Source organism: Thalassotalea insulae, from assembly GCF_030161395.1.
Taxonomy (GTDB): Bacteria; Pseudomonadota; Gammaproteobacteria; order Enterobacterales; family Alteromonadaceae; genus Thalassotalea_E; species Thalassotalea_E insulae.
Genome location: NZ_BSST01000001.1, coordinates 1 through 56,708, shown reverse-complemented (window position 1 = coordinate 56,708; position 56,708 = coordinate 1). Strand labels below are relative to the sequence as shown.

At 36.5% G+C, this 56,708-nt stretch carries 72 protein-coding genes and 1 pseudogene (1 of these 73 running past the window's edge); 64 read left to right on the top strand and 9 right to left on the bottom strand.

The annotated features are described in order from the left end of the window. Both QQK06_RS00365 and QQK06_RS00360 read left to right on the top strand, forming a co-directional pair. Positions 1-557, top strand: the 3' portion of a protein-coding gene (locus QQK06_RS00365; RefSeq protein WP_284242530.1) for a cystathionine beta-lyase. Its footprint begins 625 nt before the window's first position; only the last 557 of its 1,182 coding nucleotides appear in the window; its start codon lies off the left edge, out of view; it ends in the stop codon at positions 555-557. A 111-nt stretch (positions 558-668) separates the two neighbouring features. Then, entirely contained in the window at positions 669-1,601 is a 933-nt protein-coding gene (locus QQK06_RS00360) for a polysaccharide deacetylase family protein (protein ID WP_284242529.1), read from the top strand. Positions 1,602-1,623: 22 nt separating this feature from the next. Here the strand turns inward: QQK06_RS00360 and QQK06_RS00355 are convergent, their stop codons facing one another. The 4 genes from QQK06_RS00355 to QQK06_RS00340 form a co-directional block, all read right to left on the bottom strand. Beyond that, complete coding sequence (locus QQK06_RS00355; RefSeq protein ID WP_284242527.1) at positions 1,624-1,902, bottom strand: ubiquitin family protein; 279 nt, start codon at positions 1,900-1,902, stop codon at positions 1,624-1,626. After that, positions 1,899-2,048, bottom strand: a complete 150-nt coding sequence (locus tag QQK06_RS00350) for a hypothetical protein (RefSeq protein ID WP_284242526.1) — start codon at positions 2,046-2,048, stop codon at positions 1,899-1,901. The genes QQK06_RS00355 and QQK06_RS00350 overlap by 4 nt, the downstream gene beginning before the upstream one ends. Before the next feature lie 174 nt (positions 2,049-2,222). Further along, complete coding sequence (locus tag QQK06_RS00345) at positions 2,223-3,527, bottom strand: DUF4932 domain-containing protein (protein WP_284242525.1); 1,305 nt, start codon at positions 3,525-3,527, stop codon at positions 2,223-2,225. Positions 3,528-3,649: 122 nt separating this feature from the next. Next, entirely contained in the window at positions 3,650-4,990 is a 1,341-nt protein-coding gene (locus QQK06_RS00340; protein ID WP_284242524.1) for an HD-GYP domain-containing protein, read from the bottom strand. A 257-nt stretch (positions 4,991-5,247) separates the two neighbouring features. Here QQK06_RS00340 and QQK06_RS00335 point away from each other — a divergent pair, with 257 nt between their 5' ends. From QQK06_RS00335 to QQK06_RS00260, 16 genes are all read left to right on the top strand, one after another. Next, positions 5,248-6,633, top strand: coding sequence for a GGDEF domain-containing protein (locus QQK06_RS00335; protein WP_284242523.1), 1,386 nt, complete (start codon positions 5,248-5,250; stop codon positions 6,631-6,633). A gap of 223 nt (positions 6,634-6,856) precedes the next feature. Beyond that, complete coding sequence (locus QQK06_RS00330) at positions 6,857-7,108, top strand: GNAT family N-acetyltransferase (protein ID WP_284242519.1); 252 nt, start codon at positions 6,857-6,859, stop codon at positions 7,106-7,108. A gap of 495 nt (positions 7,109-7,603) precedes the next feature. Next, positions 7,604-7,987, top strand: coding sequence for a hypothetical protein (locus QQK06_RS00325; protein WP_284242518.1), 384 nt, complete (start codon positions 7,604-7,606; stop codon positions 7,985-7,987). A gap of 109 nt (positions 7,988-8,096) precedes the next feature. After that, positions 8,097-8,480 (top strand): hypothetical protein, encoded by a 384-nt coding sequence (locus QQK06_RS00320; protein ID WP_284242517.1) that lies wholly within the window; start codon positions 8,097-8,099, stop codon positions 8,478-8,480. 112 nt (positions 8,481-8,592) lie between these two features. Beyond that, entirely contained in the window at positions 8,593-8,802 is a 210-nt protein-coding gene (locus tag QQK06_RS00315) for a hypothetical protein (RefSeq protein ID WP_284242516.1), read from the top strand. Positions 8,803-9,244: 442 nt separating this feature from the next. Continuing rightward, positions 9,245-9,439, top strand: coding sequence for a hypothetical protein (locus tag QQK06_RS00310; RefSeq protein ID WP_284242514.1), 195 nt, complete (start codon positions 9,245-9,247; stop codon positions 9,437-9,439). 619 nt (positions 9,440-10,058) lie between these two features. After that, positions 10,059-10,403 (top strand): hypothetical protein, encoded by a 345-nt coding sequence (locus tag QQK06_RS00305; protein ID WP_284242484.1) that lies wholly within the window; start codon positions 10,059-10,061, stop codon positions 10,401-10,403. An 822-nt stretch (positions 10,404-11,225) separates the two neighbouring features. Beyond that, positions 11,226-12,014, top strand: coding sequence for a hypothetical protein (locus QQK06_RS00300; protein ID WP_284242512.1), 789 nt, complete (start codon positions 11,226-11,228; stop codon positions 12,012-12,014). 114 nt (positions 12,015-12,128) lie between these two features. Beyond that, entirely contained in the window at positions 12,129-12,509 is a 381-nt protein-coding gene (locus QQK06_RS00295; RefSeq protein WP_284242511.1) for a hypothetical protein, read from the top strand. Between the two features lie 119 nt (positions 12,510-12,628). Further along, positions 12,629-12,835 (top strand): hypothetical protein, encoded by a 207-nt coding sequence (locus QQK06_RS00290; protein WP_284242510.1) that lies wholly within the window; start codon positions 12,629-12,631, stop codon positions 12,833-12,835. A 601-nt stretch (positions 12,836-13,436) separates the two neighbouring features. Further along, positions 13,437-14,861, top strand: coding sequence for a phosphoribosyltransferase (locus QQK06_RS00285; RefSeq protein ID WP_284242509.1), 1,425 nt, complete (start codon positions 13,437-13,439; stop codon positions 14,859-14,861). Between the two features lie 115 nt (positions 14,862-14,976). Beyond that, a complete protein-coding gene (locus QQK06_RS00280) occupies positions 14,977-15,519 on the top strand; it encodes a hypothetical protein (protein WP_284242508.1) in 543 nt (180 codons plus the stop codon). Positions 15,520-16,046: 527 nt separating this feature from the next. Next, positions 16,047-16,511 (top strand): DUF3592 domain-containing protein, encoded by a 465-nt coding sequence (locus tag QQK06_RS00275; protein ID WP_284242507.1) that lies wholly within the window; start codon positions 16,047-16,049, stop codon positions 16,509-16,511. 412 nt (positions 16,512-16,923) lie between these two features. Continuing rightward, complete coding sequence (locus QQK06_RS00270; protein WP_284242506.1) at positions 16,924-17,376, top strand: hypothetical protein; 453 nt, start codon at positions 16,924-16,926, stop codon at positions 17,374-17,376. A gap of 108 nt (positions 17,377-17,484) precedes the next feature. Then, positions 17,485-17,826, top strand: a complete 342-nt coding sequence (locus tag QQK06_RS00265) for a hypothetical protein (RefSeq protein ID WP_284242505.1) — start codon at positions 17,485-17,487, stop codon at positions 17,824-17,826. 112 nt (positions 17,827-17,938) lie between these two features. After that, on the top strand, positions 17,939-18,235 hold the full coding sequence (locus QQK06_RS00260; protein WP_284242504.1) for a hypothetical protein: 297 nt from the start codon (positions 17,939-17,941) through the stop codon (positions 18,233-18,235). Positions 18,236-18,977: 742 nt separating this feature from the next. Here the strand turns inward: QQK06_RS00260 and QQK06_RS00255 are convergent. Then, positions 18,978-19,931 (bottom strand): annotated as a pseudogene (locus tag QQK06_RS00255) (IS110 family RNA-guided transposase). Between the two features lie 209 nt (positions 19,932-20,140). On the opposite strand from QQK06_RS00255, the gene QQK06_RS00250 reads away from it, so the two are divergent. The 11 genes from QQK06_RS00250 (at position 20,141) to QQK06_RS00200 (ending at position 28,693) form a co-directional block, all read left to right on the top strand. After that, complete coding sequence (locus tag QQK06_RS00250) at positions 20,141-20,689, top strand: hypothetical protein (protein ID WP_284242503.1); 549 nt, start codon at positions 20,141-20,143, stop codon at positions 20,687-20,689. Positions 20,690-20,799: 110 nt separating this feature from the next. Next, positions 20,800-21,117: a hypothetical protein gene (locus tag QQK06_RS00245; RefSeq protein WP_284242502.1), complete on the top strand. Its 318-nt coding sequence runs from the start codon at positions 20,800-20,802 to the stop codon at positions 21,115-21,117. Positions 21,118-21,626: 509 nt separating this feature from the next. Further along, positions 21,627-22,025 carry a hypothetical protein gene (locus QQK06_RS00240; protein ID WP_284242501.1) on the top strand — a complete coding sequence of 133 codons (399 nt, stop codon included), beginning with the start codon at positions 21,627-21,629 and terminating at the stop codon, positions 22,023-22,025. Between the two features lie 446 nt (positions 22,026-22,471). Next, positions 22,472-23,626, top strand: coding sequence for a serine hydrolase domain-containing protein (locus QQK06_RS00235; protein ID WP_284242500.1), 1,155 nt, complete (start codon positions 22,472-22,474; stop codon positions 23,624-23,626). A gap of 531 nt (positions 23,627-24,157) precedes the next feature. After that, on the top strand, positions 24,158-24,619 hold the full coding sequence (locus QQK06_RS00230; RefSeq protein ID WP_284242499.1) for a hypothetical protein: 462 nt from the start codon (positions 24,158-24,160) through the stop codon (positions 24,617-24,619). A 160-nt stretch (positions 24,620-24,779) separates the two neighbouring features. Further along, a complete protein-coding gene (locus QQK06_RS00225) occupies positions 24,780-25,124 on the top strand; it encodes a hypothetical protein (RefSeq protein ID WP_284242498.1) in 345 nt (114 codons plus the stop codon). Positions 25,125-25,254: 130 nt separating this feature from the next. Further along, positions 25,255-25,617, top strand: a complete 363-nt coding sequence (locus tag QQK06_RS00220; RefSeq protein ID WP_284242497.1) for a DUF2750 domain-containing protein — start codon at positions 25,255-25,257, stop codon at positions 25,615-25,617. 14 nt (positions 25,618-25,631) lie between these two features. After that, the gene (locus tag QQK06_RS00215) at positions 25,632-26,276 is read left to right on the top strand and encodes a hypothetical protein (protein ID WP_284242496.1); all 645 of its coding nucleotides are present in this window, start codon (positions 25,632-25,634) and stop codon (positions 26,274-26,276) included. Positions 26,277-26,782: 506 nt separating this feature from the next. After that, positions 26,783-27,262, top strand: coding sequence for a hypothetical protein (locus tag QQK06_RS00210; protein ID WP_284242495.1), 480 nt, complete (start codon positions 26,783-26,785; stop codon positions 27,260-27,262). Positions 27,263-27,679: 417 nt separating this feature from the next. Further along, positions 27,680-28,174 (top strand): DUF4279 domain-containing protein, encoded by a 495-nt coding sequence (locus QQK06_RS00205; RefSeq protein WP_284242494.1) that lies wholly within the window; start codon positions 27,680-27,682, stop codon positions 28,172-28,174. A gap of 135 nt (positions 28,175-28,309) precedes the next feature. After that, positions 28,310-28,693 carry a hypothetical protein gene (locus tag QQK06_RS00200; protein ID WP_284242465.1) on the top strand — a complete coding sequence of 128 codons (384 nt, stop codon included), beginning with the start codon at positions 28,310-28,312 and terminating at the stop codon, positions 28,691-28,693. A gap of 36 nt (positions 28,694-28,729) precedes the next feature. On the opposite strand, the gene QQK06_RS00195 is transcribed toward QQK06_RS00200, so the two are convergent. Continuing rightward, complete coding sequence (locus QQK06_RS00195) at positions 28,730-29,683, bottom strand: IS110 family RNA-guided transposase (RefSeq protein ID WP_284242493.1); 954 nt, start codon at positions 29,681-29,683, stop codon at positions 28,730-28,732. A 209-nt stretch (positions 29,684-29,892) separates the two neighbouring features. Here QQK06_RS00195 and QQK06_RS00190 point away from each other — a divergent pair, with 209 nt between their 5' ends. The 12 genes from QQK06_RS00190 (at position 29,893) to QQK06_RS00135 (ending at position 36,353) form a co-directional block, all read left to right on the top strand. Next, on the top strand, positions 29,893-30,393 hold the full coding sequence (locus QQK06_RS00190; RefSeq protein WP_284242492.1) for a hypothetical protein: 501 nt from the start codon (positions 29,893-29,895) through the stop codon (positions 30,391-30,393). A gap of 110 nt (positions 30,394-30,503) precedes the next feature. Next, positions 30,504-30,971, top strand: a complete 468-nt coding sequence (locus QQK06_RS00185; protein WP_284242491.1) for a hypothetical protein — start codon at positions 30,504-30,506, stop codon at positions 30,969-30,971. A gap of 99 nt (positions 30,972-31,070) precedes the next feature. After that, positions 31,071-31,511, top strand: coding sequence for a hypothetical protein (locus QQK06_RS00180; RefSeq protein WP_284242490.1), 441 nt, complete (start codon positions 31,071-31,073; stop codon positions 31,509-31,511). A 103-nt stretch (positions 31,512-31,614) separates the two neighbouring features. After that, positions 31,615-32,007, top strand: a complete 393-nt coding sequence (locus QQK06_RS00175; protein WP_284242489.1) for a hypothetical protein — start codon at positions 31,615-31,617, stop codon at positions 32,005-32,007. Between the two features lie 127 nt (positions 32,008-32,134). Then, entirely contained in the window at positions 32,135-32,383 is a 249-nt protein-coding gene (locus tag QQK06_RS00170; protein WP_284242488.1) for a hypothetical protein, read from the top strand. 129 nt (positions 32,384-32,512) lie between these two features. Beyond that, complete coding sequence (locus tag QQK06_RS00165) at positions 32,513-32,881, top strand: GFA family protein (protein WP_284242487.1); 369 nt, start codon at positions 32,513-32,515, stop codon at positions 32,879-32,881. A gap of 117 nt (positions 32,882-32,998) precedes the next feature. Continuing rightward, complete coding sequence (locus QQK06_RS00160) at positions 32,999-33,247, top strand: hypothetical protein (protein ID WP_284242486.1); 249 nt, start codon at positions 32,999-33,001, stop codon at positions 33,245-33,247. Positions 33,248-33,724: 477 nt separating this feature from the next. After that, positions 33,725-34,069: a hypothetical protein gene (locus QQK06_RS00155; RefSeq protein ID WP_284242484.1), complete on the top strand. Its 345-nt coding sequence runs from the start codon at positions 33,725-33,727 to the stop codon at positions 34,067-34,069. 95 nt (positions 34,070-34,164) lie between these two features. Continuing rightward, positions 34,165-34,422, top strand: coding sequence for a hypothetical protein (locus QQK06_RS00150; protein ID WP_284242483.1), 258 nt, complete (start codon positions 34,165-34,167; stop codon positions 34,420-34,422). 155 nt (positions 34,423-34,577) lie between these two features. After that, positions 34,578-34,871, top strand: coding sequence for a hypothetical protein (locus QQK06_RS00145; protein ID WP_284242482.1), 294 nt, complete (start codon positions 34,578-34,580; stop codon positions 34,869-34,871). 512 nt (positions 34,872-35,383) lie between these two features. Then, entirely contained in the window at positions 35,384-35,818 is a 435-nt protein-coding gene (locus QQK06_RS00140; protein WP_284242481.1) for a hypothetical protein, read from the top strand. 112 nt (positions 35,819-35,930) lie between these two features. Further along, positions 35,931-36,353, top strand: a complete 423-nt coding sequence (locus QQK06_RS00135; RefSeq protein ID WP_284242479.1) for a hypothetical protein — start codon at positions 35,931-35,933, stop codon at positions 36,351-36,353. Between the two features lie 22 nt (positions 36,354-36,375). Here the strand turns inward: QQK06_RS00135 and QQK06_RS00130 are convergent, their stop codons facing one another. Then, positions 36,376-37,329 carry an IS110 family RNA-guided transposase gene (locus QQK06_RS00130; protein ID WP_284242478.1) on the bottom strand — a complete coding sequence of 318 codons (954 nt, stop codon included), beginning with the start codon at positions 37,327-37,329 and terminating at the stop codon, positions 36,376-36,378. A gap of 147 nt (positions 37,330-37,476) precedes the next feature. Between QQK06_RS00130 and QQK06_RS00125 the strand changes: the two genes are divergently transcribed. The 13 genes from QQK06_RS00125 to QQK06_RS00065 all read left to right on the top strand — a co-directional run bounded on the left by QQK06_RS00125 (position 37,477) and on the right by QQK06_RS00065 (position 44,702). Beyond that, positions 37,477-38,022: a hypothetical protein gene (locus QQK06_RS00125; protein WP_284242477.1), complete on the top strand. Its 546-nt coding sequence runs from the start codon at positions 37,477-37,479 to the stop codon at positions 38,020-38,022. A 422-nt stretch (positions 38,023-38,444) separates the two neighbouring features. Next, the gene (locus tag QQK06_RS00120) at positions 38,445-38,957 is read left to right on the top strand and encodes a hypothetical protein (protein ID WP_284242476.1); all 513 of its coding nucleotides are present in this window, start codon (positions 38,445-38,447) and stop codon (positions 38,955-38,957) included. Positions 38,958-39,051: 94 nt separating this feature from the next. Beyond that, positions 39,052-39,378 carry a hypothetical protein gene (locus QQK06_RS00115; protein WP_284242475.1) on the top strand — a complete coding sequence of 109 codons (327 nt, stop codon included), beginning with the start codon at positions 39,052-39,054 and terminating at the stop codon, positions 39,376-39,378. A gap of 233 nt (positions 39,379-39,611) precedes the next feature. Continuing rightward, on the top strand, positions 39,612-39,737 hold the full coding sequence (locus QQK06_RS00110) for a hypothetical protein (RefSeq protein WP_284242474.1): 126 nt from the start codon (positions 39,612-39,614) through the stop codon (positions 39,735-39,737). A gap of 111 nt (positions 39,738-39,848) precedes the next feature. Further along, on the top strand, positions 39,849-40,133 hold the full coding sequence (locus QQK06_RS00105; protein ID WP_284242473.1) for a hypothetical protein: 285 nt from the start codon (positions 39,849-39,851) through the stop codon (positions 40,131-40,133). Positions 40,134-40,160: 27 nt separating this feature from the next. Next, positions 40,161-40,565 (top strand): hypothetical protein, encoded by a 405-nt coding sequence (locus tag QQK06_RS00100; RefSeq protein ID WP_284242472.1) that lies wholly within the window; start codon positions 40,161-40,163, stop codon positions 40,563-40,565. A gap of 127 nt (positions 40,566-40,692) precedes the next feature. Beyond that, a complete protein-coding gene (locus QQK06_RS00095) occupies positions 40,693-40,911 on the top strand; it encodes a DUF7661 family protein (protein WP_284242471.1) in 219 nt (72 codons plus the stop codon). A gap of 119 nt (positions 40,912-41,030) precedes the next feature. Continuing rightward, entirely contained in the window at positions 41,031-41,534 is a 504-nt protein-coding gene (locus QQK06_RS00090) for a hypothetical protein (protein WP_284242470.1), read from the top strand. Between the two features lie 142 nt (positions 41,535-41,676). Then, complete coding sequence (locus tag QQK06_RS00085; protein WP_284242469.1) at positions 41,677-42,210, top strand: hypothetical protein; 534 nt, start codon at positions 41,677-41,679, stop codon at positions 42,208-42,210. A gap of 126 nt (positions 42,211-42,336) precedes the next feature. Further along, positions 42,337-42,630, top strand: a complete 294-nt coding sequence (locus QQK06_RS00080) for an immunity 53 family protein (RefSeq protein ID WP_284242468.1) — start codon at positions 42,337-42,339, stop codon at positions 42,628-42,630. A gap of 104 nt (positions 42,631-42,734) precedes the next feature. Further along, positions 42,735-43,175 carry a hypothetical protein gene (locus tag QQK06_RS00075; protein ID WP_284242467.1) on the top strand — a complete coding sequence of 147 codons (441 nt, stop codon included), beginning with the start codon at positions 42,735-42,737 and terminating at the stop codon, positions 43,173-43,175. Between the two features lie 533 nt (positions 43,176-43,708). Beyond that, positions 43,709-44,185, top strand: a complete 477-nt coding sequence (locus tag QQK06_RS00070; RefSeq protein WP_284242466.1) for a hypothetical protein — start codon at positions 43,709-43,711, stop codon at positions 44,183-44,185. 133 nt (positions 44,186-44,318) lie between these two features. After that, positions 44,319-44,702: a hypothetical protein gene (locus QQK06_RS00065; RefSeq protein ID WP_284242465.1), complete on the top strand. Its 384-nt coding sequence runs from the start codon at positions 44,319-44,321 to the stop codon at positions 44,700-44,702. A 36-nt stretch (positions 44,703-44,738) separates the two neighbouring features. On the opposite strand, the gene QQK06_RS00060 is transcribed toward QQK06_RS00065, so the two are convergent. After that, entirely contained in the window at positions 44,739-45,692 is a 954-nt protein-coding gene (locus QQK06_RS00060; RefSeq protein WP_284242461.1) for an IS110 family RNA-guided transposase, read from the bottom strand. 328 nt (positions 45,693-46,020) lie between these two features. Here QQK06_RS00060 and QQK06_RS00055 point away from each other — a divergent pair, with 328 nt between their 5' ends. The 3 genes from QQK06_RS00055 (at position 46,021) to QQK06_RS00045 (ending at position 47,697) form a co-directional block, all read left to right on the top strand. Beyond that, positions 46,021-46,434, top strand: a complete 414-nt coding sequence (locus QQK06_RS00055) for a hypothetical protein (RefSeq protein ID WP_284242464.1) — start codon at positions 46,021-46,023, stop codon at positions 46,432-46,434. A gap of 123 nt (positions 46,435-46,557) precedes the next feature. After that, a complete protein-coding gene (locus QQK06_RS00050) occupies positions 46,558-47,118 on the top strand; it encodes a hypothetical protein (protein WP_284242463.1) in 561 nt (186 codons plus the stop codon). Positions 47,119-47,238: 120 nt separating this feature from the next. Further along, positions 47,239-47,697, top strand: coding sequence for a hypothetical protein (locus QQK06_RS00045; protein ID WP_284242462.1), 459 nt, complete (start codon positions 47,239-47,241; stop codon positions 47,695-47,697). Positions 47,698-48,278: 581 nt separating this feature from the next. Here the strand turns inward: QQK06_RS00045 and QQK06_RS00040 are convergent. Further along, positions 48,279-49,232, bottom strand: a complete 954-nt coding sequence (locus QQK06_RS00040) for an IS110 family RNA-guided transposase (protein WP_284242461.1) — start codon at positions 49,230-49,232, stop codon at positions 48,279-48,281. A 336-nt stretch (positions 49,233-49,568) separates the two neighbouring features. On the opposite strand from QQK06_RS00040, the gene QQK06_RS00035 reads away from it, so the two are divergent. The 7 genes from QQK06_RS00035 to QQK06_RS00005 all read left to right on the top strand — a co-directional run bounded on the left by QQK06_RS00035 (position 49,569) and on the right by QQK06_RS00005 (position 56,244). After that, complete coding sequence (locus QQK06_RS00035; RefSeq protein WP_284242460.1) at positions 49,569-49,826, top strand: hypothetical protein; 258 nt, start codon at positions 49,569-49,571, stop codon at positions 49,824-49,826. A 126-nt stretch (positions 49,827-49,952) separates the two neighbouring features. Next, the gene (locus QQK06_RS00030; RefSeq protein WP_284242459.1) at positions 49,953-50,420 is read left to right on the top strand and encodes a hypothetical protein; all 468 of its coding nucleotides are present in this window, start codon (positions 49,953-49,955) and stop codon (positions 50,418-50,420) included. A 17-nt stretch (positions 50,421-50,437) separates the two neighbouring features. Next, positions 50,438-50,998 carry a hypothetical protein gene (locus QQK06_RS00025; RefSeq protein WP_284242458.1) on the top strand — a complete coding sequence of 187 codons (561 nt, stop codon included), beginning with the start codon at positions 50,438-50,440 and terminating at the stop codon, positions 50,996-50,998. Positions 50,999-51,123: 125 nt separating this feature from the next. Beyond that, positions 51,124-52,161, top strand: coding sequence for an alpha/beta hydrolase (locus QQK06_RS00020; RefSeq protein WP_284242457.1), 1,038 nt, complete (start codon positions 51,124-51,126; stop codon positions 52,159-52,161). Positions 52,162-52,305: 144 nt separating this feature from the next. Next, entirely contained in the window at positions 52,306-53,391 is a 1,086-nt protein-coding gene (locus QQK06_RS00015; protein ID WP_284242456.1) for a serine hydrolase domain-containing protein, read from the top strand. A 1,191-nt stretch (positions 53,392-54,582) separates the two neighbouring features. Continuing rightward, a complete protein-coding gene (locus QQK06_RS00010) occupies positions 54,583-55,401 on the top strand; it encodes a hypothetical protein (protein ID WP_284242455.1) in 819 nt (272 codons plus the stop codon). A gap of 423 nt (positions 55,402-55,824) precedes the next feature. Beyond that, complete coding sequence (locus QQK06_RS00005) at positions 55,825-56,244, top strand: hypothetical protein (RefSeq protein ID WP_284242454.1); 420 nt, start codon at positions 55,825-55,827, stop codon at positions 56,242-56,244. The last annotated feature ends 464 nt before the right edge of the window (positions 56,245-56,708 follow it).

Below are 56,708 nucleotides of genomic sequence, written 5' to 3'. Positions count from 1 at the left end.
GCCACTCGGATGTGATGTTAGGCACCGCAACTGCGACAGAAAAATACTGGGAAACCTTAAGAGAAAATAGCTATTTGATGGGGCAATGTACGTCGCCGGACGACTTGTATCTTGCGATGCGTGGTATTCGCACTTTGGGGGTTCGGTTAAAACAACATCAGGAGAATGCGTTGAAAATTGCCCGTTGGCTTGAGCAACGTGAAGAGGTGGATAAAATTTTACATCCGGCATTTTCATCTTGTCCGGGACATGAGTATTTTGAGCGGGATTTTTCCGGTTCAAACGGGTTATTTTCTTTTGTGCTAAATCGTGGCGATCAGGCCTCGGTTAATGCCTTACTCGATGGTATGCACCATTTTAAAATGGGTTATTCCTGGGGCGGTTTTGAAAGTTTGATTTTAGCAAATACTAATGTTGGTCGATTACGTACTGCCACCGGTTGGCCATATCAGCATCCGCTGATCCGTTTACATATAGGATTAGAAGATGCGGATGATTTAATAGAAGATTTAACGCAAGGGTTTGAGCGATTAAATCACAGCTTAGCGCAACGTTAGTCGTATAATTGATAGCATTTGATAATATTAATTTAATAAAATAAGCCAGCGAGTTGTAAAATTATCTGGCTTATTTTTTTGGGTACTTTTTATCAGTAGGGAAACTAATAAATGACGATTAATAGTAGCTTAAAAGCGCTAATGATATTGTTTGCGCTGTTCATATCTTTCGATGGTTTCAGTAAAGAAATAGCGCTGACCTTTGATGATGCACCGCGCGCCGCAAAGGGTTATTTTGATGGTAAAACTCGAGCGGCTAAACTGATTGCTAACCTAAAAGCTCATCAGGTGGAGCAAGTGGCGTTTTTTGTTGTCACCAGCAGGTTAGATGCGGAAGGGGTGGCACGAGTTAATGCATATAATACTGCAGGTCATATTATCGCTAATCATAGTGATACCCATCCCGATTTTAATCGTTTAACGCTAGAGCAGTATAGTGATAATTTTTTACGTGCCGATCGTCAGTTACGCCCGTTTAGCAACTTTAGTCCGTTATATCGCTTTCCTTATCTGAGAGAAGGCAATACCTTAGAAAAAAGAAACGGCATGCGCGCACTATTAAAAGATCGCGGTTATCGCAATGGCTATATCACTTTGAACAATTATGATTGGTACATTGAAACACTGTTTCAGCAATCGATTAAAAGCGGCCAGCCTTTGGATATGGAGCGGATGCGCCAATTTTATGTAAAAACTTTGATGGCCAGTATTCAATATTATGATCAAATGGCGAACACTTACCTTGGCCGCTCACCTAAACATGTGTTACTGCTCCATGAAATGGATATAACCGCCTTGTTTATTGGCGATTTGGTGGATGAACTTAGACGCCAAGGTTGGAAAATTATTTCACCTGAGCAAGCGTACACCGATGATATTGCCCTGTATCAAACTGAGCGCGTATTAAAATATAACCCGGGGCGCATTGGTGAAATCGCGCGAGATAATGACCAAAAATCTAACCTTTGGCATAAAACGCTGGACGAAGCATACCTTAAGCAGGCGTTTGATCAGCAAGTGTTAAACAAAACCAGTCAAGAGTAGAGATGAAATGTTTTTAATTTTCTCAGCCTCCTGTGAGCGACTGAAAAATATAGAGTTTGGCGTTGTCTGGTACTTTATCTAACAAGGTTTTTCGGTCAATTAATAGCTGATTATTGATACTGATATTGACGTGTCGGCGCAAAGCGCCGTTATCGTCAAGGATGTATTGAGTAAATCCGGGGGCCAGTTGATTGATTTGATGTAAAACATCGGCAATTGAGCCTGCGTCCAGTTCAAGCGCGGTATTTTCCAGAAGTGGAAAATACCGATATAAGTGATGTGTCATCTCAACATTAATCAATTAACGTTCCAAAACGCACTGAATAAATAGGCGGCATAGTAAACGGGGATCCCTTGGTGCATTATTGGTTTCGGTTGCCACTGACCGTTTTGTTGTTGAAAAATTAAAGTACCTTTGCGGGTACCAAGTAATATGATCTTTGACATTGCTAATCCTTTGCTTTGTCCAATATTCGCCAATCAATCATGTGAAGCTTCTTTCTGATTGTTAAAGCTTAGGCAATTTTTTTCAAACCGAAAAATATTAAGGGCAATAAAAGGAGTAACGAATGATTGTTGTTAGCTTATTGCTACTCCATGTTCTATTTTCTCAATAGCCGCTTAGGTTTTATGGTTAAACCAGTCAATGAGCACTGGATAAAGATCAGGAATTTTTTCTGTTGGCTTTTTCTTTTCATACATCTTGAGCAATTGCTCATTAAAGGCCTTGAACAGATAAAAACCGCGCTTTTGGCTCATAAAGTTTTCGATGTCATCTTTAATTTGTAGAAAGTCTTGTTCAGGGTAATGTTCTTTGGCGTATAACGAGAATATCGCCCAGGTCATGTATTCGTTAAATACCAGATATGGTTTGTTATAACCCCCGCCTTTGTACCAAGGAGTTAAATCAGCGAGTGCTTGGTTTATCTCATCTATATAAAGATCTGATATTGGGTTGACATAGGTATGGTCGATTTCGGTAAAAAAACTACGGGTAAGTTTTATCGCTTTCAGTGACGCTGATATTTCTTCATTTTGATAACGATTAGGACCGCTAATAAACATTACTGATTCTTTAAAACCATTATTGTCATACATTCGAGCACTGTGATTGCCGATCCCTAACGGTGAAAAGAATACCCTATAGCTATTATAACGCCCGGGGAATTGATGCTCTAACCATTGCCAAATACGCTGAGGTTGAACGCTAAGCTCAAATTGCTGATGCAGGCTGGCATAGTAATTTTGATGCTGCTGATAAAACGCATGAAATTTACTTTCTTTGGCAAAATCAGCCAGCAGCTTATTGTAATCTTTGATAGCGTTTTGTGCTCTGAATCCGCTATAAACTTCAGACGGTTTAATTTGCTCTTTTTTGAATTGATATGCCGGCCCATTTTCGACTAATGAATAATAATCGGCCTCTTTGAGCTTGCTAATGAGTGGATGTGTGGCAAAAGGGGAAAACCATTGCAGCATTTGTTGATAATAATCTTCACCTTGATGATTTTGCTGATAAGACTGACGATATTTGTCTGACAATGCCAACACAATATTGCTAAGCTCATAAACCGCAGGGGTGGCAACTGAGACTTTTCCTTGATGGCTTGCAATGTAGTTATTGCTATAATGTGCTGGTTGACCTTGCAGGTAAAACGAAATAGTTTTGACTTCTTCTCCTAATTGTAGATGAAGTTGTTCTATTTCATCCCCTTGATAGCCAATAGTCAAATGTTGATCTTCGTGTTTGATTTCAGCCGTTGGTGTATTGCCCCAGTACGTAAGGTAGATGTTTTTTTGCGCGGGAAGTTGACTAAAATCTAGTGTTTGATTGAAAAAACGCTCAATAATTAATTGTGCATTTGCATGCTGTAATACTAGCTGTTGTTCGCCTGCTGATGCGTAAAATGGAGCACAGAGCAGCAAAAATATCCTTGTATAGTGCAAAATTGACCTCATTTCTGTTGTGATTGATTTGTCTTTAAGTTAATTTAACTCATTGATAATAATATAGATAATTTTTAATGGACTGAATAGTCAGGCTGAAGTTATTGATAATCTGTCCAAGCTTGTAGTAGGTTTTGCTGCATGGTTTCTGCGTGTGCATTTAGTTGTGGAGCAAGTTTAGCTTTAGCCGGTAATTCTTCTTGCAAAAAATCTGGGATAATACGAAACACTTTTTTAAATTGCCATAGTAGCTCGTAGTGCATACTATCTAACTCCTGAAGTTCCTGACGTGCATCGTTAAAGTCACTATCACTGATACTTTCTAACCAATCTAAGGTTTCCGGGCTATTAAGGCCCGCTCTTTTTATGGTATCACCAATATGTTCGCAGGATTCGATCAACGCTTTACTATGCTTACCCTTAGTTTCTTTTGGAAACAGCGCGACAAAATCAGCAAACGCTAGGTGGAGTTGGGTTATTCTTACTCGCTGTAAAATCAATCGTTTAGGTAATGCCAGAAAATCTTTGCGGTTTAACAAATCACTAATTTCCAGCTCGGCACGTTGCACTAGGGTATACATCGCTTGATAGGATTCATATTTAAACGAATGTTGGTTAATTTGAATATAAGGCATGATATTGGCCATTGATTTGCCTGACTGCTGGTATTGTCGGGTGCGGATGTGACAGATGATATCTGCTAAACCAATCAGTTGCCCGCTATAACTGAGTTGTTCATTGCGTAATTCTTTTGGGTATCCTGTGCCATCACAGCGCTCATGATGCTCCTTTATACCGCGGTAAACTTCTTCATCAAATGGGTAAATGAGTTTAGCGATGGCCACGCTGATCATCATATGGTGCTTAACACTGTGCCATTCTTGATCTGAATAACTTCCCTGCTTGGAGATAAGTTCGGGATCAATATGGAGCAAACCTAAATCATGTAATAAGCCAACGTAAAAGGTGTTGCGTATGTGTTGCGGGGAAAGCTTCATTTCTTTTGCAAGCATACAGCCGAGCCAGGTACTAAATAGTGTTTGTTCAAAAATGGTAGGAAGCTGCAACTTAAGGATGGTGAGCTTTTGTAATAGTATTCGAGGAATTTGTTGTACAGAGCATAAATGTTCGAGCATCTGACCAAAGTCTATGCATTGATGAATTTGCTGCAGATCTGGAAAGAGTGCTAAAAGCTTGTTGAATTCTGCTACGAGTGAATTGGCAGTTAAACAGCCGTCAACAGTGATAAACTCATCAAGTTGTTTTTTCATTTTGTGGCCAACGAGAAAATCGTGCACTCTGTGCTCAATAGCGGTACCTTTAGGTACGAGCAGCGCACCAAATTGGTTGTAAATATTTTCTGTAGCGACAACTTTCTTTTTGTTATTTACATTGGCAAGGTGATTGACATAATGGGCGTTAATAACCGTTTCTGTATCCACTGTTGATCCTTTATTGTTATATTTCTGAGCGTCGTTTACTTTGGCAATGATTTTTCCTAAGCTATTGAGTTATTGTTAGTTATAGCATAAAAATAGTGAACAGGAGATATTTAGCGGCTAAACAAATGTCACTGTATATTCATTATTGGGGCTGATAGGTAAGGGATAGCATTTGCTTGTGAGTGATTGTTCATTTTGACTTTAATAGACATTCCTTTTACTCTGCTGCTATTAGTTATTAAGGGGCTATTGTTGCCATGTCTAAAGGACTTTCTCTCTGGTCATTTCAATCGTTAAGTCGAAAAATCAGTGGTTTATCTTCGATATTATTAGGTTTTTTATTTGTTGTTATTCTTTATTCAGTGATTAAACTGCAGCAAATCAGTATGGAAATGCAGGAAGTGGCGCGTATTGACTTTCCACTGACCAAAGTCATTTCTGAATTAGAAGTATTGCAGTTAGAAAAGCATATTATTTTTGAACAAATCCGGTATAAAAAACAGCATAAAAATAAAGTTGATTTGCACCATGAAATTGCTGACGAGCGAGAGCAGTTTAATGAGTTATCGCAGCGGGTGACTAGGGAAATTCGACTTGCTTCTGAGATCATTAACAACGGCATCATCAGTGGTAATATTGAAGAGAAGCTTGACGAACATCGTCGAGTTATCGCGATGTTAACTGGGTTTCAACAAGAATTAAATGCATTTCAATCTAGCGCGCACACTGTCTTTAATATTTTGCATCAACCTGATAGTGATACGCACTGGGAACAGCTAGAGTCTGAGCTAGCACTACTCGATGGCGAGGCGATCAATTTATTAGCCGAAATAGAAACCTTAACTGAAGAAATTGCGGAGAATGCAGTGCGTCATGAAAGAGAGTTCTTTTATGTAAATACCGCGCTTGGTGTTTCTGCATTGATAATCGGTATCTATCTTACCCTGTACATTATCAGTGGTTTTCGCCGCAGAGTAGGGGAAATTCAGCAGGGGATTGATCAGTTAAGCCAACAGATCTCGGAGGGCAAAGGTGCGGATGAAGCGGCAAAAATTACAGTAAAAACTGATGAGTTTGCTGGATTAGCAACCAGTATGAATGCCATGGTTGAGCGGTTTTCAACTGAGTTGGATAATCGTTACGAAGTTGAACATAAGCTACTACAGCTGGCGACAACGGATAAACTCACCGGTGCTTATAATCGCCATAAATGGGATGAAAGTTTGGCGGCAGAGTTTTTATTGGCCAAACGCGGATCTCTGCTAAGTGTGATTTTAATTGATTTAGATCACTTCAAAAAGATCAATGACAACTATGGGCATGATGTTGGCGATAAGGTATTAGTGCAAGCAATAGCGCTAATTAAAAAGACGATTCGTGAGTCAGACTTGGTTTTTCGCTTAGGCGGGGAAGAGTTTGCAGTACTAATGCGCAATCAGCCGTTATCGGAAGCTTGTGTTATGGCTGAAAAGCTTAGAATGACATTAGCGCAGACTGACATTAAAGATTTACCAAAATTTACCGGCAGTTTTGGTGTTGCACAATATACCGCTGAAGAATCGATAGCTAGTTTTATTAAACGTGCCGATCAAGCGGTTTATCAGGCAAAAAATAATGGTCGTAATCAAGTCGTCAAAGCTTAATCGGAATTATAAGGAAATGGATGTTATGGTCCCGAAAATAATTGCAGAAAATTAAATTATCAGAGCGTTTGAAGAAAAAGACTTACGAGTATTTGCCAATTGTCGTAGCTAATAACAGGTGGCTAAATATCAGAGTTGGTCAGATTACAGTTATCAAGATGCCGTTACGTTATTTAATAATATGGATTATGCGATATTTGTTTGCCAGAGCTGTTGGTAGCAATTGGCGGTAGCGCGGCAAGACAATGATGAACTGCTAGGAGATCTTGCAATACATTTTATTGATAATGAGCAAGTTGAAATTGGCTTTACAATTGCCCCTAAATATCAGCGCCAGAGAATTGCGTCTATTGTGATAAAACGCTTATTGGCTTACGTGTTTTTAACGCTACATAAACACCGCGTGATTGCTGTTACCGACACTGAAAATATTGCGTCGTGGCAGCCACTTGAGGGTTTGAATTTCAGACGATAAGCGCATTTTATACAGAATATCTTTTTTAAAGGAGCTTGGGGAAGCGAGTTCCAATACGCGATGCTTAGTTCGGAAAATTGTAAGCAATAATTAGCTTAAATTTATTAGATTTTACTTTTTAATGCACTGTTTAAATATACAGTTACGGTGTTTTCCCGCTTTGTGCCAGAAAACGAGAAAAATTCTCGCTTTCTACAACTAGATCGTAGGTGTAATATTTGAATAAGTTATTGATATAAAGATATAAAGATATTAATGTATTAATGTGTGTTCAATTAAATTGAAATTATTAGTAGACAGGTTTACGACAGAAACCGAGAATTATTCCTACTAATAAGCTGTTAGGGTTTCAGGGAGGTTCCAATCAAATATCTAGCATTTTTAATCGTTTTTCTATCTTTCACATCCTTTGCTCAAAAATATGAGTACTCAACAATTTATGGCACAACGGTAAATATTTCTGTTGATGAAGAAAAACAAGAGTGTAGAACACAAATGTTTGATGTAATTAGCATAACTAAAAACTGTGGTTGGGACATCGATAAAGAAATAAATATCATAGGTAATAACCTACGTATAAAATTATTAAATGATAATATTTCTCGTGGTTATCATGAGTGGGCAGACGAATTCGGGACTTATAAAGTACAAACGGTTAAAGAGTTAAATTTACTTACTCATAAATTTGAAAACGTATATGTTGTACTATTTTTCCAACAAACGCCTTACCCTGCGGTCTATTTAACATTAATAAATCGTCAAGTTGGTATTATTGGCTTTGGTCGTAGAACTGAAGCATATCCAAATCTAGAAATTACTGATTTAGCTTTTATAAACGGTGATTGTGGTTTTGCTGGGGCTTGTAACAAGAAACCCTAACAAGCTGTTAAACAAGGACAAAAAACAGTTGGTTTTGCTCCGTCGTCGCTAATTTTAACCAACTATTTTTTGCCTGTTAACAGGGCGTTAGTAGGCACGGAGGTCGAGCATGAAATCTATATTGGCGTTCTTATTAATCTTCTTTCCTACCATAACTCAAGCGGCAAATGAACATTCGGTAATCGGTACATGGGTTTATACAATCAAAGGAAATGATTTCACTGATATAAAAACATGTACTTTTGCCGCAAACAGTGATCTTAAGTGTATTGTGGAAGAGGTTGGCTATTCAGATGGTTTTGGTGATGCCCACAAATACAAAACCAAAGGTAAGTGGTTTATTTCAAATAATAAATTAACAATGTCAGAATCTGTATTAGGTAAATCAACAAGTATAAATTTCAACATTGTCAATATTAAAAGTGATACATTGGTCTTAATGTCAGAGCAAAATTTTAAACAAGTGTGGCAGCGTAGTTTAAGTGCCAACTAACAAGGCAATTATAAATGGGACGTCTAAAGCTTGGCTGGCGCTCATTCTTCGCTGATTTTAGCCAAGCTTAATACGCCCCATATTGCGGCGTTATATGCCATGGAAAGAATAGATGTTGCCTGAACCATACAATACATTATTGGTGATTTTAATTTGCGTTATGGGTGCTTTGCATTTCAGCGGAAAACTTGGAACAGTAGATAAATCTCCAGCTCTAAAATACATGATAGGTAATTACCCAAAGTTACCGAAAATTATGGTTGGTTTAGCTATATTTGTTGCGGTAACAAAAGGCTTGGTTTTGATTTTAAATAGCATATAACAAGCCATTGCAGTGCGGGACTTTTAACAGTTGGCTTTCCTCACTGCGTTCGTTATTTTAGCCAACTATTAAAAGCCCCTGAATGGGGCGTTATATGTTGTTCAGAATTCTTGAAAATATTCGTTGTTAAAACGTGGTTAAGAATTTAAAGTACGGCATTAATTTAAAGGAATAAGCCTTAATGTTCAGGGAGTGAATTCAATACTCACTTTTCTATTCCAGTTAAACTTTTAGGTTTATTTAAATATTTAAGCTTATGTGTTTTATCAAGCGCTCAGGTGTTTGCGGTAATACCGCGAAAGCTCGGTTTAACATATAACAAGCAATTAAAGTGGGACTTTTTACAGTTTGCTCGGTTTCGCTGCGCTACACAATTTTAGCAAACTAATAAAAAGCCCCTTAATGTGGGCGTTATGTGTTTCTATGGTTTAGGTGAGCATAAATGTCGAATAGTATCCATATGACTATAAAACAAGTAGTTCGCGAGTCTGGCTACGACTACGGAAGTCTTGAATTCAAACAATATGTGTTTGATCACAATATTGATTTAATAGCTCAAAAAGGGATTTTAAAATCAGAGGCTCGTTCAAAACGTAAATCTGATAAATTTCTCAAAGAAAATGGTTTAAAGCACTAGTCTATTTAGCCTTGTGTATCAAACACATAACAAGAATTTAAAGCGGGACTGCTAACAGTTTGCTCGGTTTCGCTTCGCTACACATTTTAGCAAACAATTATCAGCCCCTTAAATGGGCGTTAGAGGTAAATGGAGTGTTCTATACAGTCTGGCAATCAATAATTATTCTGATTTCATTTGGGATGGTATTACTAAGTGCTTTCTGTATTCATTCCCCGCAAAAATTAATCGACTGGATGCCAATCCTTATAAAATCAAAATTGGCAAAATATACAGACCTTGTAATTAGATTTTTGTTGGGTATTTCCTTAATTTTTTCAGCGGACACCGCTATTTTCCCAATTGTCTTCGTATGTTTTGGGTATTTATCATTAGCCGCTGTGTTACTTATATTGGTTGTAGGTACAGATAGATTAGAAGCTTTAATTATATACTTAACAGGAATATTTTCTGTTTTGGCTGTGAAGTTAGTCTGTTTGTTTAGTGTTTTTCTTTTTGCATTTATGATATTTAATATTGGCTAAAATTACCTCTAACAAGCAATTAAATCGGGACTTTTTACAGTTTGCTCGGTTTCGCTGCGCTACACAATTTTAGCAAACTAATAAAAAGCCCCTTAATGTGGGCGTTAGCACTTCAAGGAAGTATGATGAAAATTTGGAAACTATGTGCATTATTATATATACCATTATCTGGAGTTAGTTTTGCTCAAAGCGATATCGAAATAGCTTTGACTAATTTAGGTGATTGCTTAAATGAAATAGCTACAAAAGAATTAGAAAGTGGAAAATCAAACCCAGTATTAGCAACTGCTTTATTAACAAGTGTGTACAAAAATATAGGACATGATGAAGGCTCAATAAAAAACGTTGAGGATAAATATCTCAAATTGTATAGAAAAGCTAACGATAGTTGTTCTAAACAAATAGCTGAAGTTAAAAGGCTTCTTAAAGAGAAGAGCTAACAAGCCATTACAGTAACGGGACTGCTAACAGCTTGCTCGGTTCCGCTTCGCTTCACAATTTTAGCAAGCTATTATCAGCCCCTGAATGGGGCGTTATATGTTGTTCAGAATTCTTGAAAATATTCGTTGTTAAAACGTGGTTAAGAATTTAAAGTACGGCATTAATTTAAAGGAATAAGCCTTAATGTTCAGGGAGTGAATTCAATACTCACTTTTCTATTCCAGTTAAACTTTTAGGTTTATTTAAATATTTAAGCTTATGTGTTTTATCAAGCGCTCAGGTGTTGGCGGCAGTGCCGCGAAAGCTTTGTTTAACATATAACAAGCAATTAAAGCGGGACTTTTTATAGTTTGCTCGGTTTCGCTGCGCTACACAATTTTAGCAAACTATTAAAAAGCCCCTTAATGTGGGCGTTATATGTTTTCATGAATTCTATGGTTGGTTGCTTCGTTAAAGGTTTAACGTGGTTTTATCAATGGGTTTATTTAAGGTTTTAAACTTGATGTTGTTTAACAAATTTGTTCAAAGTAACATTAGGTTAGGGCGCACTTAAAAGGTATTTACTCAATCAGGTTAATGGATTAACGTCACATTTCTTTTTCTATTAGCCGGTTAAACTTTTAAGTGTGTTTATAAATTTAAACTATGTGGTTTAATCAAATGCTCAGGTGTTTGCGGCAGTGCCGCGAAAGCTTGGTTTAACATATAACAAGCAATTAAAGCGGGACTTTTTACAGTTTGCTCGGTTTCGCTGCGCTACACAATTTTAGCAAACTAATAAAAAGCCCCTTAATGTGGGCGTTAGCTTTCAAAGGAGTATCATGCCAACAAACGAATGGAATTCAATCGACGATTATTCTAAAACAGCTTCAGATCATTATTGTGCTTTTCTAGATATTGTCGGGTATAAAGATAAGTCGGATAAGTACTTTAAGGGAGAGTTCAATTTACTTGGTAGGTTCAAACGAGCTCTATCCCATTCATTAAGTATTATTAATATATCTTCCGTACTCATTGATATAAGCCAACTTAATATTAAGTTTTTTTCTGATAGTATAGTTTTATCTCTCCCCAAAAGAAGTAATGGTAACGATACTCTTTTTGGCTTGATTAATACCTGTAAGATTTTATCTGCTCACCTAAGCTTTGAAGGATTGTTTGTTCGAGGTGGGTTATCGACAGGACTACATGAAAATCATGTTGACAATGAATACGGTTTTGAATTTTTAGCTTCCTCAGCTTTAGAAAAAGCATACAAAATAGAAAGTGAACAGGCTACTTATCCAAGGATAATAGTTGATAGAGAAGTTTTCTCTTGCTTGTCTATTGAGGCTAAGCAATTACTGATACACGATTCAGGTGAATTAATTGTCCATTTTGCGCCACAGTTAATAAATAGCAATGGAGAAAATCAGGATATAGTCCTCGCTGAAATGAAACATATAGAATCAATTATGTTAGAGAATGATGACCAGCGAATTATCGATAAGTATCAATGGTTGCTCGATTATTATTATTGGACATTAACAACAACTAAGAATGTCGATTTGGATCTGTTCAAGTCTTTCGTTCCTAAATCTTTCAATTCATTTAAAATGTTGTATGAGTAATTGAAAGCTAACAAGAAAATCAACAAGGACAAAAAACAGTTGGCTTTTGCTCCTTCGTCGCTAATTTTAGCCAACAATTTTTTGCCTGTTATTTAGGCGTTATGAGTACAAGCAATGTTAGAAGTATATTTAAGCATTAGTATCATTATTGGACTGATTATAATCTATGATGGTTATTTAATAATCAAAAACCAAGGCGTCATAGGAATTGGTCAATTTGCCATGATTACTTCAACGATAGAGTTTTTGTGGGCAATTGTTTCTATAGTTGCTTTATTTGCTTTAGAGTTTCAAAATTGGCAGGTATTAATTCCTGCTCTGTATATTACTCATAACATTCTTGGTTGGGTTTACGGTTTTTGGCTAGAGTCAAAATCTCCAACTGAGAAAATTGATAAAGTCGTAGTACCTTTGTGGTATGCCAAGTTTGGTTTTAATTTTGGTGTGGTTTTTACCTTCGGCTGTGTTCTAGTTCAGTATCACATGTACTCATAACAAGCTGTTCAAGCGGGACAAATTACAGTTGGCTGGTTTCGCTTCGCTTCACATTTTAGCCAACTACAATTTGCCCCTTAACAGGGCGTTATAAGCCTTTCAAGGATTGGAGTTAATAAATGGATTTAGGATACTGGATAGATTTTATTATTGTCTTTGCTCTTGGTGTTATTCTTGTTCAAATATCTCACGGTAAATTTTTAGATACCGCTAAACTCAACCTTAATTTTAGTCCTAGCTTCTTGAAAATAATTCGGTACATGGGATTATTCATTATTGTTTATAGCTGTTATGGTGTCATCATTGATTATGCTATTGCTTCTTAAAACAGTGTGTTAGGCATATAACAAGCAAATTAACAGGACTAAAAACAGCGGACTGTTCGCTTCGCTCCATTTTAGCCCACTATTTTTAGCCCGTTATTAGGGCGTTAGCTATACCAATATGAAGCCATTATTTAGATTCCTAATATTGTTAGAGGTTATCCTATGTTTTGGGCCAGCTACTATTATGCTGGCTATGAGTTTCATATTCGTACCTGCAATTTTCTTCAGTCCTTCTCCGTTTGAGCCTGAAGTAATGTTTTATCTATTGCCTACTATTGGCGGGAGCTTAGGGCTTACAGCACTAATATGTTTAGTTTTACACTTGTTTAACCCTACACAAGGGTATCTTACACCAGCGAAAATGCGGCTATTTATAGTGTCGGGTATTGCTGCAATAATATTAACGTGTATCTTATTGGGCTCTAACGAATACGGCTTGGTTTTCTATTTACTACCAATTTTAGCCACTATACATTTAGTGTATCTTGGTCGGGCATATGTATTCAGGTATAGCTAACAAGGCCATAATGGCAATTGGACGCAAAACGCTTGGCTTGCGCTCATTCTTCGCTAATTTTAGCCAAGCATTTATGCGCCCCATATGGCGGCGTTATATTCTTCACAAATTTCAACAACGGAGATTGAATTGAAATATCCAATAGAAATCGAGAAAAGGCTTTCTGACATAGAAGAAGTGATATCTTCATGGCCTACAAAAAAAAACCTAGAAGATGTCGTAACATGGATGCTTCAGTTTGATAATGAAGATTTTGATCTTGCTTTTCGAATAATCAAAAATTTGAATGTAATTGGCCCAGACGAGCTTAATTCCGCATTAGCAATTTCCTACTCAAAATTAATGAGAAGAGCTAAAGCAAAAAAGATAAATATATCACTCAAAAATACAATGTTTGCAGCTATTGGCGGAGCAAGTAAAAGTGGAGCAATGATAGCGTACAACTTTCGCCTAATAAATGAATTGGCTTCAGCTAATTTTTTAGACGAGGATTCAATAAAATTTATTGAAGCAGGTGAAATTGAAAACTTAGTCTTGGTTGATGACATAATTGCTACAGGTGACCAATCCGCAAAGGAACTTAAAGAAGTTGCTGAGTTAATGATTCCTTTGGGTGTGAAAAATATTTTTGTTTTAACTGCTGTTGGGATGAAAGATGGAATAAAGAAAGTCCAAGAAACGGAACTTGCAGAGGTTTTTTCGGCTTTAGAGTACGATGAGAAAGATACTCTAAAGTCATTTGACTCAAGATTTTACGATGGTTTGTCATTTCAGGATAGACAAGACGTATTTAAAAAAATGTCGGGTTATGGTGGCTTAGGATATGGGGGAATAGGCGCACTTATTACTTTTTACTACAACACACCTAATTGCACATTACAGTCAGTTTGGGGAAATAGATTTGGTTGGATCCCTCTATTTAACAGAGTTTCAGGCATAACGGGCATCGATAAACATTACCCGAAGTTAGAAAAGTCTAAGCCACCTAAGAAACCAGCTCCAGAAGACAAATCATCTTTCACAGTATTTGTTGAGGGAAAAACCGATGAATTATTCTTTGATCTTCTCGCTGAAAAGTATGAAAACTTTGGCTTAAAAACCTTTGATACAATTTCTGTAGGGCCTTTGTACTCTGATAAATTATTAAAATCATTAGGTAAGCTAGCTAAAAGGTTTGTTATTGCTCTAGATAAAGATGACCCAAGAAAATCACGAATTGAGAGTGTGCAAAAAATTGTTGGTGAAGATGGTTATATTGAAATTGAAGATATCATCAAATACGCTGATATTGATGCAATTATAAAGAGTGAAGAGTTTTCAAAATACTTTGAACGAGAAATTTTTGAAGTCGATGAAACTATCTCTACTAGACACATAGAAATGAGACTAATTAGAAAAGCTCCAGGTTCAGTAAGAGAGCGTAATCTGGCAATCATTGTAGATAAATTCTTAGATGAAGATAAGATAAAATCGTTGGTTGACGCAATTAAAAGTAAAGCTGAAAAATAGAATATAACAAGGCACTTAAACGGAACTAAAACAGCGGGTTACGTTTCGCTTTGCTACACATTATAACCCACTATTTTAGTCCGCTTAGTGCGGCGTTAGCAGTAAAAGGATGTACATGTTCAAGTTTGGTATATTGATTCTCATATTACTTTTTGTTGGGTGCTCACAAGCCCCAAAAGAAGACTTAACTCAATTTCTAGGGTTTTATGTTGGTAAACCCATTTCGGAAAAATATTTGGATTCAACGTCAAATGAATATCCGACCAGAATCTTAAAATTAGAAACTAGCAGTATTGAAGCAGCAAAGAATTTTGATGTTTTAACTATACAAATTATTGAATCAGACAAATCTATTTATTCAATAACGGCAGAAAAGAAATTCAATACCTCAGATCTATGTGATAAAGAATTTCAAAAGCTATATCAACTATATAACGCTAAATATGCTCATTTAAAGCAAACTAAAAAGCTAAAAGTTGGTAACAATGTGATTAACTCCGATGACGGGTATAAATCCCTTGATGGAACTAAGCACCTTCAGTTGCTCGGTTGTTCCGTTGATGAAAAAGGTATACATCAATTAGAGTTATCGCTTTGGGACTCCGAATTACAAAAAAAGTCGGATATGCTTTGGAGTAAATTTACTGCTAACAAGTAACTAAAGCGGGACTGTTAACTGTTGGCTCAGTTCCACTTCGTTTCACATTTTAGCCAACAATTATCAGCCCCTTAGTTGGGCGTTAGGTGTAAGGGAATATGCGTTCGAGTTTAATTACAATAATCATTGTGTTTTTACTTTCTGGTTGCTACGACACTAAAAGTATAAACAAGTATTACGACACCTGTATTTCCTTAAAAAAACCGGTCACTCTTAATGATTTAGAATCATTATTTGGTAAGGTACACAGAATTGATAGAGTAAATGATGAAGTATCCCTTCATTTATTTTCACCACATGCAGATTATGTAATGCTTCATAGCTCGTTCATACAAGCAGAAGTAAACATTAAAAATCAGGTTGTAGGTTTAAAGTGTGCAGAAGATAAACGGGTGTTTTGAGAGGCTTACACCTAACAAGCCATTGCAGTGCGGGACTTTTAACAGTTGGCTTTCCTCACTGCGTTCGTTATTTTAGCCAACAATTAAAAGCCCCTGAATGGGGCGTTATACCTCTTGAGAGTTTGGGTGAAAAATTTCTATAAAAAATACGAATTAGCTCTTTGGTTTACTGCGATTCCTATCTTAATTTTAATATTCAGGTTTGAGGACGTAAGAGGAAGCTACTTTATTACAACCACCGATTTTTCCTCGGTTAATGGCGAAATCGTTGAATCTAAAATTACCCACGGACATAGACCAAATTACCGTTTTAACATCTCATACAACTATGAAGTTAACGGAGTTAATTACACTAATTCTCGTGTTGGGTTTGGCTTTAAAGGAAGTAATGATAAAGCCAGCGTAACTGAAATATTAAGCAGGTATCCCGTGGGTAAAAAAGTTCAGGTTTATTTCGATACCCAAAAACCTAACTTTTCTGTTTTAGAGCCAGAGCGTAATTCGAGGAATGATTTTTATATTGTTTTATTTTTAAGCCTCGCTGGTATATTGTTTTCAATTATTGCTGTACGGCGAGGTATAACAAGCTAATAAATAAGGACAAAAAACAGTTGGCTGTTTTCGTTCCTCAACATTTTAGCCAACAATTTTTCGCCCATTATTAGGGCGTTAGCAGGCAAAACTATTTTATTGTTTTAAGCTTTTCACTTTTATCGCTTGGCGTACTTTTCTTGGTTAACTATTTAAACTTAGTGTTAAGTTAAAGTCAGGCGTTTAATTTAAATGGTTATGCCTTAACTTTATGTAAAGTCTCAATTAATTATTTACCTTTTCAGCGTAATCAATTAGTTTAGCGGTAAATCAACAAAGTGGTTTTACTTACTGACTTGGTATCGTTGCCAGCTAACAAGTAAAATCAGGCGGACACGCCACGCTTGCTCGCGCTGCGCGCATTATAGCAAACGTGTCTTAGCCGCTGTTTAAAGCGTTAGCAGTCATTGTCATGAATATCGAAATCGACCAGTACGGATACGAACAAACATTTGTTAAAAATGCAGATGTGAAAATGTTAGCCCAATTTATAGATCCCAAAATTCCGTATATCTGGATTTTAGGGCACATGCCAAATCCTGTTGTTCAATGGTGGGAATCTACAGTTCCTGTTGATAAAAATTCCTTCATTAGTGCCAAAGTACGGGATATTCAATATGACTTACAAATACAAACTGAAGAATTTCTTGAAAATATAGACGCATTCAACGAATTTGGCATCGTACTTATCCAGTCAAATAGTCCAATGCCAGATACCCTTGATTTAAGCCGAATTCCAGAGCAACATCAAAATAGTGTATTGGCTAAGAACGGTGCGGTATTAAGAGTATTTCTTCCACACGCAATTGAAACAGCATGCGTCACTGGTATAGTTAAGGGGCATTTGGAGAAGATGAGCTGCTAACAAGCGCATTAAGCACGGGACTGCTAATAGTTTGCTCGGTTCCGCTCCGCTTCACATTTTAGCAAACTATTATCAGCCCCTTATGCGGGCGTTATATGGTTCGATAGTATGAAGTTAATTTCAATATTAGTTTTAATATCTATTACCTTATTTACTTTGGGGTATGGTTATAAAATTAATGATTATGCAACGGCACATGAAAATTGGGAGCAACCACAAGTGAATGCTCTTGCTGCTCTAAAAAGTGAAGATTTTCTCTCTATTGAAAAAGAAGCACTTGGTACAGTAATAACTTCGTTGGCGACTAATTACGATTTTCTTAAGCAAAGTTCAAATTCGAGAATCATTGAGTTAAAAGAGCTAATAAATATTTTGCTCTTAGTTTTATTTATAAATTTGGTGTGCTTATTAATTTGGGTATACAGTTTGTTCCGTAGAAAAACCATATAACAAGCCATTGCAGTGCGGGACTTTTAACAGTTGGCTTCCCTCACTACGTTCGTTATTTTAGCCAACTATTAAAAGCCCCTGAATGGGGCGTTATATGCCTGAAGGAGTTTGAGTGAAAAGTCATCCCTGGGTGAAAATATATGATGAGACACAGGAAGACTGTATTCTAGGTAATCGTGAAGGTCTACAGGCATTAAAGTTTGCGATAGATGAAGCTTTAGAAAGTAAATGTGTCGAAATCAAAGACCAGTTCCAAAGTGATTTTGGTCATATTGCATTATCAGAGCAACCATGGGACGAATCAGAAATAGAAAACAAGGAAGGTATATGGGGTATTGTAATACCTTTTATATTGTTCATTTGGATGGTTGCGCTTCCCATTTTTGGTATTTACAAATTAGTATTTTAATCAAATCGGCATATAACAAGGCGTTTAAAAGTGCGGACACGTAACAGTTGGCTCAGTTTCGCTTCGCTTCACATTTTAGCCAACTATTACTCTGCCGTTTAACGCGGCGTTATATGTTGTTCAGAATTCTTGAAAATATTCGTTGTTAAAACGTGGTTAAGAATTTAAAGTACGGCATTAATTTAAAGGAATAAGCCTTAATGTTCAGGGAGTGAATTCAATACTCACTTTTCTATTCCAGTTAAACTTTTAGGTTTATTTAAATATTTAAGCTTATATGTTTTATCAAATGCTCAGGTGTTTGCGGCATTGCCACGAAAGTTTGGTTTAACATATAACAAGCAATTAAAGCGGGACTTTTTACAGTTTGCTCGGTTTCGCTGCGCTACACAATTTTAGCAAACTAATAAAAAGCCCCTTAATGTGGGCGTTATATGTCTTTATAGGAAAGGTGAAATGGAAAGTTCGGTGATAATACTTATATCCATACTAGTAATAATTAATATTGCTGTTAGCCTATTTCTATTCCGTAGAGATGATTTAGAAAAGTTTCAAAAAGTGGGTCAAACTATAGTCGTTTGGTTAATTCCGTTTGTCGGGGCTGTAATAATGTGGGTATTCAATCGTAACCAAGAGGTTCACGTTTCCAAACAAAAACGGCCTCTAGGTGGAGAAGCACCTGGTGAACACCACGTGGGTTAGGCGACATATAACAAGTGACTATGGTGTCAATTCCTAATTCTCAACTCATTTTAGGAGCCCACATGACACCATCTCTTACCATTGAATTTAAGATCACAATCATCTTTCTTACACAGGCAATTAATGCTGTTTTTTTGGGTTTTCCTGCCGCTAATAACCGTTCGTAAGTACCTTTAAAAACTGAGTTACACTGGATTGCGGACATCATCGCCATGTACATTGCCGTTCGAATTTTGGGACGTCCCCCTCGTATCTGTCTTGTGCCCTGATAGATACCACTTTCTTTATTAAATGGCGCAACACCAATCAATGACGATGCTTGTTTATTCGTTAGATAACCGAGCTCAGGCATATCGCTTAGTAAGTTGAAAGCGACGACATTACCAACACCAGGCATGCTCTGGATTATCATGTTTTTAGTTTTATAATCATCACAGCTTTCCATTAGTTTAAGTAGTTTTTGGTCTAGCTTATCGAGCTGATTTTTAATGGCAGTTAAAATGGGATTAATCATACTGCTGATTGTTTTTGGCATGATTTTTAGACGGTTCTTTTCCATGGTTTGTAAACCTATCAATTGTCTACGACGAGAAAGTAAGTCGCTCATCAATTGCATGGTAGCGGGCTTTAGCATTGAAAGCTTGGGCTTTATCGCTTCACCGTAATAAGCAATAAGTTGTGCATCCAATTTGTCTGTTTTTGCATGCTGGCCTATGGCACCTGCAAATTTTTTGATATGTGCAGGGTTGGCTACAACAAAAGGCAAATTAGCTTTTGCGCAAGCCATAATAAAGTCTTGCTCAAGACGTCCAGTTGCTTCAATAGTGATGCGTGTTGGTTTATGTTTTTTGATTTCCTTAATCGCCTTTTAAATACCTATTTCGTTGTTAGTCACGGTGAAATAAATATCTAACGGGCGTATGTAAATATCGAGTTGTGATTTGCCAGTATCAACACCAACATTTATTTCGTTTTGATTATTTTTGTTATTCATAATAAGCTGACTCTGCCTTGCTATTCGGGCTCGAGGCCCAGTTGACTATCCGAGTTTAGTGCTTGGAGTTTTATATGGCGTTCGTACTTGTTATCGGTCTCTCAATAGAGGAGCCTGCCAATCATCGAACTACCATATAAAAAGGCTTTGGTTGCAGCCAAAGCTTGGGCCTCACACTACCCGAAAAGGATTAAAAAGAATAATAAGATTTGGCTGTTATTATCCATACAAGCCAATACAGTAACGGGACTGCTAACAGCTTGCTCAGTTCCGCTTCGCTACACATTTTAGCAAGCTATTATCAGCCCCTGATTGGGGCGTTAGTTGCCTTTAGGAGTTATATGCCAGTCTGGGCTTATATTTATTTACTAGTTGTTGTATTGGGATCTGTTTATTCGATGTATTCGATTAACCCAAAGTCTAGCTATTATGTTGTAGGTGAGATCCTTTCAACATTTGCATGTTTCGGATTGTTTTTTATTTACTTCAACATAATTAATTTGTCTCAGATAATTGTTTATTCAACTTTAATGTTTGTATATATGCTTTACTGGTCGGTTTGGGTCAACCGTCATCATTATTCTTTTTTCTGGACTCCGGCAAATGAATTTGTCCAAACAGTTGAACTAGGTGAAAATGAAACATTGGAAGAAGCCGTATTTTCAATAAAAATAATTAAACTTTTAGGTTTAGCGTTCATCTTTGCTATGTCTATTCCTGTTTATTATGTATATTTCAAAATAGTAACAGGCAACTAACAAGGCGTTTAAAAAGTCGGACACCGTAATGCTTGCTCGGTTTCGCTTCGCTTCACATTTTAGCAAGCATTACTTAGCCGTTTAACGCGGCGTTAGCACTTCAAGGAAGTATGATGAAAATTTGGAAACTATGTGCATTATTATATATACCATTATCTGGAGTTAGTTTTGCTCAAAGCGATATCGAAATAGCTTTGACTAATTTAGGTGATTGCTTAAATGAAATAGCTACAAAAGAATTAGAAAGTGGAAAATCAAACCCAGTATTAGCAACTGCTTTATTAACAAGTGTGTACAAAAATATAGGACATGATGAAGGCTCAATAAAAAACGTTGAGGATAAATATCTCAAATTGTATAGAAAAGCTAACGATAGTTGTTCTAAACAAATAGCTGAAGTTAAAAGGCTTCTTAAAGAGAAGAGCTAACAAGCCATTACAGTAACGGGACTGCTAACAGCTTGCTCGGTTCCGCTTCGCTTCACAATTTTAGCAAGCTATTATCAGCCCCTGAATGGGGCGTTATATGTTTTCATGAATTCTGTGGTTGGTTGCTTCGTTTAAGGTTAACTTTGTGCAATCAAACAATTCAATTTGGTTTTTAAACCGTGGTGTTGTTTAACAAATTTGTTCAAAGTAACATTAGGCTAGGGCGCACTTAAAAGGTATTTACTCAATCAGGTTAATGGATTAACGTCACATTTCTTTTTCTATTAGCTTGTTAAACTTTTAAGTGTGTTTATAAATTTAAACTATGTGGTTTAATCAAGTGCTCAGGTGTTGGCGGCAGTGCCGCGAAAGCTTGGTTTAACATATAACAAGCAATTAAAGCGGGACTTTTTACAGTTTGCTCGGTTTCGCTGCGCTACACAATTTTAGCAAACTAATAAAAAGCCCCTTAATGTGGGCGTTATATTGCCTTCAAGCATTGGTGTTGAATGAATCTTTTTATTAGAGCTGTTGCCATTTTTTTTGCTTTAGCGTTCTCATATCTGTCACTTTCATTTTCTGTTGGGGTAGGTGAAAACGTTAATGTTGCTTACCTAATAGTTTTCTTGCTTTTAGGTGTGTTATCTCAATCGGGATTATTTCTTTCGACTTTTATTGTTAATAGTCTAACGTTAAGATTTCTGATTGGTGTAATTATGTTACCGTTTTTTGTTTTGTTACTGAAATCAACCTTTTTTGATGCTAACTTTCTCAGTAGATTAACCGGTGCAGGTGTGCAAATTGCTTCGTCAGTTGCTTATGTTGTGGGTCTTATTGCATATATGCTTGGTTATTATAAGTTGGTTGTATTGCAATATAACAAGCGCATTAATGAAATGGACGCCTAAAGCTTGGCTGGCGCTCATTCTTCGCGATTATAGCCAAGCATTTATACGCCCCATATTACGGCGTTAGTAGCCCTAAGAGTAGATGTCGAGCTTTGTTGGAAAATATCTACCATTAGTGCCACTCAATTGCATCAAGCCTAACCATCCAATTGCATTTTGGTTTGCCACTTTAAAAATTTACGTGTTGGCAAGAGAAAATCTAATATTTATTAATTTTAAGGCCACTGTAAGATTAAAGTTGCCGTAATCAGAATTTAGAAAAATGTCATTCAGTGCCAATAATAATTGTGAGCATCCGATTTTTCTTATTTCATCACTTTGTTGACTTTTTCAACAAAAAAAGTAAATCTACGAGGTTCTACGTAGTTTATTGAGCTGATTGCTGTAAAGGAAAGTGTTGAAACTATACAACTATCAGAATAGTTAATAATAAAAAAGGGAAATTAATGTATAAAAGTATTCAAGGAATCGCTGGGGTTATTTTGTTATTTTCATTTGCCGTTATGGGAAGCGAAACCCAACTAACGCTACTGGAAAAGGAAATTGATAGAATTGCAGCAGAGTCTATTCCAGCTTATGGGCCGGGGTGCTCTGTAGGTATTATTAAGAATCAACAATTTTTATTCAAGAAAAGCTATGGTTTGGCAAACATCGAACATCAGGTTCCACTCAGTTCAATATCAGTATTTCGTATGGCATCTGTATCTAAACAATTCACCGGATTTGCGGTATTGTTATTAGCAGAAAAAAGGGAAATTAACCTTGATGATGATATACGGAAACATCTTACTGATTTGAAAGACTATGGGGTAAAAGTAACTATCAACTCAATGTTAGGTCACGTTTCAGGGATGGCAGATTACGATACACTCAAATCGCTCTTACCCAAACCACTACTGTCCGCCGCTGGTGGTCCGTTCAGACTAGGTGATGAGGACTACCTGACCAAAGAAGAATACTACGATGTCATAAAATCGCTTCCTTTAGAGCATCAGCCTGATACTCAACAGGCCTATAGTAACTTCGCTTACTTTTTATTGGCGGAGTTAGTCGCTAAAGTCAGTGGTATGTCCATGCGGGAGTACACTACAAAATACATCTTTGAACCGCTTGGTATGCATAACACTTTTTTCGCTGATGATATGCGAGAGATAGTACCTAACCGTGCCGAAGGATATAGAACATTCAAAGATAATGGATTAAAGCGTTATGAAACAAATATTTTTGTTGTGGGTGACGGTGGTCTTTACACGACACTCGAAGATATGTTGATTTGGGATAATCACTTTTATACCCCGAAATTAGGTGATGCCCCTAACAAATTGATGGCTCAATTTAATACGCCAAATAGTCAACACTCCTACGAAAACAATGGAATAACTTTTTATGCTAACGGGCAATATATCGAGCCAAATTATACGCTGCACAATGGCGGATGGATGGGCACAAGTACTAGTTATATCCGTAGACCCAAGGAGCAAGTAGCCTTTGTTAGTATGTGTAATAGCTCCTCACTCGATGCAAATGTTTTTACTTACGAAATACCGAAAATCCTAACTAAACTTAAAATATGGGATGTGACTGACCCTGCAATTTTTTAGTCTGATTTTAGTTTTTAAGAAATAAATCCAGCCAGTAGCAAAGTATTAGTTACTTTTAAAAATGACTGGCAGTAAGTCCACAATGTTGGAACAGTAGTAATTATAGAAATTAGTATTAACGACTTTTCCTAAAATAATTATAATTTTTTCTAAAAACTGATGGTTAATCTAAATGATATTAGGTAGTCAAAGTCAATGTTATTTAGTGGCAGTAATGAATGTTAATAACCGGCAGCTCTAATGAAATTGAGTGCATAACTGATGCAATTACCCATTTGGTGGTCAAATTAAGTTTTTATGCAAAATCGAATAGATGTTTTAATTGTGGTGGCTATGGTAGTTTTTATTGTAGCTGCCAAATATTTAACATCATACGAACCCACTATTAATGAGTTTGCTTTTTGGCTTGTAGGTATAATTATTTTACTGCTTTGTGGTTTAACTTTTTCGATCGAGTTCTTAACCTATAATAAGTTCAAAAGTAAAGGTTCATAGAAGCGGGCAACTAACAATACGAAATTGGAGTAAACCTTGGAACATAAATGGACTGCAATCTCTGCAATTTTTGCATCGCTTGTTTCTGCATTAGCAGCAATATCTACTACATATTTTTCTAACTCTAATTCTTATGAGTTAGAGGTATTAAAGCTAGAATCTCGATCTCTTGAGATGAAGAGGCAGCACTTTGTTGCTAGGTGTGAGTCTATGAATGAACTTCTCAGGGAAATGTCACTCGCAATGCCCACACTATATATGGCTGAAAATGAAGAGGCTCTTTTTGATAAAGTTTCTAAAATGAGAAGTGATAGTTTGATTGCAAGAAGTTATTTTAGTGATGAGACGACTGTGGTTTTCGAGGAAAGACTAAAGCAGTTAATTGCCGAAGACTTAGAATCTGGAAAAGAACGAATGGAAAATGTTCAGGTTGCTTCATTACATGCACTGTCAAAAGAATTAGAAACGTGCAATAAGTCAAACGCCTATCCGCAATGAAGCTTTTCGTATAACAAGCGCCTCAACAAAGGACGTAAAAAAGCCTGGCTTGCGTCACTTCGTTCCTAATTTTAGCCAAGCATTTTACGCCTGTTAGGCGGGCGTTAGGCTGCCAAATAACTGTTCAATATATGCGGCCAAAATCAGGGAGTTTTTCTAAATGGAATATAGTGATAAAAGTGATATTAAGTTCATGAAAGTTGTTGGTTTCGCGACTATGATGATTCCTCTTTTTAGTATTGCTTTTTCTGTTTTCGAGTACGTGAAAAATGAAAATGCGTTCGTTAAACAAAAATCTTTTGAGAACTATCACTTTTTAATTTCTAATTTTAATGGTGCATCGTCTCAAGTTTCAGCTGCTACTATTTATGAGCTAAAAAACTACCCTCAGTATTGCCAAATTACTCTGAAAATTTTAGCTTCGTATGAGGCAACATGGACGGATGAGCTTTCTCTTGAAACTATAAAATTGGTAAAGCCTGGAATAGAGAAAGATTGTAACTAACAAAGCAAGGTCAGCCTAACAAGGGAATGAATCGTGATTCGCCATAGTTTTTCATTTTTAGTTGCAAACAGCGCAATAAAATTGCCAAACTATGCTCACACATTATTCAGGCGTTAGGAGACTTAGGGAATTGAGTGTAGGTTCGCAGATAGAAAAATTTTACAAGGAAGTGTCTGAAACTCAGATTTTGTGGTTTGCTGAATTTCCAGATGGAACGATATTGGAATTTGATGTATCTGAACACCAAGTTTCCTTTCCTGTTTGGTCCTCAAGATCTAGGATTCTAAGGTTGAAGAAACTGGCTCCTGAATTACTGAGTGAAGTAGAACCTATTCAAATGTCTTGGAGTGAGTTCAAAGAATCAATGGTGCCTATTCTTGAGAAAAAAGAAAGGCTGGTAAATTTGAATTTAAGTGGCAAAGACTTAACGGGCTTTGACTTGAAGTTAAGTTCTTTAATTTCCAATTTGGACGCGCAAATTAACGTCTCCTAACAAGGCAATTATAAATGGGACGTCTAAAGCTTGGCTGGCGCTCATTCTTCGCAATTATAGCCAAGCATTTATACGCCCCATATTGCGGCGTTATATTAGCAAGGGAAGCTATGCGTAAATTTATAGTATTGGTAAGCTTTCTACTTTTGCAGGGATGCACCATTTATCCAGGGACATATTACGCACCTATTTCAAAAGTAGGTGAGGTTATTTCCGTAGGTCATTGTGGAGATAACTCCCCTTCAAAACTTATTTTGAAAAATGATAATGTTCAGGTATCTGCACAGGCAGGTGATGTTCATATTAATTATGATCAAACATGGATTTGGTTTGAGGTCGAATCCAAAGATTTATTCGAATTACAGTTACTTTCTGAAAACATTGCTTTTGAGATAGATGAAAAGCAAGTTTTCCCTCTAGAAGTCAGCCATTTTTACCGAGTGTCAGAAAACGAGTGGCACTCCCAAGAAATCAAGGCGTTGGCAGATATACCAAAATTCAGTCATAAAACTAACTACTTTAAGTTGGTATTCAAGTTTAGAAAGCAAAAAAATATTAGTTTAAGGATTAATGAGCTCCTAATAAATGAGGGTTCACTGCCAATTGACGTTGAGTTTAAAACCGTTGAAAAAATTAGGATTTCGGCAATAAATTGCTAATATAACAAGCGCATAAAGTGAAGGGACTGCTAACGCTTGGCTCGGTTCCGCTTCGCTGCACAAGTATAGCCAAGCATTATCAGCCCCTTATGCGGGCGTTATATGTTTTCATGAATTCTGTGGTTGGTTGCTTCGTTAAAAGTTTAACGTGGTTTTATCAAAGGGTTTATTTAAGGTTTTAAACTTGGTGTTGTTTAACAAATTTGTTCAAAGTAACATTAGGTTAGGGCGCACTTAAAAGGTATTTACTTAATCAGGTTAATGGATTAACGTCACATTTCTTTTTCTATTAGCTTGTTAAACTTTTAAGTGTGTTTATAAATTTAAACTATGTGGTTTAATCAAGTGCTCAGGTGTTGGCGGCAGTGCCGCGAAAGTTTGGTTTAACATATAACAAGCAATTAAAGCGGGACTTTTTACAGTTTGCTCGGTTTCGCTGCGCTACACAATTTTAGCAAACTAATAAAAAGCCCCTTAATGTGGGCGTTAGCAATACAAGGATAGTCATGCGTAATTATCTAGTTATTTTATTTATTTTCTCCTTTAATGCATTTGCCGCTGATTTAAAAGAACTTCAAGGAATATATGAAGGTATCGAACTAAATAGAAATGATGAAATAAAAGGCATTTCTTACTTCTATATTGATTTATTAAAACCTGAGGGTGAATTTGTATATAAAGACAACCTATCAAGCACAGAAAAAGGTTTAGAATGTAAAATTGATAGTGCGAATATCCTTTGGAGCAATCCCGTTGCTAGAATACCAATGCATTGCGAAGGGGTAGCCTATAAATATGAATTAATTTTCGTTCTCGATGCTTCAATGCTAAAAGGTTCTACTTATTCCCTTAACAGTGATGCTTTGGTTACACTATTGCTAAAGGGTAATGATGTGTCTAGCGAGATGGCGTCTATGTGGGTGGTAAGAACAGAAAAGAAGCTACTCTTAGAGCAGCTAGAAAATGCAGTACCCTACAAAAAATAATGTATTGCTAACAAGCCAATGCAGGCAGGGACTTTTAACAGTTGGCTTCCCTCACTGCGTTCGTTATTTTAGCCAACTGTATAAAAGCCCCTGATTGGGGCGTTAGGCAGACAAAAGTAATTAATTTGAAAAGGAGTTCATTTTGGGTGGAATAAGTGTTTGGCAAATACTAGTAATTTTAGCAATTCTTATATTAACTGTATTGCCATGGATACTGGCATTAGCTTCTAGAAAAGTTGAAGGACTGGAAAAAATCATTTGGTTTTTATCGGCCTTTTTTGCTTCTTGGCTCGGTTACTTTGTTTTTTACTTCGTTGTTGTCAGGAATAAGTCGTCATCATCAAGCTTTGAAAGAAGGCCTCATAGAGATGAAAATGGGCGGCTAATTCGATAGTCTGCCTAACAAGGTAATTATGGATGGGACGTCTAAAGCTTGGCTGGCGCTCATTCTTCGCGATTATAGCCAAGCATTTATACGCCCCATATTACGGCGTTAGTTGTAATAAGGAAATTCAGCATTTGAATCTAGCTACATTAACTATTCGAGGCTCAAAAGAAGAGCTAGAAATAGCCAAATCAAAAATTCCACTTACACCATACAGGAGTTGGTCTTTGGGTGACGCCATCACAAATAGTAAAACATATGATGATTTTGGCTATGAGTATGAAATTGCTGATACTGATACTCCCGCAGGACTTACTCAAAAAATAGAAGCGTTTCTTAATCAATTGCACGAGCAATCTATAAACTTTAATAAGTTGGGCGTATCTGCTGAGTTATCACTTGGAATAGGTGTTGGTGATGAGGTTCAATATATTGCTTCACATCAGTTTTCGCTAAATATCATAGAACTATTAGTTAAAACTGGTTTGTCTTTGGAATATTCTGCCTACCCAGTAGGTGAAGAGTAAATTACAACTAACAAGAATTTAAAGCGGGACTGCTAACAGTTTGCTCGGTTTCGCTTCGCTAAACATTTTAGCAAACTATTTTCAGCCCCTTAAATGGGCGTTATATTTTAAAGGTGAATGGATTTGCTCTTCGAGTTGTTTGAACGTCAGATAACAAAAATAAATACTTTAATTCTTGTTTTGGTTGCTTTATCTGTACCAGTTCTTTTTTTTGTCATTATCTATGGCCTAGCAGGAGGTACGTCAGAATATTATTACCTTATATCTATCTCTTACGTTGGTGTCTTTTTATTTGGAATAAAAACTTTTTTCAATCCTAGATTTATTATTGGTACAATTATTTTTAGTTCGTTAATCTTGTTAGGCTTTTCTTTAGATTCTCTATATTGGGAAAGCCATAATGATGAATTATGTAAAGAGGTTAAAGAAAACCCATCTTGCACCGAATCCCAATATGGATTTAGCTGCAAAAATACCGATGGTGGTTCCTCACATGTTTCTAAGTCTATTTGTAATTAAAATATAACAAGTGACTATGGTGTCAATTCCTAATTCTCAACTCATTTTAGGATCCCACATGACACCATCTCTTACCATTGAATTTAAGATCACAATCATCTTTCTTATACAGGCAATTAATGCTGTTTTTTTTGGTTTTCCTGCCGCTAATAACCGTTCGTAAGTACCTTTAAAAACTGAGTTACATTGGATTGCGGACATCATCGCCATGTACATTGCCGTTCGAATTTTGGGACGTCCTCCTCGTATCTGTCTTGTGCCACGATAGATACCACTTTCTTTATTAAATGGCGCAACACCAATCAATGACGATGCTTGTTTATTTGTTAGATAACCGAGCTCAGGCATATCGCTTAGTAAGTTGAAAGCGACGACATTACCAACACCAGGCATGCTCTGGATTATCATGTTTTTAGTTTTATAATCCTCACAGCTTTCCATTAATTTAAGTAGTTTTTGGTCTAGCTTATCGAGCTGATTTTTAATGGCAGTTAAAATGGGATTAATCATACTGCTGATTGTTTTTGGCATGATTTTTAGACGGTTCTTTTCCATGGTTTGTAAACCTATCAATTGTCTACGACGAGAAAGTAAGTCGCTCATCAATTGCATGGTAGCGGGCTTTAGCATTGAAAGCTTGGGCTTTATCGCTTCACCGTAATAAGCAATAAGTTGTGCATCCAATTTGTCTGTTTTTGCATGCTGGCCTATGGCACCTGCAAATTTTTTGATATGTGCAGGGTTGGCTACAACAAAAGGCAAATTAGCTTTTGCGCAAGCCATAATAAAGTCTTGCTCAAGACGTCCAGTTGCTTCAATAGTGATGCGTGTTGGTTTATATTTTTTGATTTCCTTAATCGCCTTTTTAATACCTATTTCGTCGTTAGTCACGGTGAAATAAATATCTAACGGGCGTATGTAAATATCGAGTTGTGATTTGCCAGTATCAACACCAACATTTATTTCGTTTTGATTATTTTTGTTATTCATAATAAGCTGACTCTGCCTTGCTATTCGGGCTCGAGGCCCAGTTGACTATCCGAGTTTAGTGCTTGGAGTTTTATATGGCGTTCGTACTTGTTATCGGTCTCTCAATAGAGGAGCCTGCCAATCATCGAACTACCATATAAAAAGGCTTTGGTTGCAGCCAAAGCTTGGGCCTCACACTACCCGAAAAGGATTAAAAAGAATAATAAGATTTGGCTGTTATTATCCATACAAGCCAATACAGTAACGGGACTGCTAACAGCTTGCTCAGTTCCGCTTCGCTACACATTTTAGCAAGCTATTATCAGCCCCTGATTGGGGCGTTAGCTGTACAAGGAGTTACATTGAACATCATCAAACAATCAAGCTTATTTACTTTGTTTCTGATAATTTTTAGTTTCATACTGCGCTATTACTCCGTATACAAATCAGGTGCCGATATTCATGTTTTGGCAATCGTGGCTAGCGTGATACTGGCTGGTTTAGTGGGCGGTGCAGGCTTCTACTTAGGGCAACTTAAAATTAAGGAGTCAATAGCAGTAAAGCATTTGGCGTTTTTGTCGGTATTCGTTTATTTGTTATCGCATACTACTAGTAATTTATTGGGGCTGTATCAAATTTCTTGGTTTGCATACGCAGCGGTACTTTTTGTTCTAGCATTCGTAACTGCATTACGCGCTCCAAAAATGTTTAATAAAGAAAAGTACAGCTAACAAGGCAATTATGCGTGGGACGTCTAAAGCTTGGCTGGCGCTCATTCTTCGCTAATTTTAGCCAAGCTTAATACGCCCCATATTGCGGCGTTAGAAGCCTTTAGGAAATTATGCCTCGTCGTCGAGAATTGAAAGGAATCACAATCAATTTTGCCAAACTATTAAGTGGGCGAAATAACGATTATTTAGGGTACTGGGCAGTTGGTCAGTTGTTCTTGTTGGCACAAGAAAATAATGTTGAATCTATTACTTTATATTTATTAGCCTTACGTAATAGCCTTCATTCACCTCAGGTGTTTGAAATGTGCCAACAAATGAAAGCCCAACTAGAACGGTTGCTTAAGGCGCAGAAGACTCCGCTCGAATGGGTTAAATCTGTTTCAGTTGAGTTTAGTTTCAACCAAGAGTACCAAGAAAAGTTTCACTATTGGCGCTCTGCATTAGGTAAGCATTATTTGGTTGCAGTCGAAATCGAGACTGATTTAGGTTATATAAATAAGGCTCTGGAAGGTGGTAATGTAAATCCACACGATCCAACCAAAGAACATCGGAGTAATCGGCTTCTAACAAGTCATTAAAGCAGGACAAAAAATAGTTGGCTTTTGCTCCTGCGTCGCTAATTTTAGCCAACAATTTTTTGCCTCTTAATGAGGCGTTATATAGCACAAGGAGGTTAGGTGAATATCGTCAATAACATCGAAAATTCTTTTTATCCTGAGGTTTATTCACAATCACTTCCTCTAAATACAGACTTGAGTTTGTGCTTATTAAAAAAGACCCGATTGGCTAAATACGTTTTAGCTGTCAGAGATTTTGATTCTGACCTAGATGTTAAAACTCAAATCGCAAACGCTCGTAAATTAATTCAGCAGCAAACCTCTGCTATGTGGCTGTTTAAAGAAATTGGTACCTACATTGTCTTTGTTTGCGATGAACTCCCTGATTTAGCCGAGTCTCAATTAGAAATAGATCGTACTGGCTTTCACGCCGTTATCGTTCAAGGTGTTCATCTAGTTTCCAAATCAGGCGCTCACTTATTTAACCATAGTAAGTGGTTAAATAAATCATTCGGTGGCACTGAAAGTATTGCTTCTAGGTTGGTGAATAGTGCAATATAACAAGCTAATAAATAAGGACAAAAAACAGTTTGCTGTTTTCGTTCCTCAACATTTTAGCAAACAATTTTTTGCCCATTATTAGGGCGTTAGTTGCCTAGGGAGATTGGCTTTGATTCCGGAGTATTGGAAAGCTTTCATAATTAAAAATGAATTAGTGGGGAAATACTGTGAAATTCCAGAGTCCGCTGATCTATCTGAGTTAGATGGTGGTAACCTTAAACTACTCGATGAAAATCAAATCCTCAACGAAGCTAACGAGTTTTATCCTGGAATCGCAGTAAAGAAATTTGGATACATTCCCGTAGCTAGTTGCTCACTAGGTTCCGGTGATCCATATTTCATAAACATAAATGATGGCGCTAATGGAAACTTGTATCGGATTTATCACGATGCTGAAATGATTGATGATGAATCTTACAATATGAATGAAGCCGTAAATTTAGTATTAGCGGATTACACAGATTTACTAAAATACGTCTGCAAAAACGGCAACTAACAAGTTACTCAAAAGGACGCAAAACGCTTGGCTTGTGCTCCTTCGTCGCTAATTTTAGCCAAGCAATTTTGCGCCCATTAGTAAGGCGTTAGGTAAATCTAAGTTTTAGAGTTGAAAAAGGATTTTAGTGAAAAATTTATTATTAGTATTACTAGCTTTGATTACATTGTCTGGTTGTGCTTCCAGCAAATCAATTGATACTAGTCGCTGTATTGAGATAGCTAATACAGCAGAAAAAAATGGAATTAAATCTGGCGACGATCTTTATAAAGAATGCCTCGATAAGCAGTATCAAAAAGAAGAGTCTAAAAAAGGTTTTTGGGAAAAATCAGCAGAAAACTTATTTCTTCTGGCTGTAGAAATTATATCATCATAGTCGATGTGAAAATTTACCTAACAAGGCATTCAATCGGACAATTTACAGTTGGCTTTTGTTCGTGCCTCACATATTTTAGCCAACAATAAATAGCCGCTTAATGTGGCGTTAGCTGTACTAGGAGTTTCAATGAATATTGGGAGTTGTCTTTGTGGTTCAATCAAATTTGAAATTGTTAGCGATCCTGTCGCTGTATCACATTGTCATTGTAAAATGTGCCAAAAGCAACATGGTGCAGCATTCGCAACTTATGCTAGATTCAAGAGAGCGGACGTAGAGTATACAAAAGGAAAAGAGAAATTATCTGTTTTTAATTCTTCAGAAGACGTCTTACGGAAATTTTGCAGCATCTGTGGTTCTAATATTGAATGGGGCTGCAGTGAAAGATATCCTGAGTGGGTAGCAATAGCCGTTGGTTCATTTGATAATGATTTCAGTACTTCAGAAATTAAAGAGCTACATCAAGAATCAAAGGTATGTTGGTTGCGTAGCAGCTAACAATAACTTCAAACGGAAAAAATACAGTTGGCTGTTTTCACTCCGTTCAACATTTTAGCCAACTATATTTTTCCGCTTAAGTAGGCGTTATGTTTACCTCAATCAAGGAGATAAAAGATGATCGATATATCATTTGAAATTAATGGACGTAAAGTAAACCCAAATAATATTGGTGATGAGCTTGAAGCGGCTGTTTTATCTGGTGTTGCAGATTCAATTAAAAGCGATATTGGTAACATTACTTGTCCAGAACATGGGCAACGTCCAAAAATAACGATCAAAGGTCGTAACATTGATAATTTAAGCTTTGACGTTTCTGGTTGTTGTGACAAGTTAATAGAAAAAGTAGATTCAAAACTAAAGTAAACATAACAAGCGCATTAAGCACGGGACTGCTAACAGTTTGCTTGGTTCCGCTTCGCTTCACATTTTAGCAAACTATTATTTAGCCCCTTATGCGGGCGTTATATGTTTTCATGAATTCTATGGTTGGTTGCTTCGTTAAAGGTTTAACGTGGTTTTATCAAAGGGTTTATTTAAGGTTTTAAACTTGGTGTTGTTTAACAAATTTGTTCAAAGTAACATTAGGTTAGGGCGCACTTAAAAGGTATTTACTCAATCAGGTTAATGGATTAACGTCACATTTCTTTTTCTATTAGCTTGTTAAACTTTTAAGTGTGTTTATAAATTTAAACTATGTGGTTTAATCAAATGCTCAGGTGTTTGCGGCAGTGCCGCGAAAGCTTGGTTTAACATATAACAAGCAATTAAAGCGGGACTTTTTACAGTTTGCTCGGTTTCGCTGCGCTACACAATTTTAGCAAACTAATAAAAAGCCCCTTAATGTGGGCGTTAGCACTTCAAGGAAGTATGATGAAAATTTGGAAACTATGTGCATTATTATATATACCATTATCTGGAGTTAGTTTTGCTCAAAGCGATATCGAAATAGCTTTGACTAATTTAGGTGATTGCTTAAATGAAATAGCTACAAAAGAATTAGAAAGTGGAAAATCAAACCCAGTATTAGCAACTGCTTTATTAACAAGTGTGTACAAAAATATAGGACATGATGAAGGCTCAATAAAAAACGTTGAGGATAAATATCTCAAATTGTATAGAAAAGCTAACGATAGTTGTTCTAAACAAATAGCTGAAGTTAAAAGGCTTCTTAAAGAGAAGAGCTAACAAGCCATTACAGTAACGGGACTGCTAACAGCTTGCTCGGTTCCGCTTCGCTTCACAATTTTAGCAAGCTATTATCAGCCCCTGAATGGGGCGTTATGTTTACGGAGATAGCGATGGTATTTTTTGTACTTTCGAAGAAAGGATTTAGTGATATCAAAAAAATTATCGAATCTGGTAAATATTCTATTTGGGTAGGATCAGAAATCTTGGACGAAGATGATATCGATTTTATCGAATCAAAAGATATTGACTATACAGTTTTCAACTATACGATAGATCAAAACGATATACAGTCCTCGTTAGAAACAATATACGAGCATCATCCAAACGAAAAGGTTTGGGTAGAAATGTAAAAACGAAAAATATTATACGTAAATAACGTTAATATGGCTTCGTTAGTATGTAAACATAACAAGTTGCTCAAGGCGGATAAAAATTGCTGTGGTTCGCCTTCGGCTCACTATACCACAGCAATTTTTACCGCTTAGCAAAGCGTTATACGTAATCTATGAATCAGTTAAGCACCAAGCAAAAGAGTTTTTATAAAGAAATTGCCAGAATACTGTGGGAAGAATGGGATCCTATTGGTGTAAACGACGGAGATAATGAGTGGAATGACGAATATGATAGTTATGTTCCACATACGTTTAAGCTTGCAATAGATAATGCCGATGCATCGAAGATTGCCAAACATTTATCAACTTCGATAATTCAAAATATAGGAATGACTTCCAATCCTAATCATGATTTAAAAATTGCGCGGTTAATTGTAGAAACCAAGATTAATATACTTGGGAGCTAATTACGTATAACAAGCTGTTTAACAAGGACAAAATACAGTTGGCTTTTGCTCCTTCGTCGCTTATTCTAGCCAACTATATTTTGCCCATTAACAGGGCGTTATATGTTTTCATGAATTCTATGGTTGGTTGCTTCGTTAAAGGTTTAACGTGGTTTTATCAAAGGGTTTATTTAAGGTTTTAAACTTGGTGTTGTTTAACAAATTTGTTCAAAGTAACATTAGGTTAGGGCGCACTTAAAAGGTATTTACTCAATCAGGTTAATGGATTAACGTCACATTTCTTTTTCTATTAGCCGGTTAAACTTTTAAGTGTATTTTAAAATTTTAGCCATGTGGTTTAATCAAAGTCTCAGGTGTTGGCGGCAATGCCACGAAAGTTGGGCTAACCATATAACAAGCAATTAAAGCGGGACTTTATACAGTTTGCTCGGTTTCGCTGCGCTACACAATTTTAGCAAACTAATAAAAAGCCCCTTAATGTGGGCGTTATGTACCACAGAAGGACTCTGCAAATGCTTAAGGATATTATCGCTTTTTTAAGAGGCGGAACTTCTAAGTTTTTTGTTCCAGAAAAATTAGTACTGGAGGCTGTTATGCAAGAACTACCTCAGGAAGAAGCTTTAATCCTTGAAGAGCAGATAAAATCAATATTCCTTGTTCAGCGTCATAACCCTGGAAAGTTAATCGCAGCTTATTACCCTAAAAAGTCACAGGTTCCTAGCTTGCCTTATCATGGATATGAATACTGCCTCGCTAAAGTGAAGTACGAAGTAGTTGGCAAAACTAAAACGACCGATGTTGTTTTACATAACGGAAAACTAATGACTTTTGAGAGAAACGTACCATTAAAAAATGAGCAAATATTTGTCAAAGAAGTTAAGTTACACCCAAGTAGTTACGAGCCCATAGCCCTTGAAATTGATGCTTCAGAGCATGGTGGTACATAACAAGCGCATTAAGCACGGGACTGCTAACAGTTTGCTCGGTTCCGCTTCGCTGCACATTTTAGCAAACTATTATCAGCCCCTTATGCGGGCGTTATACGTATAAGGAAGTCCGTTGAAGTATCTACTTGTTGTTTTGTATTTTATTTCTTTCGCTTCAATAGCTTTTTGTGGCGATAGAACGCTTCAGCTTATTCCTTTTGCCAAAGAAGTTGAAAGGCGTGAAGATTGGCGAGCTTATGAAGTATTTTTCCCTATTAGCGAAAACAATGAATCAAAAACAATGTATTTGTCATCTTTGTCAGTAACAGTGCCAAATACATTTGAAGTAGAACTAAATGCTCGTATAAACGAGGAAAATAATTCATATTATTCAGCCTTTTTTCGCATAGATAAGAAGTTAGTTGACTCGGTAGAAGTGGTTGGTGGATATAATGCAACAAATAAAGAGCGAACGGGTTTCGCTTTCTGCGGTAACTTTAAAAGTTTCAACTTACCAGAGTTAATTAGTAATGGCGTAAATACGTATAACAAGTGACTATGGTGTCAATTCCTAATTCTCAACTCATTTTAGGATCCCACATGACACCATCTCTTACCATTGAATTTAAGATCACAATCATCTTTCTTACACAGGCAATTAATGCTGTTTTTTTGGTTTTTCCTGCCGCTAATAACCGTTCGTAAGTACCTTTAAAAACTGAGTTACATTGGATTGCGGACATCATCGCCATGTACATTGCCGTTCGAATTTTGGGACGTCCTCCTCGTATCTGTCTTGTGCCACGATAGATACCACTTTCTTTATTAAATGGTGCAACACCAATTAATGACGATGCTTGTTTATTTGTTAAATAACCGAGCTCAGGCATATCGCTTATTAAGTTGAAAGCGACGACATTACCAACACCAGGCATGCTCTGGATTATCATGTTTTTAGTTTTATAATCCTCACAGCTTTCCATTAATTTAAGTAGTTTTTGGTCTAGCTTATCGAGCTGATTTTTAATGGCAGTTAAAATGGGATTAATCATACTGCTGATTGTTTTTGGCATGATTTTTAGACGGTTCTTTTCCATGGTTTGTATACCTATTAACTGTCTACGACGAGAAAGTAAGTCGCTCATCAATTGCATGGTAGCGGGCTTTAGCATTGAAAGTTTGGGCTTTATCGCTTCACCGTAATATGCAATAAGTTGTGCATCTAATTTGTCTGTTTTTGCATGCTGCCCTATGGCACCTGCAAATTTTTTGATATGTGCAGGGTTGGCTACAACAAAAGGCAAATTAGCTTTTGCGCAAGCCATAATAAAGTCTTGCTCAAGACGTCCAGTTGCTTCAATAGTGATGCGTGTTGGTTTATATTTTTTGATTTCCTTAATCGCCTTTTTAATACCTATTTCGTCGTTAGTCACGGTGAAATAAATATCTAACGGGCGTATGTAAATATCGAGTTGTGATTTGCCAGTATCAACACCAACATTTATTTCGTTTTGATTATTTTTGTTATTCATAATAAGCTGACTCTGCCTTGCTATTCGGGCTCGAGGCCCAGTTGACTATCCGAGTTTAGTGCTTGGAGTTTTATATGGCGTTCGTACTTGTTATCGGTCTCTCAATAGAGGAGCCTGCCAATCATCGAACTACCATATAAAAAGGCTTTGGTTGCAGCCAAAGCTTGGGCCTCACATTACCCGAAAAGGATTAAAAAGAATAATAAGATTTGGCTGTTATTATCCATACAAGCCATTACAGTAACGGGACTGCTAACAGCTTGCTCGGTTCCGCTTCGCTTCACAATTTTAGCAAGCCATTATCAGCCCCTGAATGGGGCGTTATATGGCGATAAGGAAGTCATGAGTTTTCGAGTAATAATTGGATTTACATTTTTACTATTTTTTCTGCATTTAGCTATTGGAGTAATTTTTAGCTATGCTCAATCGCTCGAAGAATATAGTAAATATGTGAGTTACTTTGTTTCATTTACCATATTTTTATTTTTAGGAAAAAAGTTAGATAAGCCATTTGCTGGTTCAGCTATTGTTTACGTACTAAATTTCGCAATTGGTTTGCTCGCTATGTATTTGATTATTGGCTTAGTTCACTATCCAAAAGGTTGGGCTTACGATCTAATCCTAGAGCTTATTATAATAATAACCGCGGTGTTTATTGGTGCTAAAAATAGAAGTGGTCATAAAGCCATATAACAAGCTGTTTAAGCGCGGGACTGCTAACGTTTGGCTCGGTTTCGCTCCGCTACACATTTTAGCCAAACATTAATCAGCCCCTTAACAGGGCGTTAGCAGGCAAAACTATTTTATTGTTTTAAGCTTTTCACTTTTATCGCTTGGCGTACTTTTCTTGGTTAACTATTTAAACTTAGTGTTAAGTTAAAGTCAGGCGTTTAATTTAAATGGTTATGCCTTAACTTTATGTAAAGTCTCAATTAATTATTTACCTTTTCAGCGTAATCAATTAGTTTAGCGGTAAATCAACAAAGTGGTTTTACTTACTGACTTGGTATCGTTGCCAGCTAACAAGTAAAATCAGGCGGACACGCCACGCTTGCTCGCGCTGCGCGCATTATAGCAAACGTGTCTTAGCCGCTGTTTAAAGCGTTAGGTATTCCATGGAGCAATGTGTAATTTCGTACCAGCAAAGCACAAGAAATAGAGGTTTATTTAATTTAATAGCTCTAATTGTGATCTTATCAATTGCTACTTACTTTGCTGAATTTGAAGACAAGCTAGCTTCACTAAAAGAAGCAATATTAACAGCTCAAATTTTCGTAACTTTTATAGTTTTGAGTATTGCTTTAATAATCACATATCTGCTTGTTATTTCATTCAGAGATGTGTTACTAAATTCTAAATTTAGCCTCAAACTATATGAAACCTATCTTGTGTTTACAGAGCCAAATAATTGGATGAATAAGTCATACAAACTGGATTACAAGGATATAGTTGAGGTTCATAAGGAATATTGGGTCGGAGAAAGCAACGAGTTTTATGTCAAAACTAGGAATGGAAAGAGGTACGACTTTCCCAACCTAAAAGACGAATCGGCAGAACAAGCTTTAGATTATTTGTCTACTAATTTAAAGCATGTAAAAGTTGTAATTGATGGTAGTAAGAATACCTAACAAGGCGTTTAAAAAATCGGACACCGTAATGCTTGCTCGGTTCCGCTCCGCTTCACATTTTAGCAAGCATTACTAAGCCGTTTAACGCGGCGTTATGTTTAATCAAATGTTCAGATTAATATTTTTAGCGAGTGTTTTATTGTCAGGCTGCTCAATGTTCGTGATGGGTGACAATGTTGCGATTGTAACTGGTGAAACACCTGAAGATTGTGTTGTAACTTTAAAGCCCGAGAGCGACGACTCAGCAAAGCATTTCTACAACCGCAAAGTTAATGGTATTTTCTCTGAGTCATTTACTATTTCACCATCTCCAGATATTTACACATTAAAGGTATCTTGTAATGGTAAAACGGTCATGTTTAAGCAAGTTAGTCTGCCTAATGAGTCGGCTAAATTAAATGTTGGTAAAGTGGTAAATTAAACATAACAAGCTGTTTAAGCGCGGGACTGCTAACGTTTGGCTCGGTTCCGCTTCGCTTCACATTTTAGCCAAACATTAATCAGCCCCTTAACAGGGCGTTATGTGACTCGCATAGCTAACAAGGAGAAGTTGAAGTGTTTAAAGCAATATTTATTATATCGCTATTTGCAGGGGCTATATATTTTCTGCTTAGTGGAGATTACTCTTATGGAGTTCCAATTCTTGTAGTTGCAATGGCTTATTCAAAGTACGAAACAGGTTACTTCTTCTTTGGCTTTGAGACACTTTCAGATGAAAGTGAACATGATTCAGGCTGTGGCGGTGATAGTGGTGGAGATGGTGGTTGCGGCGGCGATTAGTCACATAACAAGCCATTGCAGTGTGGGACTTTTAACAGTTGGCTTTCCTCACTGCGTTCGTTATTTTAGCCAACAATTAAAAGCCCCTGAATGGGTCGTTAGCAGTCAATTATGAAACAACCATTTGTTTTACTATTTGCTCTTGTAGGTTTTTTCGGGCCAGTAGCAATAGTCATGTATTTTGATGGTGGATTAGCAGTGCTTATGGCTACTCTTATGATAACAACACCATTAACCATGGGCACTGCTATGTATTTTGAATCAAAAAACGTTAAAAATGGCAGTGTCGATTTATCGAAGCAAAGTAAAGCGAATAAGGTGCTTACATATAGCCTTGCAACGTTGCTTTTGTTAATTTTTATTTTGCCAGTTATATTTAAGATCTTAGGTAGTTAATGAGTAAAAACTGCTAACAAGGCAATAATGGATGGGACGTCTAAAGCTTGGCTGGCGCTCATTCTTCGCGATTTTAGCCAAGCATTTATACGCCCCATATTGCGGCGTTATATGCAAAAGGAAATTATGCGTCACCTCTTACTGTTATTATTCCTAGTTGCAAACTATTCAGTTGCTACTGACGTTGTAAGCTGTGATAGCGGCAATGAAAAATTCATACGTTCAAGCATTGGGCAAAGTAAAGTATCAAAGCCATATTCTCCGTCAGAGCTTGCTAAAGAATTTGAGCTAATTTGTGAGATTAAAGATCCAAAAATGATGGATGGTTTGGTATTTCTTTTATACAAAAATTCAGAAACTGGCTTCTATTACATTGGGCTATATAATGGCCTAGATGGTAGCAACCAAATGAATGGCCCGTTTGTTAGGTAAATTGCATATAACAAGGCGTTTAAAAAAATCGGACACCGTAATGCTTGCTCGGTTTCGCTTCGCTTCACATTTTAGCAAGCATTACTCAGCCGTTTAACGCGGCGTTATGTGTCTAGGAGGATTAGGTGTGATTATCAAGTTTGACGTTTTTGGTAAACCAATGTCTGTCATAAAAAAAGAACATGAATGGCAGCTATTTAATGAGTCAGACACAGGTATTCGCTCACGAGTCTATGACGTAATAATTCCTTCTGATATAAACGAAAATGAATTAGAAAAATATTTAGATGATATTTACCATGAATATTCATCTGAAAAGCATTCTAAAGTAAAAAGGCTAAATTAGTTAAATAGCCACATAACAAGCCATTGCAGTGGCGGGACTTTTAACAGTTGGCTTTCCTCACTGCGTTCGTTATTTTAGCCAACAGTTAAAAGCCCCTGAATGGGGCGTTAGGTTTTCAAATGGTTCTCAATAGAGTTGCGCTTGACACGGAAATGATAAAGTTATCAATATCTCTATCGCTTTTAGCTTTTATTCCACTATTAGTTATTGCTAACGAAAAAGGTTACACATTACTATTAGTCCTCGCTCCATTAAGTTATGCATTACTTTTAATAGCGTTGTTTAAAAAAATAAAAAGGCCATCAGCAGAAATAAAAGGAGAAAATTTATTAATTCGCAATGGTTTAATAAATGAGCATGTTATAAACAGACCTTTAATAGAGTCATTAATATATGAAGTTGGTCATGTACAAAGAATTATTGATCCATCAGCCTCATCATTCTTAGGATTTAAAGCTAGGAAATTTATTAATACAGAAATGCATTTACTTAAAGTTAAATTACATGGCTTTAGTGAGTGGAAAATTTATATAAATGAGGTGGATAATCACATCGATGACCTAAGGTTGTATAACTTTATTAAAAACCACTTTTACAAAGTAATTCTATCAAAGAAAACCTAACAAGGGTTTTAAAGGCGGACTCGTAACAGCTTGCTCGGTTCCACTTCGTTTCACATTTTAGCAAGCTATTATTCGCCGCTTAAAACGGCGTTAGCTAGATCACAAGTTCGGCGAATATTCGAATAGGGAAGTTTTGAAATTTATGACAACAATCTATGAATTGTCAGGGTTTACAGAAAGATTATTTATATTAATTCAACTTTTGATAGCTCTTGGTTTTATAGTTGGAATAGCTTTCTTTGGTTTAAAACACCTTATTGGTAAAGCAAAACTTCTTATATTAGTACCAATAAGTTATTTAATATTTGTATGTAATTCTCATTATCAAGACTTTGATAAAGTTACTAAATATGAAAATATCTTAGCTAGTAATAGTTACTCTTCTTTCAGAGGGAAACTGATTAAGGTCACACAAAAAGACGAATATAATTATTATCAAGACTCGCCTAGAAGTGCTGGTTTAGCAACCGTTATTGAGACATCCACTGGTACTCTAAAAAGTGTAAAGCCAAAGCATTCATCTATTGGCGATATAGGTTGCTTTACTAACACGCTAGTTGGTGAGCTAGAAGAATATGTAGGTAAAAATATATTCTTAGCATATGTAAATAGAGCTGTAGAAAATCGAAATTCACCGTTGTTATGTGTGTTAAAAATTGAAGTAACAGAAGGTTAGGTTAAAAATCTAGCTAACAAGAATTTAAAGCGGGACTGCTAACAGTTTGCTCGGTTTCGCTTCGCTACACATTTTAGCAAACAATTATCAGCCCCTTAAATGGGCGTTATATGCCCAAGGAAGGTTATGAGTAATATCGTTGAAATACAAGAATGGTTCTTATCCCAATGTGACGAAGATTGGGAGCATTCATACGGAATAAAAATCGAAACTCTTGATAATCCAGGTTGGCGTATAGAAATCGATTTGTCTGAAACTTTGCTGGAGAACGCAGTATTTGAACCAGTTCAACTTGATTATGAGTCAGACAATAATTGGTTAACATGTTTTGTTGAAGATAATAAGTTTAAATGTGCATGCGGCCCAACAATGCTAGATAAAGGCTTTGAGCTTTTCCTTAAGTGGTCAAAGGGCATATAACAAGCCATTACAGCAACGGGACTGCTAACAGCTTGCTCGGTTCCGCTTCGCTTCACATTTTAGCAAGCTATTATCAGCCCCTGAATGGAGCGTTATGTGTATTTATGATTGATCGAGCATCACGAAATAGACTTGCTGAACTTATACGTAGTTTAAGTTCAGGACAAATATCTAACGATGAATTTGAAGATTCAATTCCAGAATCAAATGATGATGCCATCAGGCAAGTATTTTCTCATGGGGCATGGTGTCTTTATAGCGACATGAAAGAATACAAACTTAAAGGTAAAGATGCTCTGTCTAGAGATGACCGGACAATAGTTGCTAGGTGGGTACTTTTCCTTAAAACTGACATTGAATACATTTGGCCTTCTGCAACATTTAAAGAAGAGTTCTTAAAATGTATTTCTTTGGGTATTTTTGGCCAAAGCACCTTAGATAAATGGAAAACACATGGAAATGTTGAACTATGGCCGTTTTCAAATATAGAACAGTTTAATAAGGCCAAAAAGGAAAATGGATACTTGGGTGTTCAATACACATAACAAGCCATTACAGTAACGGGACTGCTAACAGCTTGCTCGGTTCCGCTTCGCTTCACAATTTTAGCAAGCTATTATCAGCCCCTGAATGGGGCGTTATGTGTTTTTCAGAATTCACTGGTTAGCAACTTCGTTCAAGCATCAAATTTGCTCAATCAAATAATTCGCAACGCATTAAAAATTTGGTGTTGTTTAAACAAATCGTTTTAAGTAACATCAAGTTAGGTTGTACTTAAAAGGTATTTTTTATTTAGGTTAATGGATTAACATCACATTTCTTTTTCTATTAGCCGATTAAACTTTTAAGTGTGTTTATAAATTTAAACTATGTGGTTTAATCAAATGCTCAGGTTTTGGCGGCAGTGCCGCGAGAGTTGGGCTAACCACATAACAAGCAATTAAAGCGGGACTTTTTACAGTTTGCTCGGTTTCGCTGCGCTACACAATTTTAGCAAACTAATAAAAAGCCCCTTAATGTGGGCGTTATAGCTACATGGAATCTGGCAACTCTCATAACATTCAAGGAGTGAAAATAAATGAACAGAGACATAAAATTAATAGTCGTCCTTGCTGTGTCATTGCTCATAGCAATTTTCATTATCAAATGGGCAAATGAGCCTGAGTATAGACCTCTGATTCAAGACTTGAGATTGGTGGATGCGGTAAAAATTGCAGATGCACTAGAGCAAAGTGATGTCCAATATTACGCAGATGTTCAAAATCACATGCTTTACGTAGTGCAAGAACAATCGGTACAAGCTAGAATTGCACTGGCAAAGGTTGGGATTGTAATTGATTATCCTGAAATCACTAAATATAATAATTTAAATCAGGCATATGAAGAACTTTCAACTACCTTAAAACAAAAGGAAATTAACAAACCTATTTGGATGCAGTTCTGGTTTTTCAAAGTTATAAAGTTAGCTTTGGGCGCTTTGGTCATAATTGTTTTAATCCTTTCTGTGGTGCGCCCAGCGCTAAGAGAATTGGTATTAGAGGAAGACGAAAAGTAGCTATAACAAGCGCATCAAGTGATGGGACTGCTAACGTTTGGCTAGGTTCCGCTTCGCTTCACAGTTTAGCCAAGCATTATCAGCCCCTTATGCGGGCGTTATATTTTAAAGGTGAATGGATTTGCTCTTCGAGTTGTTTGAACGTCAGATAACAAAAATAAATACTTTAATTCTTGTTTTGGTTGCTTTATCTGTACCAGTTCTTTTTTTTGTCATTATCTATGGCCTAGCAGGAGGTACGTCAGAATATTATTACCTTATATCTATCTCTTACGTTGGTGTCTTTTTATTTGGAATAAAAACTTTTTTCAATCCTAGATTTATTATTGGTACAATTATTTTTAGTTCGTTAATCTTGTTAGGCTTTTCTTTAGATTCTCTATATTGGGAAAGCCATAATGATGAATTATGTAAAGAGGTTAAAGAAAACCCATCTTGCACCGAATCCCAATATGGATTTAGCTGCAAAAATACCGATGGTGGTTCCTCACATGTTTCTAAGTCTATTTGTAATTAAAATATAACAAGTGACTATGGTGTCAATTCCTAATTCTCAACTCATTTTAGGATCCCACATGACACCATCTCTTACCATTGAATTTAAGATCACAATCATCTTTCTTACACAGGCAATTAATGCTGTTTTTTTGGTTTTTCCTGCCGCTAATAACCGTTCGTAAGTACCTTTAAAAACTGAGTTACATTGGATTGCGGACATCATCGCCATGTACATTGCCGTTCGAATTTTGGGACGTCCTCCTCGTATCTGTCTTGTGCCACGATAGATACCACTTTCTTTATTAAATGGCGCAACACCAATCAATGACGATGCTTGTTTATTTGTTAGATAACCGAGCTCAGGCATATCGCTTAGTAAGTTGAAAGCGACGACATTACCAACACCAGGCATGCTCTGGATTATCATGTTTTTAGTTTTATAATCCTCACAGCTTTCCATTAATTTAAGTAGTTTTTGGTCTAGCTTATCGAGCTGATTTTTAATGGCAGTTAAAATGGGATTAATCATACTGCTGATTGTTTTTGGCATGATTTTTAGACGGTTCTTTTCCATGGTTTGTATACCTATTAACTGTCTACGACGAGAAAGTAAGTCGCTCATCAATTGCATGGTAGCGGGCTTTAGCATTGAAAGTTTGGGCTTTATCGCTTCACCGTAATATGCAATAAGTTGTGCATCTAATTTGTCTGTTTTTGCATGCTGCCCTATGGCACCTGCAAATTTTTTGATATGTGCAGGGTTGGCTACAACAAAAGGCAAATTAGCTTTTGCGCAAGCCATAATAAAGTCTTGCTCAAGACGTCCAGTTGCTTCAATAGTGATGCGTGTTGGTTTATATTTTTTGATTTCCTTAATCGCCTTTTTAATACCTATTTCGTCGTTAGTCACGGTGAAATAAATATCTAACGGGCGTATGTAAATATCGAGTTGTGATTTGCCAGTATCAACACCAACATTTATTTCGTTTTGATTATTTTTGTTATTCATAATAAGCTGACTCTGCCTTGCTATTCGGGCTCGAGGCCCAGTTGACTATCCGAGTTTAGTGCTTGGAGTTTTATATGGCGTTCGTACTTGTTATCGGTCTCTCAATAGAGGAGCCTGCCAATCATCGAACTACCATATAAAAAGGCTTTGGTTGCAGCCAAAGCTTGGGCCTCACATTACCCGAAAAGGATTAAAAAGAATAATAAGATTTGGCTGTTATTATCCATACAAGCTAATAAACAAGGACAAAAAACAGTTGGCTGTTTTCGTTCCTCAACATTTTAGCCAACAATTTTTTGCCCATTATTAGGGCGTTATAAGGGTAAGCATGGAAATTAGCACTCCTGCATTTAATGAAAAGGAATTTCTGTTAGGGCTGCTGGCTATAACTAAAGAAAAGTTTGGCTCTGAACTTCGTTTCATCATGGAGCATAAATTCAGTTCAATTGATCTTGATATCATTGAGTACATGCCAACTTTAAAGAAGCACTCTCAAAAAATAGAAATTAAAAAGTATCTTAGTCAATGGTTCGCAGAGGCATTAGCTAGAAACCTAGTAATACGACCAACTAAAGATCATCACTTTGTATTTTCAAAACAAGGATATGAAGCGGCTTTAATAAATAAGAGTCCAGTTAAGTATTTTGCTAAAAATCATTGGGCTTGGTTTACAGGTATTGTCATTGGTGTATTAAATCTGGCAGCGGCAATAATCATCAAAGTAATACAATGCAGTGGTTAAGACCCTTATAACAAGCCACTAAAGCCGGGACTGCTAACAGCTTGCTCAGTTCCACTTCGTTTCACATTTTAGCAAGCTATTATCAGCCCCTTAGTGGGGCGTTAGGGCAACCAAGGATAATCGATGAGTATAATTATAGAAACGGCACTTGGTGCATCAGCGGCATCTGTTGCCAGTCTCATTCAAGAATGGTCGAAGCTTAGAGATGCTAAAAAGGAAGAAGAGTTAAAAACACCTGAATGGCAGCAACTTGAAAAGTCTTATATTGAACATCTTAAATGGCGTTTCGATTACCCTAAAAAAGTATTTGGTCAACAAATATTGGCTAACTGGATTATAACTTTTGTTGTTCTTGCACTTGTCGTCTCAGGATTGGCCTTTTCATTTCTTCAGCTTCAATATGCTATAACTCTTGGTGATATGTCAGCACTAAGTACTAATATCCAAATAGAAACGGCAGGTAAAGTTTCTATAAGTTCTTCTATTGTAGGTGCTATTACGTTGGTTATTTCGCTTGCTTTCTTCGCTTTGTATTTGAAATATGTATTTCAAATCAAGCATACACATCCACCACATGTAAGTTTGTCTGAAACTGATGCGGAGTCAATTTTAAAAAAGGCAAAGTCTACAACAACCGAGTCTGCATTAGAGGACTTAAAAATAACTGGTATAAAAGCAGGGTAGCCCTAACAAGAATTTAAAGCGGGACTGCTAACAGTTTGCTCGGTTTCGCTACGCTACACAATTTTAGCAAACTATTATCAGCCCCTTAAATGGGCGTTAGGGCTATCTAAGGTTTCGTGTATGTATCAACATGATGGAGTATGTTTTGAGTTCCCTGAATTGTGGGAAGTGACTGACGATGATGGTGATGAAATTATCAGAGCCATTAATATAGAATGTCCCAATGATGGCTATTATTCGATAGATATATACAACCTTGAACAAGCACCATCACTTGAAAGTTATATTGAGCGCTCTTTAAAATATTTTATTAATGAATTGCCTTTTCATTGTAAAATAAAAGGACAGCCAATTCGTGAAATTGAACATGCTGTAAATCAAAATACAGAAACAGAGGGGCTTAAATTAAAGTTTACTGTAAGAGCATTCTTTATTTTAAAAATAGGGTATATCAATAGTTACTTTAGGGTAGTAAGTGGAAATAAAGTCAGTTTTATTTCTAGTCAATATCCCAACGAATCAGCGGTAGAGTCTGAGGATGGGTTTAACAAAATACTATCTAGTTACACTATAGTGTAAATAGCCCTAACAAGTTACTCAAACGGACGCTAAACAGTTGGCTAGCACTCGTTCCTCGTACATTTTAGCCAACAATTTTGCGCCGCTTAGTAAGGCGTTATGTTTTATGAGGGAGTATGCATAATTTTCAAATAGAGTTTTTTCTTTTCATCATCATTAGTCTGTTCTTAAATGAGCCTGTGTACTCTAATCGTAAAGCTACATTTATATCCGCAGTTTTGATTCTTCTTTTTACGCTCTTTGTTGTTTTTAGCAAAGCTCTTAAAGTTGGTGTTAGCTTTACTCCAATAGATTTGATTTTTGTTTTTCCACTTTGGGTTTGCTTTATTTCACAGCTCCTATATAGCAACCATATCTTTAAAAAATATCGTTTTTATCCTCGTTGGTATTATGTCCCTAGAGGTCTAAGAAATGGTCTTATTTTTAAGCACCCTAATATTTCTTTACCAGTGTCAAAGCACGACAAAATTTTTTCGTTTTTATTTCCACTGACATGTATTTTAAGTATTTTTTCTTTATTATTTTTATACTTCGGCTTTAAATAAAACATAACAAGTGACTATGGTGTCAATTCCTAATTCTCAACTCATTTTAGGATCCCACATGACACCATCTCTTACCATTGAATTTAAGATCACAATCATCTTTCTTACACAGGCAATTAATGCTGTTTTTTTGGTTTTTCCTGCCGCTAATAACCGTTCGTAAGTACCTTTAAAAACTGAGTTACATTGGATTGCGGACATCATCGCCATGTACATTGCCGTTCGAATTTTGGGACGTCCTCCTCGTATCTGTCTTGTGCCACGATAGATACCACTTTCTTTATTAAATGGCGCAACACCAATCAATGACGATGCTTGTTTATTTGTTAGATAACCGAGCTCAGGCATATCGCTTAGTAAGTTGAAAGCGACGACATTACCAACACCAGGCATGCTCTGGATTATCATGTTTTTAGTTTTATAATCCTCACAGCTTTCCATTAATTTAAGTAGTTTTTGGTCTAGCTTATCGAGCTGATTTTTAATGGCAGTTAAAATGGGATTAATCATACTGCTGATTGTTTTTGGCATGATTTTTAGACGGTTCTTTTCCATGGTTTGTATACCTATTAACTGTCTACGACGAGAAAGTAAGTCGCTCATCAATTGCATGGTAGCGGGCTTTAGCATTGAAAGTTTGGGCTTTATCGCTTCACCGTAATATGCAATAAGTTGTGCATCTAATTTGTCTGTTTTTGCATGCTGCCCTATGGCACCTGCAAATTTTTTGATATGTGCAGGGTTGGCTACAACAAAAGGCAAATTAGCTTTTGCGCAAGCCATAATAAAGTCTTGCTCAAGACGTCCAGTTGCTTCAATAGTGATGCGTGTTGGTTTATATTTTTTGATTTCCTTAATCGCCTTTTTAATACCTATTTCGTCGTTAGTCACGGTGAAATAAATATCTAACGGGCGTATGTAAATATCGAGTTGTGATTTGCCAGTATCAACACCAACATTTATTTCGTTTTGATTATTTTTGTTATTCATAATAAGCTGACTCTGCCTTGCTATTCGGGCTCGAGGCCCAGTTGACTATCCGAGTTTAGTGCTTGGAGTTTTATATGGCGTTCGTACTTGTTATCGGTCTCTCAATAGAGGAGCCTGCCAATCATCGAACTACCATATAAAAAGGCTTTGGTTGCAGCCAAAGCTTGGGCCTCACATTACCCGAAAAGGATTAAAAAGAATAATAAGATTTGGCTGTTATTATCCATACAAGGCAATTATGCATGGGACGTCTAAAGCTTGGCTGGCGCTCATTCTTCGCGATTTTAGCCAAGCATTTATACGCCCCATATTGCGGCGTTATGTTTCAAGGATATCATGATAGATCGGAAGTCTAATCCAAACGAATGGTCAACATTTCTATATGAATTAGATGATGCCAAAGAGCATTTGGAAACATTAATCGCTCAGCTAAATGAAAATGGTGAAATTAGCGAAGAAGATTTCAGAATCCAACTCTCTCATATTTATGCACATATCAATCGAAGCTGGAATATTCGTAATTTGAAACGCGACTTTGATAATTATGAAAGCAGTGTATTAAGTATTTTTCCAAAAGATATTGAACCGCTGTAGTATTGAAACATAACAAGGCGTTTAAAAAAGTCGGACACCGTAATGCTTGCTCGGTTCCGCTTCGCTTCACATTTTAGCAAGCATTACTCAGCCGTTTAACGCGGCGTTAGAAGCCTTTAGGAAATTATGCCTCGTCGTCGAGAATTGAAAGGAATCACAATCAATTTTGCCAAACTATTAAGTGGGCGAAATAACGATTATTTAGGGTACTGGGCAGTTGGTCAGTTGTTCTTGTTGGCACAAGAAAATAATGTTGAATCTATTACTTTAGATTTATTAGCCTTACGTAATAGCCTTAATTCACCTCAGGTGTTTGAAATGTGCCAACAAATGAAAGCCCAACTAGATCGGTTACTTGAGGCGCAGAACACTCCGCTCGAATGGGTTAAATCTGTTTCAGTTGAGTTTAGTTTCAACCAAGAGTACCAAGAAAAGTTTCACTATTGGCGCTCTGCATTAGGTAAGCATTATTTGGTTGCAGTCGAAATCGAGACTGATTTAGGTTATATAAATAAGGCTCTGGAAGGTGGTAATGTAAATCCACACGATCCAATCAAAGAACATCGGAGTAATCGGCTTCTAACAAGTCATTAAAGCAGGACAAAAAACAGTTGGCTTTTGCTCCTGCGTCGCTAATTTTAGCCAACAATTTTTTGCCTCTTAATGAGGCGTTATGTTTAAAGCAAGGTTCTAGTGTGAATCCAAAGTTTGAAGAATATACTTTAGAAGAATTAGAAGAAGTAGAGTCTTCTATTGATAAGGAACAATACCCTGAAAGGTATGAAATAATTTGTAGCTTAATTGCAAAAATAGAACAAGGGACTCACACACCACCAAAAGAAAATAAAATAAGTCCGTTTAACTACGAAAGGCTAATACCTAAAATAAACCCAAAACATGAACCAATGCTAAAAGTTCTATTTGTGGTTTTCAGCTATGTTTGGTTTTTCACGAGTCAATTACTATTGTCTAATCAACCAATAAATACAGTTATTTTTTTAATGTTTCTTTTTGTAATACCTGTTCACTGGGCATATGCATATATCTTTAATACTAATATGCATGGTAGAGGGCCTGTTATTAAGCCCAATGAGTATAAAGCAACAAGGCTTTGTGCTTTTTTAGCTAGCTTTATTCTGGGTTTGTTTATATCTTATCCTAGAGTAATTTAAACATAACAAGCTGTTTAACAAGGACAAAATACAGTTAGCTTTTGCTCCTTCGTCGCTTAATTTTAGCCAACAATTTTTTGCCTGTTAATTAGGCGTTATGTACCTTATCGAATCCCGGAGTGTAGATGGCGAAGTCGAAGAATAAACTTTGGCTAATATTATTTTCAGCTTTCATTATACTGTGTTTTCTAATTGGAGTATTTGCAGAAAATTCAGCTAAAAAACAGGCGTTAATTGACTTCCCTCCTGTTGGTAAAATGATTGATATTGGCGGTAGAAGTATACATTTAGATTGCCGTGGAGAAGGAAATCCCATAGTGGTTTTTGAGTCTGGACTGGATACTAGTGGGTCGCTAAGTTGGTCTTTGGTTCATGATGAAATAGCTAAGTTTACACGTGCATGTGCGTATGATCGTGCAGGAATGATGTGGAGTGATGAACGTTCAACATCTGAAGAATTATTAGGTAAAGCCATTGCAGAAGATCTCAATAAAACAATGACTATCGCAGGTGAAAAACCTCCATATGTATTAGTTGGTCACTCTTTTGGAGGACCTTATATAACAATATTTACCAAGTACTTTGGTTCAAGTGTAGCGGGTTTAGTTTTTGTAGACACTTCCCATCCTGACCAAGTGAGTATTTTTAAAGAGTTTGAAGAACCTTTAATGAATCGCATCTCGTATGTTTTTATGGATTTTTTTGAACCGATGTGGGCTTATGCTGGTTTAACACGATATTTCGCTAAGTTGAACGATGGCAGGTTAAATAATCAATCGTTAAAAGATGAGCAAGTAATTGATGCTTACTCTCCATCATCAGGCTTAGCATTAACTCAGGAGAGCAAAGCCTATGAACAAACGTTAAATGAAGCGGGCAGCTTCCGTGATTTTGGCAATCGACCAGTTTTTGTTATAGGTGCTATCGCTAACTATGAGAAAATGTCAGATGATGAATTATCGGAATATGGTATGAGTCGAAAACAACTCTCCTCTTTAATAGAAAAAGATCTGTTTACTCATAAAGAGCAAGCGTCATGGTCAACAAGAAGTGAACTTAAAATATTATATAAAGCCGATCATTATGTTCAATTTGAACAACCGGAAATTGTTATTAATTCAGTGCTATCAATTGTTCAAAAAGTTAGATTAAAAGGTACATAACAAGCCATTGCAGTGCGGGATTTTTAACAGTTGGCTTTTTCTCACTGCGTTCGTTATTTTAGCCAACTTATTAAAAACCCCTGAATGGGGCGTTATATTTTTTCACACCTATGGTGATAACTTGGAAGTATGGGAAAAGGATTTATGAAATTAGTTTTATCAAGCATATTAGCTTTGGGAATTCTATTGGCGCAACCTTGCAGTGCTGCTAGTAGTACATCTGAAGAAGTAGTTAAACAGTTAAAACAATACCTAAAAGAATTAGCTGCTAAAAATGAGTTCTCAGGAAGTGTATTGCTTGCCAAGGGGGAAGATGTTTTAGTTCTAGAGGCATATGGATTGGCAAGCAAAAGGTTTAATGTTCCAAATAATGTTGAAACTAAATTTAACCTTGCTTCAATGAACAAAATGTTTACCTCTGTTGCAATTCTACAGTTAGTAGAATCTGGAAAATTATCTCTATCTGATAAATTGAGCAAATTTATAGATGAAAGCTGGCTGCCTAAAAGGGTTAGTAGTGAAATAGAAATAAAGCATCTACTAAGTCACAGCTCAGGTCTAGATCATTACTTCAATAAAACTTATAGGAATACATCTAAAAGTAACTACCGAACGCTAGATGATTATAAGTCTTTGGTGGTTAACGGCCCTGTTTTGTTTAAGGCAGGCACAAAATCTCAATACAGTAATACTGGTATGCTAGTGCTTGGTGTTGTTATAGAAAAGGTCAGCGGTAAGGACTATTACAGCTATATTCGCGAAAATATTTACCAAAAAGCAGGTATGGAAAACTCTGACAGTTATGAGTTGGATCAGCCCATATTCAACTTAGCTACGGGTTATGAGCCTAGCAAAGATAACTCTACAGGTTGGAAAAATAATAATTTCATGTTTGTATTTAAAGGCACACCTGATGGCGGTGGTTTTTCTACTGTACAAGATCTTCACAAATTTGCCTTAGCCCTAACTAACAACAAGCTGTTAGGTAAAGAGTTAACTGAACAGGCATTTACAGTTCAATCAAAGTTAAGGTACTTTGATTATGGTTACGGTTTTACTGTTCGTGGAGATTCCGATAATCGTATAGTAGGACATGGCGGTGCATTCCCAGGTATTGGTTCAAATCTCGATATCTACCTAGATCAAGGCTACGTCGTTGTCGTACTGTCTAATTATGGTAGAGGCGACCGAGACGTTCGCAATAAAATTCGTGACCTACTAAAAAAGTAAAAACAACAGTGTTTAAATTAAAAAATATAACAAGGCGCTTAAACGGAAAAATTACAGTTGGCTCGCGCTCCGCGCATTATAGCCTAACTGTAATTTTCCGCTTAGCTTAGCGTTATATGTTGTTCAGAATTCTTGAAAATATTCGTTGTTAAAACGTGGTTAAGAATTTAAAGTATGGCATTAATTTAAAGGAATAAGCCTTAATGTTCAGGGAGTGAATTCAATACTCACTTTTCTATTCCAGTTAAACTGTCAGGTTTATTTAAATATTTAAGCTTATATGTTTTATCAAATGCTCAGGTGTTTGCGGCATTGCCGCGAAAGCTTGGTTTAACATATAACAAGCAATTAAAGCGGGACTTTTTACAGTTTGCTCGGTTTCGCTGCGCTACACAATTTTAGCAAACTAATAAAAAAGCCCCTTAATGTGGGCGTTATATACCGCAACTAATTCAATATAAAACGCTATCAGGTTTATTCGTTTTTATTAGCATTTAGTAGTGAATTCTTTGGGTATATTTTTAGGTTTAGTTTTGGGAATGCTTCGGCAAATAAAGCTGTAAATTCCGTAATATTCGCGTTCAGGTTTACGTTGCGGTGGTGTTGCAGTTATAGTAGTAAAACGTTGTGTAACTAATTGGTTTAGTTACACATTCAAAAAATATATAACAAGGCGTTCAATCGGACTTAAAAAGCTTGGCCATCGCTTCGCGATTATAGCCAATCGTTTTTAATCCGCTTAACAGGGGCGTTAGTTGCCATTATATGAATCTAGCTCGGAGATATATCAAGTTTTTAGATGATGCTCATTTTGTTTTAACTGAGTTAATAATCATCTTGCCTGCATGTATAGTTGCTGTGCTATTTTTTCCTGATACCGAGTACAATTTTAAGCTGATAGCAAGTGGCGTAATATGTAGTGTTATTACCAGTATTCACCTTTGTTTAGGGTTTTACTCTCTGACAAAAAAACAATATTGGAGTTTTCTTAATTTAATGTGTTTACCTGTTGTTTCAATAATTTTAATATTTATTCTTGCAAACAAGTAAACGGCAACTAACAAGTAACTAAAGCGGGACAAATAAAGCTTGGCTTTTGTCACTGCGTTCCAAATTATAGCCAAGCATTAATTTGCCCCTTAGTTGGGCGTTATGTGACGGCATCGGTGATTATGAATAGCGGGTGAATTAATGGATGACATTGAAGGTTTTTTACTTTTTATGGGATTAATTCTAGCATTCTGCTCTTTGTTAGACTGGATTAGTACCCCAGAAGAAAATGATCAAAATAGACTGATCATTACTTCATGGTACACGAAGCTATCTGACTACGATTTCGCTTCAGCCGTGGAGCTTATCAACGATCGATTCTTTACAGGGTTTAGGCGCATCTACGGAGATAAGATCTTTTCCCTAAGGAGAATATTTTGTTCAGCGCTATCCTCTTTGTTTTTTTTGTATGTAACCTATATATTTCTATCAGGAAGTATCACATTACCATCCGAACTTGATTTTCATAATACTTCTAGATCACACATTATTGTGCCGTTTGTTATATTTTTATGCCTTTCTAATATATTCGCAGACTACTTGTCTTTAATAGAAACAGAGTATTTACTAGCTCTATCCAATGGCAAAAAATTATGGTTATTTCCTGTATTTGTGGCAATGGATTTAGTTCTTTCCCTTGTTATTTTTGTAGCCATGATGTTTTTTCTATCAGTGGTTTTTGGGGCGAACGGTGAATTTCCAGTAGGGGTACACAATAATGCTTCTGAGTCATTTTTTTTTGCCGCACTTATTAGTACCTTTTTCACGAGCTTGGCATTTTATCTTTGCTTTGCATTTAATATATTCAATGTATTTATCTGTAAATTTAGGCCTAGGTTACTAGAGGTTCTTGTTCGGCTTGAGTCATCCGAACACATGTACAAAAGCTTAGGAATGTTTATAGGGTCACTAGTTTCTTGTGTTAAAGCATGTTTTTTATTTTTTGAAAAAGTCACATAACAAGGCAATAAAGCAGGAAAATTTACAGTTGGCTGTTTTCACTGCGTTCAACAATTTTAGCCAACTAATAAATTTCCCCTTATTGGGGCGTTATATACCGCAACTAATTCAATATAAAACGCTATCAGGTTTATTCGTTTTTATTAGTATTTAGTGGTGAATTCTTTGGGTATATTTTTAGGTTTAGTTTTGGCAATGCTTCGGCAAATAAAGCTGTAAATTCTATAATATTCGCGTTCAGGTTTACGTTGCGGTAGTGTTGCAGTTATAGTAGTAAAACGTTGTGTAACTAATTGGTTTAGTTACACATTCAAAAAATATATAACAAGGCGTTCAATCGGACTTAAAAAGCTTGGCCATCGCTTCGCGATTATAGCCAAACATTTTTAATCCGCTTAACAGGGGCGTTAGGTGTACAGACAGATGCAGCCCAGATTAGAGATCGAATTTTTACGAGATGACCCTGCGAAAATATGGGTAAAGGCGTGCAATGAAAACTTCGCTGGAGAAACGGAGCAATATATAAATGCTCAAATGTTTGAAAAACTAGCTGAGAAGTTATCAACTTTTCCTCAATCTAACTCAGATGAAGTTAGCTTTAAAGTTGGTGAAGTTGACTCACCTTATGGGCATTGTGAGCTTAAATTTCATTGCTTCGATTCTGTTGGTCATACGGCTGTATTAGTCTCTCTGTCAAATGACACCGCATCTACTGCAAAATTTATCGTTCAATTTGAAGCTTTATCATTGGATGCCTTTGTATCCTCTATCAAATTAGCTTTAAAATCGGGTTCAGGTGTTTCTGAGTTAATTGGTATAAAACCGTATACGCAAAACGTGTAAGTACACCTAACAAGCTGTTTAACAAGGACAAAATACAGTTGGCTTTTGCTCCTTCGTCGCTTATTCTAGCCAACTATATTTTGCCCATTAACAGGGCGTTAGGTGTCTCTAGGGAATTATGACTCATCGAGGTAAAGGAGTAACTCAATTAGCGTTTTCATTGCTCTTTTGCATTGCAGCTTTGTGGTGCTTAATGTGGGTGTTTTCATCTGCTAGCTTGGCTAGTGGTTACTGCGAAAGCAACTTCTCCCTATTTCACGAAGAGTTTAGGTGCAAACAACCTTACATTGCCTCTATTTTATTTTTAGTTTCAATTGTTAATTGCGGTGTATTATTTCTATTAGGTTTTAAAAATTATAAGCTTGGTGGTAAAGTCACATAACAAGCTAATAAACAAGGACAAAAAACAGTTGGCTGTTTTCGTTCCTCAACATTTTAGCCAACAATTTTTTGCCCATTATTAG

Excerpts from the sequence above, each read along its gene's own strand:
- QQK06_RS00185 (WP_284242491.1), top strand. The coding sequence starts at position 30,504 with ATGCCTCGTCGTCGAGAATTGAAAGGAATCACAATCAATTTTGCCAAA.
- QQK06_RS00015 (WP_284242456.1), top strand. The coding sequence starts at position 52,306 with ATGAAATTAGTTTTATCAAGCATATTAGCTTTGGGAATTCTATTGGCG.
- QQK06_RS00165 (WP_284242487.1), top strand. The coding sequence starts at position 32,513 with ATGAATATTGGGAGTTGTCTTTGTGGTTCAATCAAATTTGAAATTGTT.
- QQK06_RS00295 (WP_284242511.1), top strand. The coding sequence starts at position 12,129 with ATGTTAGAAGTATATTTAAGCATTAGTATCATTATTGGACTGATTATA.
- QQK06_RS00075 (WP_284242467.1), top strand. The coding sequence starts at position 42,735 with ATGATTGATCGAGCATCACGAAATAGACTTGCTGAACTTATACGTAGT.
- QQK06_RS00140 (WP_284242481.1), top strand. The coding sequence starts at position 35,384 with ATGCTTAAGGATATTATCGCTTTTTTAAGAGGCGGAACTTCTAAGTTT.
- QQK06_RS00320 (WP_284242517.1), top strand. The coding sequence starts at position 8,097 with ATGAAATCTATATTGGCGTTCTTATTAATCTTCTTTCCTACCATAACT.
- QQK06_RS00360 (WP_284242529.1), top strand. The coding sequence starts at position 669 with ATGACGATTAATAGTAGCTTAAAAGCGCTAATGATATTGTTTGCGCTG.
- QQK06_RS00035 (WP_284242460.1), top strand. The coding sequence starts at position 49,569 with ATGATAGATCGGAAGTCTAATCCAAACGAATGGTCAACATTTCTATAT.
- QQK06_RS00050 (WP_284242463.1), top strand. The coding sequence starts at position 46,558 with ATGAGTATAATTATAGAAACGGCACTTGGTGCATCAGCGGCATCTGTT.
- QQK06_RS00280 (WP_284242508.1), top strand. The coding sequence starts at position 14,977 with ATGTTCAAGTTTGGTATATTGATTCTCATATTACTTTTTGTTGGGTGC.
- QQK06_RS00195 (WP_284242493.1), bottom strand. The coding sequence starts at position 29,683 with ATGAATAACAAAAATAATCAAAACGAAATAAATGTTGGTGTTGATACT.
- QQK06_RS00110 (WP_284242474.1), top strand. The coding sequence starts at position 39,612 with ATGGCTTATTCAAAGTACGAAACAGGTTACTTCTTCTTTGGCTTTGAG.
- QQK06_RS00155 (WP_284242484.1), top strand. The coding sequence starts at position 33,725 with ATGTGGGCGTTAGCACTTCAAGGAAGTATGATGAAAATTTGGAAACTA.
- QQK06_RS00350 (WP_284242526.1), bottom strand. The coding sequence starts at position 2,048 with ATGTCAAAGATCATATTACTTGGTACCCGCAAAGGTACTTTAATTTTT.
- QQK06_RS00205 (WP_284242494.1), top strand. The coding sequence starts at position 27,680 with ATGGGACGTCTAAAGCTTGGCTGGCGCTCATTCTTCGCGATTATAGCC.
- QQK06_RS00225 (WP_284242498.1), top strand. The coding sequence starts at position 24,780 with ATGGAATATAGTGATAAAAGTGATATTAAGTTCATGAAAGTTGTTGGT.
- QQK06_RS00325 (WP_284242518.1), top strand. The coding sequence starts at position 7,604 with ATGTTTGATGTAATTAGCATAACTAAAAACTGTGGTTGGGACATCGAT.
- QQK06_RS00005 (WP_284242454.1), top strand. The coding sequence starts at position 55,825 with ATGCAGCCCAGATTAGAGATCGAATTTTTACGAGATGACCCTGCGAAA.
- QQK06_RS00010 (WP_284242455.1), top strand. The coding sequence starts at position 54,583 with ATGGATGACATTGAAGGTTTTTTACTTTTTATGGGATTAATTCTAGCA.
- QQK06_RS00235 (WP_284242500.1), top strand. The coding sequence starts at position 22,472 with ATGTATAAAAGTATTCAAGGAATCGCTGGGGTTATTTTGTTATTTTCA.
- QQK06_RS00105 (WP_284242473.1), top strand. The coding sequence starts at position 39,849 with ATGAAACAACCATTTGTTTTACTATTTGCTCTTGTAGGTTTTTTCGGG.
- QQK06_RS00020 (WP_284242457.1), top strand. The coding sequence starts at position 51,124 with ATGGCGAAGTCGAAGAATAAACTTTGGCTAATATTATTTTCAGCTTTC.
- QQK06_RS00100 (WP_284242472.1), top strand. The coding sequence starts at position 40,161 with ATGGATGGGACGTCTAAAGCTTGGCTGGCGCTCATTCTTCGCGATTTT.
- QQK06_RS00215 (WP_284242496.1), top strand. The coding sequence starts at position 25,632 with ATGGGACGTCTAAAGCTTGGCTGGCGCTCATTCTTCGCAATTATAGCC.
- QQK06_RS00040 (WP_284242461.1), bottom strand. The coding sequence starts at position 49,232 with ATGAATAACAAAAATAATCAAAACGAAATAAATGTTGGTGTTGATACT.
- QQK06_RS00240 (WP_284242501.1), top strand. The coding sequence starts at position 21,627 with ATGAATCTTTTTATTAGAGCTGTTGCCATTTTTTTTGCTTTAGCGTTC.
- QQK06_RS00030 (WP_284242459.1), top strand. The coding sequence starts at position 49,953 with ATGCCTCGTCGTCGAGAATTGAAAGGAATCACAATCAATTTTGCCAAA.
- QQK06_RS00120 (WP_284242476.1), top strand. The coding sequence starts at position 38,445 with ATGGAGCAATGTGTAATTTCGTACCAGCAAAGCACAAGAAATAGAGGT.
- QQK06_RS00310 (WP_284242514.1), top strand. The coding sequence starts at position 9,245 with ATGTCGAATAGTATCCATATGACTATAAAACAAGTAGTTCGCGAGTCT.
- QQK06_RS00145 (WP_284242482.1), top strand. The coding sequence starts at position 34,578 with ATGAATCAGTTAAGCACCAAGCAAAAGAGTTTTTATAAAGAAATTGCC.
- QQK06_RS00090 (WP_284242470.1), top strand. The coding sequence starts at position 41,031 with ATGGTTCTCAATAGAGTTGCGCTTGACACGGAAATGATAAAGTTATCA.
- QQK06_RS00060 (WP_284242461.1), bottom strand. The coding sequence starts at position 45,692 with ATGAATAACAAAAATAATCAAAACGAAATAAATGTTGGTGTTGATACT.
- QQK06_RS00265 (WP_284242505.1), top strand. The coding sequence starts at position 17,485 with ATGAAGTTAATTTCAATATTAGTTTTAATATCTATTACCTTATTTACT.
- QQK06_RS00055 (WP_284242464.1), top strand. The coding sequence starts at position 46,021 with ATGGAAATTAGCACTCCTGCATTTAATGAAAAGGAATTTCTGTTAGGG.
- QQK06_RS00070 (WP_284242466.1), top strand. The coding sequence starts at position 43,709 with ATGAACAGAGACATAAAATTAATAGTCGTCCTTGCTGTGTCATTGCTC.
- QQK06_RS00210 (WP_284242495.1), top strand. The coding sequence starts at position 26,783 with ATGCGTAATTATCTAGTTATTTTATTTATTTTCTCCTTTAATGCATTT.
- QQK06_RS00335 (WP_284242523.1), top strand. The coding sequence starts at position 5,248 with ATGTCTAAAGGACTTTCTCTCTGGTCATTTCAATCGTTAAGTCGAAAA.
- QQK06_RS00115 (WP_284242475.1), top strand. The coding sequence starts at position 39,052 with ATGTTTAATCAAATGTTCAGATTAATATTTTTAGCGAGTGTTTTATTG.
- QQK06_RS00300 (WP_284242512.1), top strand. The coding sequence starts at position 11,226 with ATGCCAACAAACGAATGGAATTCAATCGACGATTATTCTAAAACAGCT.
- QQK06_RS00130 (WP_284242478.1), bottom strand. The coding sequence starts at position 37,329 with ATGAATAACAAAAATAATCAAAACGAAATAAATGTTGGTGTTGATACT.
- QQK06_RS00045 (WP_284242462.1), top strand. The coding sequence starts at position 47,239 with ATGTATCAACATGATGGAGTATGTTTTGAGTTCCCTGAATTGTGGGAA.
- QQK06_RS00315 (WP_284242516.1), top strand. The coding sequence starts at position 8,593 with ATGTTGCCTGAACCATACAATACATTATTGGTGATTTTAATTTGCGTT.
- QQK06_RS00290 (WP_284242510.1), top strand. The coding sequence starts at position 12,629 with ATGGATTTAGGATACTGGATAGATTTTATTATTGTCTTTGCTCTTGGT.
- QQK06_RS00085 (WP_284242469.1), top strand. The coding sequence starts at position 41,677 with ATGACAACAATCTATGAATTGTCAGGGTTTACAGAAAGATTATTTATA.
- QQK06_RS00245 (WP_284242502.1), top strand. The coding sequence starts at position 20,800 with ATGATGAAAATTTGGAAACTATGTGCATTATTATATATACCATTATCT.
- QQK06_RS00305 (WP_284242484.1), top strand. The coding sequence starts at position 10,059 with ATGTGGGCGTTAGCACTTCAAGGAAGTATGATGAAAATTTGGAAACTA.
- QQK06_RS00285 (WP_284242509.1), top strand. The coding sequence starts at position 13,437 with ATGGCGGCGTTATATTCTTCACAAATTTCAACAACGGAGATTGAATTG.
- QQK06_RS00270 (WP_284242506.1), top strand. The coding sequence starts at position 16,924 with ATGAATATCGAAATCGACCAGTACGGATACGAACAAACATTTGTTAAA.
- QQK06_RS00080 (WP_284242468.1), top strand. The coding sequence starts at position 42,337 with ATGAGTAATATCGTTGAAATACAAGAATGGTTCTTATCCCAATGTGAC.
- QQK06_RS00160 (WP_284242486.1), top strand. The coding sequence starts at position 32,999 with ATGATCGATATATCATTTGAAATTAATGGACGTAAAGTAAACCCAAAT.
- QQK06_RS00150 (WP_284242483.1), top strand. The coding sequence starts at position 34,165 with ATGTTTACGGAGATAGCGATGGTATTTTTTGTACTTTCGAAGAAAGGA.